The organism is Paenibacillus sp. JJ-100 (assembly GCF_948329825.1).
Taxonomy (GTDB): Bacteria; Bacillota; Bacilli; order Paenibacillales; family Paenibacillaceae; genus Paenibacillus.
In genome coordinates this window covers 1224791-1282461 of sequence record NZ_CAOJCM010000002.1, presented here as the reverse complement: position 1 = coordinate 1282461, position 57671 = coordinate 1224791, and the positions used below count along the sequence as shown (strand labels likewise).

General features: G+C 45.4%; 47 protein-coding genes and 1 pseudogene (2 of these 48 running past the window's edge). 39 read left to right on the top strand and 9 right to left on the bottom strand.

The genetic code is table 11. From position 1 onward, the window contains the following. Positions 1-491: the 5' portion of a phosphatase PAP2 family protein gene (locus PQG66_RS12485; protein WP_272037986.1), read on the bottom strand. 178 nt of this gene lie to the left of the window's left edge; only the first 491 of its 669 coding nucleotides appear in the window; it begins with the start codon at positions 489-491; its stop codon lies off the left edge, out of view. Between the two features lie 161 nt (positions 492-652). Here PQG66_RS12485 and PQG66_RS12480 point away from each other — a divergent pair, with 161 nt between their 5' ends. The 7 genes from PQG66_RS12480 (at position 653) to mmsB (ending at position 9938) form a co-directional block, all read left to right on the top strand. Next, positions 653-1222 (top strand): hypothetical protein, encoded by a 570-nt coding sequence (locus tag PQG66_RS12480; protein WP_272037985.1) that lies wholly within the window; start codon positions 653-655, stop codon positions 1220-1222. A 171-nt stretch (positions 1223-1393) separates the two neighbouring features. Beyond that, positions 1394-2401: a substrate-binding domain-containing protein gene (locus PQG66_RS12475; protein WP_272037984.1), complete on the top strand. Its 1008-nt coding sequence runs from the start codon at positions 1394-1396 to the stop codon at positions 2399-2401. A gap of 244 nt (positions 2402-2645) precedes the next feature. Continuing rightward, a complete protein-coding gene (locus tag PQG66_RS12470; protein ID WP_272038158.1) occupies positions 2646-4523 on the top strand; it encodes a cache domain-containing sensor histidine kinase in 1878 nt (625 codons plus the stop codon). A gap of 29 nt (positions 4524-4552) precedes the next feature. Further along, a complete protein-coding gene (locus tag PQG66_RS12465) occupies positions 4553-5791 on the top strand; it encodes a response regulator (protein WP_272038157.1) in 1239 nt (412 codons plus the stop codon). Positions 5792-6126: 335 nt separating this feature from the next. Continuing rightward, complete coding sequence (gene chvE / locus PQG66_RS12460; RefSeq protein WP_272037983.1) at positions 6127-7212, top strand: multiple monosaccharide ABC transporter substrate-binding protein; 1086 nt, start codon at positions 6127-6129, stop codon at positions 7210-7212. Positions 7213-7240: 28 nt separating this feature from the next. Beyond that, positions 7241-8791: a multiple monosaccharide ABC transporter ATP-binding protein gene (gene mmsA / locus PQG66_RS12455; protein ID WP_272037982.1), complete on the top strand. Its 1551-nt coding sequence runs from the start codon at positions 7241-7243 to the stop codon at positions 8789-8791. Continuing rightward, positions 8775-9938 carry a multiple monosaccharide ABC transporter permease gene (gene mmsB / locus PQG66_RS12450; protein WP_272037981.1) on the top strand — a complete coding sequence of 388 codons (1164 nt, stop codon included), beginning with the start codon at positions 8775-8777 and terminating at the stop codon, positions 9936-9938. Before mmsA ends, mmsB begins: the two co-directional genes overlap by 17 nt. Before the next feature lie 202 nt (positions 9939-10140). On the opposite strand, the gene mgtE is transcribed toward mmsB, so the two are convergent. Beyond that, on the bottom strand, positions 10141-11511 hold the full coding sequence (gene mgtE / locus PQG66_RS12445; RefSeq protein ID WP_272037980.1) for a magnesium transporter: 1371 nt from the start codon (positions 11509-11511) through the stop codon (positions 10141-10143). Positions 11512-11701: 190 nt separating this feature from the next. On the opposite strand from mgtE, the gene PQG66_RS12440 reads away from it, so the two are divergent. From PQG66_RS12440 to PQG66_RS12420, 5 genes are all read left to right on the top strand, one after another. Continuing rightward, the gene (locus PQG66_RS12440; RefSeq protein WP_272037979.1) at positions 11702-12424 is read left to right on the top strand and encodes a DNA alkylation repair protein; all 723 of its coding nucleotides are present in this window, start codon (positions 11702-11704) and stop codon (positions 12422-12424) included. 46 nt (positions 12425-12470) lie between these two features. Next, the gene (locus tag PQG66_RS12435; RefSeq protein ID WP_272037978.1) at positions 12471-13013 is read left to right on the top strand and encodes a methylated-DNA--[protein]-cysteine S-methyltransferase; all 543 of its coding nucleotides are present in this window, start codon (positions 12471-12473) and stop codon (positions 13011-13013) included. A gap of 94 nt (positions 13014-13107) precedes the next feature. Then, positions 13108-14343: an amidohydrolase gene (locus PQG66_RS12430; RefSeq protein WP_272037977.1), complete on the top strand. Its 1236-nt coding sequence runs from the start codon at positions 13108-13110 to the stop codon at positions 14341-14343. A gap of 383 nt (positions 14344-14726) precedes the next feature. After that, positions 14727-16301 carry a glucose-specific PTS transporter subunit IIBC gene (gene ptsG, locus PQG66_RS12425; protein WP_272037976.1) on the top strand — a complete coding sequence of 525 codons (1575 nt, stop codon included), beginning with the start codon at positions 14727-14729 and terminating at the stop codon, positions 16299-16301. Positions 16302-16307: 6 nt separating this feature from the next. Beyond that, entirely contained in the window at positions 16308-17024 is a 717-nt protein-coding gene (locus tag PQG66_RS12420) for an N-acetylmannosamine-6-phosphate 2-epimerase (protein WP_272037975.1), read from the top strand. 105 nt (positions 17025-17129) lie between these two features. Here PQG66_RS12420 and PQG66_RS12415 read toward each other — a convergent pair whose 3' ends face one another. Then, positions 17130-17912: a MurR/RpiR family transcriptional regulator gene (locus tag PQG66_RS12415; RefSeq protein WP_272037974.1), complete on the bottom strand. Its 783-nt coding sequence runs from the start codon at positions 17910-17912 to the stop codon at positions 17130-17132. 574 nt (positions 17913-18486) lie between these two features. Here PQG66_RS12415 and PQG66_RS12410 point away from each other — a divergent pair. The 16 genes from PQG66_RS12410 (at position 18487) to pstB (ending at position 36033) form a co-directional block, all read left to right on the top strand. Further along, positions 18487-18981 (top strand): DinB family protein, encoded by a 495-nt coding sequence (locus tag PQG66_RS12410; protein WP_272037973.1) that lies wholly within the window; start codon positions 18487-18489, stop codon positions 18979-18981. 194 nt (positions 18982-19175) lie between these two features. Further along, entirely contained in the window at positions 19176-19523 is a 348-nt protein-coding gene (locus PQG66_RS12405) for a hypothetical protein (RefSeq protein ID WP_272037972.1), read from the top strand. A 133-nt stretch (positions 19524-19656) separates the two neighbouring features. Next, a complete protein-coding gene (locus PQG66_RS12400; RefSeq protein ID WP_272037971.1) occupies positions 19657-20661 on the top strand; it encodes an endo-1,4-beta-xylanase in 1005 nt (334 codons plus the stop codon). Between the two features lie 211 nt (positions 20662-20872). Continuing rightward, positions 20873-21991: a helix-turn-helix domain-containing protein gene (locus PQG66_RS12395; RefSeq protein ID WP_272037970.1), complete on the top strand. Its 1119-nt coding sequence runs from the start codon at positions 20873-20875 to the stop codon at positions 21989-21991. A gap of 4 nt (positions 21992-21995) precedes the next feature. After that, a complete protein-coding gene (locus tag PQG66_RS12390; protein WP_272037969.1) occupies positions 21996-23744 on the top strand; it encodes a sensor histidine kinase in 1749 nt (582 codons plus the stop codon). A gap of 23 nt (positions 23745-23767) precedes the next feature. Further along, the gene (locus tag PQG66_RS12385) at positions 23768-25318 is read left to right on the top strand and encodes a response regulator transcription factor (RefSeq protein ID WP_272037968.1); all 1551 of its coding nucleotides are present in this window, start codon (positions 23768-23770) and stop codon (positions 25316-25318) included. 131 nt (positions 25319-25449) lie between these two features. Then, entirely contained in the window at positions 25450-27108 is a 1659-nt protein-coding gene (locus PQG66_RS12380; RefSeq protein WP_272037966.1) for an ABC transporter substrate-binding protein, read from the top strand. 118 nt (positions 27109-27226) lie between these two features. Next, the gene (locus tag PQG66_RS12375) at positions 27227-28192 is read left to right on the top strand and encodes an ABC transporter permease (RefSeq protein WP_272037965.1); all 966 of its coding nucleotides are present in this window, start codon (positions 27227-27229) and stop codon (positions 28190-28192) included. 13 nt (positions 28193-28205) lie between these two features. Beyond that, positions 28206-29108, top strand: coding sequence for a carbohydrate ABC transporter permease (locus PQG66_RS12370; protein WP_272037964.1), 903 nt, complete (start codon positions 28206-28208; stop codon positions 29106-29108). A 634-nt stretch (positions 29109-29742) separates the two neighbouring features. Then, entirely contained in the window at positions 29743-29913 is a 171-nt protein-coding gene (locus PQG66_RS12365) for a hypothetical protein (protein ID WP_272037963.1), read from the top strand. A 141-nt stretch (positions 29914-30054) separates the two neighbouring features. Continuing rightward, positions 30055-30387, top strand: a complete 333-nt coding sequence (locus PQG66_RS12360; RefSeq protein ID WP_272037962.1) for a GRAM domain-containing protein — start codon at positions 30055-30057, stop codon at positions 30385-30387. A 431-nt stretch (positions 30388-30818) separates the two neighbouring features. Beyond that, on the top strand, positions 30819-32219 hold the full coding sequence (locus PQG66_RS12355; RefSeq protein WP_272037961.1) for a stalk domain-containing protein: 1401 nt from the start codon (positions 30819-30821) through the stop codon (positions 32217-32219). 119 nt (positions 32220-32338) lie between these two features. Beyond that, positions 32339-33202 carry a phosphate ABC transporter substrate-binding protein gene (locus PQG66_RS12350; protein WP_272037960.1) on the top strand — a complete coding sequence of 288 codons (864 nt, stop codon included), beginning with the start codon at positions 32339-32341 and terminating at the stop codon, positions 33200-33202. A 121-nt stretch (positions 33203-33323) separates the two neighbouring features. Continuing rightward, positions 33324-34292 (top strand): phosphate ABC transporter permease subunit PstC, encoded by a 969-nt coding sequence (gene pstC, locus PQG66_RS12345; RefSeq protein ID WP_272037959.1) that lies wholly within the window; start codon positions 33324-33326, stop codon positions 34290-34292. Positions 34293-34360: 68 nt separating this feature from the next. Beyond that, positions 34361-35197 carry a phosphate ABC transporter permease PstA gene (gene pstA, locus PQG66_RS12340; protein ID WP_442955096.1) on the top strand — a complete coding sequence of 279 codons (837 nt, stop codon included), beginning with the start codon at positions 34361-34363 and terminating at the stop codon, positions 35195-35197. A gap of 80 nt (positions 35198-35277) precedes the next feature. Further along, positions 35278-36033, top strand: coding sequence for a phosphate ABC transporter ATP-binding protein PstB (gene pstB, locus PQG66_RS12335; RefSeq protein ID WP_272037957.1), 756 nt, complete (start codon positions 35278-35280; stop codon positions 36031-36033). Positions 36034-36248: 215 nt separating this feature from the next. Here pstB and PQG66_RS12330 read toward each other — a convergent pair whose 3' ends face one another. Beyond that, positions 36249-36596, bottom strand: a complete 348-nt coding sequence (locus PQG66_RS12330) for a hypothetical protein (protein ID WP_272037956.1) — start codon at positions 36594-36596, stop codon at positions 36249-36251. 149 nt (positions 36597-36745) lie between these two features. On the opposite strand from PQG66_RS12330, the gene PQG66_RS12325 reads away from it, so the two are divergent. From PQG66_RS12325 to PQG66_RS12305, 5 genes are all read left to right on the top strand, one after another. Continuing rightward, the gene (locus PQG66_RS12325; protein ID WP_272037955.1) at positions 36746-37693 is read left to right on the top strand and encodes a helix-turn-helix transcriptional regulator; all 948 of its coding nucleotides are present in this window, start codon (positions 36746-36748) and stop codon (positions 37691-37693) included. A 67-nt stretch (positions 37694-37760) separates the two neighbouring features. After that, complete coding sequence (locus tag PQG66_RS12320) at positions 37761-38297, top strand: DinB family protein (protein WP_272037954.1); 537 nt, start codon at positions 37761-37763, stop codon at positions 38295-38297. Between the two features lie 483 nt (positions 38298-38780). Then, complete coding sequence (locus PQG66_RS12315) at positions 38781-39623, top strand: PRD domain-containing protein (RefSeq protein WP_272037953.1); 843 nt, start codon at positions 38781-38783, stop codon at positions 39621-39623. A gap of 130 nt (positions 39624-39753) precedes the next feature. Then, complete coding sequence (locus tag PQG66_RS12310) at positions 39754-41178, top strand: PTS transporter subunit EIIC (RefSeq protein ID WP_272037952.1); 1425 nt, start codon at positions 39754-39756, stop codon at positions 41176-41178. Then, on the top strand, positions 41175-42023 hold the full coding sequence (locus PQG66_RS12305; protein ID WP_272037951.1) for a Nif3-like dinuclear metal center hexameric protein: 849 nt from the start codon (positions 41175-41177) through the stop codon (positions 42021-42023). The genes PQG66_RS12310 and PQG66_RS12305 overlap by 4 nt, the downstream gene beginning before the upstream one ends. Before the next feature lie 189 nt (positions 42024-42212). Here the strand turns inward: PQG66_RS12305 and PQG66_RS12300 are convergent. Next, positions 42213-43243 (bottom strand): annotated as a pseudogene (locus tag PQG66_RS12300) (alpha/beta fold hydrolase). Between the two features lie 360 nt (positions 43244-43603). Next, complete coding sequence (locus PQG66_RS12295; protein WP_272037950.1) at positions 43604-44338, bottom strand: hypothetical protein; 735 nt, start codon at positions 44336-44338, stop codon at positions 43604-43606. Between the two features lie 1604 nt (positions 44339-45942). Here PQG66_RS12295 and PQG66_RS12290 point away from each other — a divergent pair. Next, positions 45943-46980 (top strand): ROK family protein, encoded by a 1038-nt coding sequence (locus tag PQG66_RS12290; RefSeq protein ID WP_272037949.1) that lies wholly within the window; start codon positions 45943-45945, stop codon positions 46978-46980. Between the two features lie 328 nt (positions 46981-47308). Beyond that, a complete protein-coding gene (locus tag PQG66_RS12285) occupies positions 47309-48508 on the top strand; it encodes an MFS transporter (RefSeq protein ID WP_272038156.1) in 1200 nt (399 codons plus the stop codon). A 132-nt stretch (positions 48509-48640) separates the two neighbouring features. On the opposite strand, the gene PQG66_RS12280 is transcribed toward PQG66_RS12285, so the two are convergent. Further along, positions 48641-49234, bottom strand: coding sequence for a DedA family protein (locus PQG66_RS12280; protein ID WP_272037948.1), 594 nt, complete (start codon positions 49232-49234; stop codon positions 48641-48643). A gap of 382 nt (positions 49235-49616) precedes the next feature. Between PQG66_RS12280 and PQG66_RS12275 the strand changes: the two genes are divergently transcribed. Together PQG66_RS12275 and PQG66_RS12270 are read left to right on the top strand one after the other, a co-directional pair. Then, a complete protein-coding gene (locus PQG66_RS12275) occupies positions 49617-52928 on the top strand; it encodes a GNAT family N-acetyltransferase (RefSeq protein WP_272037947.1) in 3312 nt (1103 codons plus the stop codon). Further along, positions 52915-53793 (top strand): amidohydrolase family protein, encoded by an 879-nt coding sequence (locus tag PQG66_RS12270; RefSeq protein WP_272037946.1) that lies wholly within the window; start codon positions 52915-52917, stop codon positions 53791-53793. Before PQG66_RS12275 ends, PQG66_RS12270 begins: the two co-directional genes overlap by 14 nt. A 207-nt stretch (positions 53794-54000) precedes the next feature. Here the strand turns inward: PQG66_RS12270 and PQG66_RS12265 are convergent, their stop codons facing one another. Beyond that, positions 54001-54411, bottom strand: coding sequence for a hypothetical protein (locus PQG66_RS12265; protein WP_272037945.1), 411 nt, complete (start codon positions 54409-54411; stop codon positions 54001-54003). A 253-nt stretch (positions 54412-54664) separates the two neighbouring features. On the opposite strand from PQG66_RS12265, the gene PQG66_RS12260 reads away from it, so the two are divergent. Then, positions 54665-56722 (top strand): methyl-accepting chemotaxis protein, encoded by a 2058-nt coding sequence (locus PQG66_RS12260; RefSeq protein ID WP_272037944.1) that lies wholly within the window; start codon positions 54665-54667, stop codon positions 56720-56722. 135 nt (positions 56723-56857) lie between these two features. On the opposite strand, the gene PQG66_RS12255 is transcribed toward PQG66_RS12260, so the two are convergent. Continuing rightward, positions 56858-57220, bottom strand: a complete 363-nt coding sequence (locus PQG66_RS12255) for an iron-sulfur cluster biosynthesis family protein (RefSeq protein WP_272037943.1) — start codon at positions 57218-57220, stop codon at positions 56858-56860. 108 nt (positions 57221-57328) lie between these two features. Here PQG66_RS12255 and PQG66_RS12250 point away from each other — a divergent pair, with 108 nt between their 5' ends. Further along, positions 57329-57671, top strand: partial view of a metallophosphoesterase family protein gene (locus tag PQG66_RS12250; protein WP_272037942.1) — the beginning only. Its footprint extends 530 nt past the window's final position; only the first 343 of its 873 coding nucleotides appear in the window; it begins with the start codon at positions 57329-57331; its stop codon lies off the right edge, out of view.

Genomic DNA, 57671 nt, shown 5'->3' with positions numbered 1-57671 from the left:
GCAATCATAAACAAACGCCCGGTAAAGCTCGGGATATGCTTCCAGATGAGAAAGGCAAGTCCACCGTACAGGCTGAATGCAGCCATCGAATGTCCGCTGGGGAAGCTGTATCCGCTCACTTCAATAATACGGTTAATGGTCGGCCTCGCTCGCTGAAATACCAGCTTGAGTAAAGTGTTCAACAAGGTTGAGCCGATAAGTACACTGACTAAAAAGAGCAGCTCGCGTTTGTTGCGCAGGAACAGATAGAGGATCAGCATGACAATGACCGTAATGCATACGACCTGAAGTTCACTGCCAATCCAGGTGAAAATGTGCATGACTTGCGTCATACCAGGCGATTCCAAGCCTTGAATCCAGCCAATCAGCACCGCATCAAATCGGTGAATCTGGTTATCACTGATAGAGAGGGCGATGCTGATAAATGCAAACAGACATAACGCTGCAAGCAGCAGCGGAATTGATATTTTTTTCGTCGAATTGTGCTTCAAATGTTAAATTCCTCCGTGATGTAAGATGTCTTTTATGTAAGTTGTACACACCCATACTCTCAAACATAGTGTTAACATTTTACATGAAAAGAAACAAAAACGAAAATGGAGGCGTTAATAAGATAAGGTAGCTTAAAAGTAACTTAAAGGGGAGACGTAAGATGAGGAGAGTCGTTTCGGCCTTTTTAGTTCTAATATTATGTGTATTAAGCTTGATTGCTTGGCCAGGGCAGCTAGTGTATGCATGCAGTTGTGTGGATTCGAATGCCAAGGAGAAGCTGGTAACATACACTGCGGTATTTACAGGAAAAGTAGTCGATATCGGAGGCGGCTCTATATTTAGCACGGAGCAGTACAAGAAGTACACGCTGGATGTGGACACGGCATGGAAGGGCGTGGATGCAAAACAGATGGAGATTCTGATCAACAGTATGGGTTCGGATTCCTGTGGAGCATCATTGGTCAAGGATCAGTCCTATCTGATCTTTGCGTATAAGAACAAAAAGGATGGTCAATTGCATAGTAACCTGTGTAGCGGCAATCTTCCGATCGAACAGGCTGGAGTAGCGATAGAAATGATGGGTGCAGGCACTCCTGTGAGCTCAGATGATTTCAGGGGCAGCAGCGGATATCGCAATCCGTGGATGATCTCCCTATATGGTGGAGGTTCTGTTGTGATACTTGCGCTGGCGGGTAGATGGTTGTGGAGAAAGAAGCGGCGCAAAGCATAACATCGATGGTAAGGATCATCTGTATTGATATCATAGTTGTTCTGTCATCGGAGTGGACAGTGTAACATTTAGTTCTGCTTATGTGAAAAGGTTCCCTTTTTGAATGATTGCGTTTACAATCTATATCGAGTGAGGGTGTAGAGACATAGACCACATGAGGAAGTGAACATAATGAAAAAAATGCTGCTGGTCTACATTATGCTGATAGCGGCGTTTGCCCTGTATGTGTTGAGATTTGAATACACCAGTCAGGTCAATAGCTCGTGGGAAAACCGCGGGTTGCGCGGTGATCTGGGTGAGACGTACATGATGATAACATTCCAGTCTGGGCTGGAATATTGGAAGAGTCCGTTGAAAGGTTTTGAGGATGCTGCGGATGCACTTGGTGTAAATGTCGAATATCGCGGGGCTACACGGTATGACGCCAAAGAGCAGATTACTGTAATTGAGCAGGCCATTGCACGTAAACCGGCAGGCATTGCCATATCGGCAATTGATCCGAAATCACTAATTCCGGCCATTAACAAGGCTGTAGAAGCGGATATTCCTGTCATTTTGTTCGATGCGGATGCACCGGGCAGTCAGGCGTATTCTTTTTTGGGAACAGATAATTACAAGGCAGGCGTAACGGCAGCGAATAAAATGGCCGAGCTACTGGGACGTGAAGGGGAAGTGGCCGTATTAACGGTGCCAGGACAGCAAAATCATGAGGAACGAACCAAAGGATTCCGTGAAACCATTCAGCAGCGATACCCTTCCATGCAGGTTGTTGAAGTTGCAGACGGACACGGCGACACATTGAAGTCCAGAGACGAGACGGTACGTATGATGAAGGCACATCCGAAGCTGGCGGGGATCTTTGTTACCGAGGCCACGGGAGGAGCGGGAGCAGGAGAAGCCGTGCAACAGTCAGATGATGGTGAGAAGCTGCATATAATTTCGTTTGACACAAATAAAGCGACACTCGACCTGATCCAAAATGGAACGATATCTGCAACGATTGCACAAGGAACCTGGAACATGGGGTACTGGTCCCTTCAATATCTGTTCCACTTGCACCATCAATTGACCGTACCTGCGCCTTCACCATCTGGAGAAAATGCACCGTTACCGGTAACGGTAGATACGGGAATCTCGGTCGTAACCCGTTCGAATGTGGATGATTATTATGCCAAATAACTCAACAAAGAACGATTCGATGAACGAATCAACTAAACAAACAGATGGTACATTCACTGACACGTTCAATAATTCATCCAATAGCTCATCCAATAGTTCATCCAATAGTTCATCCGAAAACCACATGGATAACTGTTCAACGGATCATGCCTTAAACAATACTGACGGGGAAAACGACGTGCCGGACCACAAAACATGGGGCTCTGCGCTTCGGAATGTTGTCCGCCGCTTACGTCTGCGTAACATGCCGTTAAGGTACCAGTTGATGCTGTTGTTTCTTCTTTTTGCGATCGTACCTTCCGTAGGCATGGGGTTACTCGTCAACTGGACAGTAGAACGGGTAGTGGAGCGACAGGTGGAAGGCCACACGATGCAGCTTATTGGGAAGGTCAATGAAGCGTTGAACAGCAAGATGGAGAACTTGCAAAATATGACTTATCTGATTGCCTTTGAGCCAGATGTTAGTGCATTTATGGATAAGAAGATAACTGGAGACGGGGAGCGGCGCGAACGCGTCGAAGCATCAGCGGGCCAAGTGTATACATCTTCTGAGCAGAATCGCTTGTATGGGATTAAGCAGACCCTGCAAGGGTTCACAACGTTATACCCGGAAATTGCCGGTATCGTGCTTGTAAATGGTAATGGTGACTATATCAGCAATGAGATGTATCCTCGAACGCAGCAGCCTCTGACCCAGGAAGATTGGTATCGGAAGGCCGCAACACAACCAGGGATTTTCACGGTAATAGGTCAGCCGCAGGAGCGAAATATGACGACGCATGTTCGGTACAAGGATGATGAGATCGTTTCGGTCGCTCGCTCGATCACCGATGAAACGACTGGGCATGTAAAGGGCGCTGTGCTCATTGACCTCAAGCTGAGGTCTGTTTCACAAGCCGCTCGGAATGTGACACTCGGAAAATCCGGATATGTCATGGTAACAGATGCTGGAGGACAAAGTGTATACAAACCGGAACAGCCGTTAATTGAGCATATTCCAGTAAGTTGGTTTACCTCCGGGGAGAGCGGAATGTTTACGAAAAAGGTGGCAGGAGAGGATTTATTGATTATGTATCAATCCTCTACCTTTACCGGCTGGAGAACGGTAGGGGTATTCCCCGCCAAAGAGTCTATATCCGAGGTACGACAGATTCAGTTTTATGTGGTCAGTTTTGTTTTTGTGGTGTGTTTGTTTGGTCTGAGCACATCTTTGTGGTTTTCACGATCTATCGCGCAGCCGATATTCCGGCTGATGTCTTATATGCGTAGAGCGGAGACAGGTAATCTCAGACCAGGACGCTGGAGTGACCGTTCCGACGAGATCGGCATGCTGGGCAACAGCTTTAACCGGATGTTGGGTCAGATTCGTCAGCTTATCTCGCTGAATGAGCTGAGAGAACGGCAGAAACGGGATGCGGAGATGCGCAGCTTACAGGAACATATCAAGCCTCATTTTTTATATAATACGTTGGATACGATTCACTGGATGGCACGAAAAGAGGGCGCTCACGGTGTGTCCGATATGGTTGGCGCACTCTCTCGTCTATTCCGCATCGGCCTGAGCAAGGGACAAGACTACATTCCGCTGCGTTCCGAGTTGGAACACATTAGTAGTTATCTGCAGATTCAGCAGACGAGATATCGGGACCGCCTTCAGTACACATTAAATGTTCCGGAAGAACTACAAAACTTGTATGTGCTCAAACTGCTACTTCAGCCTCTGGTGGAAAATGCAATCTATCACGGCATTAAAGGTAGGCGTGGCCCCGGTCATATTGTCATTGAAGGGAATGTGAATCAAGGACGGCTGCATCTGACGATTCAGGACAACGGGGCTGGAATGAGCAGAGAGCGGCTCGCGGAGATGTTACGGCTGCTGGATATGCCTATGGAGAGTCTGGAATCTACTTCGCCGAAGTGGACGGGTAAAAGTTACGGGATGCTGAATGTACAGGCACGATTAAGATTATCCTTTGGCAGTGAATATGGGATTTTGCTGGACAGCAAGCTGGGGGAAGGAACCTGTGTTACGATTGTTCATCCGCTGATGAGGGAGTTGCCCGCTACAGCACTCCCGCCAGCTGAGCCGCGAGATCACCGAGATCAAGAGAAGAAGGAGTGAAGAAGGCCGTGGACTACACAATGACACCCATGAATGCAGCGGACACGATGTATCGTGTGCTGATCGCAGATGATGAACCGATAATTCGGGAGGGGATTCGAGAATCAATGGATTGGGCTGCCCTTGGCATGGAGGTTGTTGGCGAGGCCGAGGACGGTGAAGAGGCACTCGAACGGGCAATTGAGTTGAATGTGGATGTCGTGCTGGTCGATATGAATATGCCGTTTCTGAATGGCATTGGACTGATCCGTGCTCTACAGGAGCAATGTCCCGGGGTTCGGTATCTGATCATATCAGGACACGACGAATTCGCTTATGCCCAGGAAGCGGTTCGTCTTGGAGTGGAAGACTACATTCTGAAGCCCGTTCAAGCAGACCAGTTGCATGCTGCACTCCAGCGGTTGCGTCAACGGTTGGATGAAGAACATCAGCGAACAGCCTATGTCAGACAAGCGGCACAGCAGATTGAACGGAACATTCCGCTGCTACGCCAGCGATTCTGTCAGGAGTGGATGGAGGGACAGGCAGGTGGGAAAAACCTGATGGAGCAGCTTGCTTTTCTACACCTGCCGACTGCATCACCTGTGCAAGTTGGCGTTGTACGTTGGCCTGCTGCCGAGGCGCGCCAGACTATACTGAGAGAATCGGATCGTCAGCTCTTCCTGTTCGCGATAGAAAATATTGTTGCGGAACTGCTGGGAGATCGTGCCCATGTTCTGTTTCGCGACGCCAGCAGCGTCGTCGGGATCTGTCTATGGCAGCAAGCTCCAGAGGAGATCGCATCGTTGCTGGAGCAACACATCAGTGCTTGTTTGAATATTTCTGTACATGCTCATGTCGAATCTCACAGGGGTACGCTGGAAGAAGTGCCGGATACCTATCGGCATTGTCGTGAACAGGTTTACGAAGAAGTGAAGCTCTCTCCACTCGTGCGCAGGGCAAGACAGTTGATTCAGGAAGAGTATGCGGAACGGGAACTCACGCTGGAGTCGCTGGCTTCCCGTCTGCAGGTGTCGGCAGTATATCTTAGCCGTGTGTTAAAAAAAGAGTTAAATGACTCCTTCGTTACTCTAGTCACCCGTGCCCGCATACGCAAGGCCGCACAGCTGCTGGACTCCACTTCGCTCCCGATTCACACGATTGCTGAACGAGTAGGGTATGAGACGCAGCATTATTTCAGCACAGCATTCAAAAAAATGATGGGCATCTCACCAGCCCAGTACCGCAAAAATGGGGGAACGGAAAAAACTACCGCAGGGTCCTTGTAGACTTCAATTGCATCCTGTCGGATGTATACAGCCGTAGAAAGGCTGTTCAAGTCATCGGAGTACAGATTTAAAGTAACTTTGAGTTCCATGTACATCCATACGAATAGCAAGCCCACCGTTACAGGTTTAATACCTACGGTGGGCTTTTCGTTGCTACCTTCCATCAAAAGTTAAAATTTTATAAAAAAGGTTCAAAACCTGCAAAGACCTGACTGGCTGCAAAATGCTACCATGGGGTGCATAGAGGGACAATATGATTGTATGATCCTTCATGTGTTGTAAGCGTTATCTTGGATGTTATCAAACGCTAAGACCTGAAGAAAGGGGAACTTCTTATGAAAAAAGGAGCAACACTCATCTGGCTTCTGGTGATGTCTTTGATCCTCTCAGCCTGTAATCTGGCTGAAAGTGATGTAGGCAGCAAGGAGAAAGGGTATGTCGGTATATCCATGCCTACCAAATCATCGGAACGTTGGGTGGGAGACGGAGAGAATATGGTTCGTCTGTTTCAGGAGCAAGGATACAAAACCGATCTTCAGTACGCTGAAGACGTTGTAGAGAATCAAATCTCCCAGATTGAGAACATGATTACCAAAGGTGTCGATGTCATGGTCATTGCATCTGTAGACGGCAACACGCTGACAGATGTCATCAAGAAGGCCCATGACGAAGGCATTCAGGTTATCTCGTATGACCGACTTATTCGCAATACGCCGTATCTGACTTATTACGCTACGTTTGACAACTTTAAAGTCGGGGTGCTGCAAGCCTCCTACATTGAACAGAAGTTGGGCCTCAAGGAAGGTAAAGGGCCGTTTAACATTGAGTTGTTTGGCGGATCGCCAGATGACAACAATGCGTACTTTTTCTTCGACGGTGCGATGTCCGTGCTGAAGCCGTATATTGATTCTGGCAAACTGGTTGTCCGCAGTAAACAGATGACGATGGCACAGATTGCTACGCTGCGTTGGGATGGGGCACTGGCACAGGCTAGGATGGATAACCTGCTGAGTGCCTACTATTCAGGTGATAATCTGGATGCCGTGTTATCACCATATGACGGGATCAGTATCGGGATTATCTCCTCCCTGAAAGGTGTCGGCTATGGCAAGGCAGACAAACCACTGCCCGTCATTACAGGGCAAGATGCGGAACTGGCATCAATTAAGTCCATTGTGGCTGGGGAGCAGACACAAACCGTATTCAAAGATACACGTAAGCTCGCAGAGAAAACAGTAGAGATGGCTAATAGCATTTTGCAGGGGAAACAAGCAGAAGTGAATGATACAGAATCGTATAACAACGGGTTGATGGTTGTTCCTGCATACCTCTTGGACCCGATTTCTGTGGATCGAACTAACGTGGAAAAAGATATCGTGGGCAGCAAGTATTACACCAAAGAGGAGATTGGGTTGCCGTAACGCATAATCCAAGAAAGGAGCACATGCCATGACGGAGTTCATTCTTGAAATGAAAAACATCACCAAAACGTTCCCGGGTGTCAAAGCGCTGGAGAACGTCAACCTGAAAGTTCGGGAAGGCGAGATTCATTCCATATGTGGTGAGAATGGAGCTGGCAAGTCTACACTGATGAAGGTGCTTAGCGGAGTATACCCGCATGGAAGTTATGAGGGGGACATTTTGTTCCGGGGGAAGACGTGTGAATTCAAAGACATCAAACAGAGTGAGGATCTAGGGATTGTCATTATCCATCAGGAGTTGGCACTGATCCCCTATCTCTCGATTGCGGAAAATATATTTCTGGGTAATGAACGTGCCAGCAAAGGTATCGTGAATTGGAAGGAAACGTTCGTCGGTACGCGTGAGCTACTGAGTAAAGTAGGTCTGAGTGAAAACCCGAACACGCTGGTATCTAGCATTGGCGTAGGGAAGCAGCAGCTCGTTGAAATTGCGAAAGCGCTCTCCAAAAAAGTGCGTTTGCTTATTCTGGATGAGCCGACCGCAGCATTGAACGAGGATGATAGTGAAAACTTGCTGCAATTGATGTTGGAGTTCAAAAAGCAAGGTATTGCCTGCATCCTCATCTCTCACAAGCTGAACGAGGTGTCGAAGGTTTCGGATGCGGTGACGATCCTCAGGGATGGTAAAACGATCGAAACGCTCGATATGAAAAAGGATAACGTCACTGAAGACCGCATCATTAGTGGAATGGTTGGACGGGATCTGACCAGCCGCTATCCTGAACGTCATGCGACGATTGGTGATGTCGTGCTGGAAGTGAAGGACTGGACGGTATATCACGAGCATCAGGCAGAGCGCAAAGTGCTGGATCAGATCAATATGAATATCAGACGCGGTGAGATTGTAGGGATCGCAGGGTTAATGGGTGCCGGACGTACGGAACTTGCAATGAGTATCTTCGGTAAGTCGTATGGCCGTAATATATCGGGGCAACTGTACAAGGATGGCAAACCGATTCAGAACAACAGTGTTACCGAGGCGATTCAGAATGGCTTCGCTTATGTAACAGAGGATCGCAAAGAGTATGGACTGATTTTAATGGATGATATCAAACGCAACATTTCACTTACCGGATTAAGTAAACTGACGCGTAATGCGGTTGTAAACGAACAAGAGGAAGTCCTGGTTGCGGAAGAGATGAAAAAAAGCATGAACATTAAAGCGCCGAACATCCTGCAGAAAACAGGTAATCTGAGCGGAGGTAACCAACAGAAGGTGGTACTCAGCAAATGGATTTTTGCCGGGCCGGATATTCTCATTCTGGATGAGCCGACTCGCGGGATCGATGTAGGTGCAAAATTTGAAATTTATACCATTATTCACCGGCTTGCTGCCGAAGGCAAGGGTGTGCTGGTGATTTCATCGGAGCTGCCGGAGGTTCTGGGCCTGTGTGACCGGATCTATGTGATGAATGCCGGGCGAATTACCGGTGAAGTGAGCCGTGAGCAGGCATCGCAGGAAACACTGATGAGATATATGACCAAGTCTGGAGGCGGTAAGCATGGAAACGGTAACTAAACTTTTTAAAAATAATATACGTCAATACGGCATGATCATTGCCCTCGTTGTCATTATGCTTCTATTCGAGGTGCTGACAGGCGGGCTGCTTCTCAAGCCGATTAACATCACGAACCTGATTCTGCAAAACAGTTATATTTTAGTACTTGCCATTGGTATGGTACTTGTCATTATTACAGGACATATTGACTTGTCCGTCGGTTCCATCGCGGCTTTTGTCGGCGCCGTAGCCGCCATTATGATGGTAGATTGGCAACTGCCAGCGTGGCTTGCAGTCATCGCTTCCCTGCTGGTGGGTGCACTGATTGGCGCATGGCAAGGTTTCTGGATCGCTTACGTGCGGATTCCGGCTTTCATTGTTACACTGGCGGGCATGCTGTTGTTCCGCGGTCTGACGATGATTGTGCTCGAAGGACAGTCCATCTCTCCGTTCCCTGGCGGATTTCAAAAAATCAGTTCCGGTTTTCTGCCGGATGTTCAATTCTCTGGTATGGGCCTGGTGTCTATCATTGTGGGGATTGTGCTCACCATCTGGTACATCATTAATGAATTGCGGGAACGTGCATCTCAACGCAAATATGGTTTTGAAGTGGTATCCCAAGGGCTGTTTCTGCTCAAGTTGATTGTGGTAGCGGCGGTAACCAACCTGTTTACCATGGTCTTGGCAAGTTATGCAGGTATTCCAAACATTCTGGTGCTTCTCTTTGTTCTGATCGTGGTGTATTCCTTCGTGATGAATCGTACCGTTATGGGACGTCATGTCTATGCACTCGGTGGCAATGAGAAGGCGGCAGGGTTGTCAGGGGTTAAAACGAAAAAAGTGACTTTCTGGGTATTCGTGAACATGGGTACACTGGCTGCAGTATCGGGTCTGATCTTCGCCGCACGTCTGAATGCGGCTACGCCTAGAGCGGGCACAAACTTTGAACTGGATGCCATTGCGGCCTGCTTCATCGGTGGAGCGTCCGCTTCCGGCGGCATTGGAACCGTATTTGGCGCGATCATCGGTGGTCTGGTCATGGGTGTACTGAACAACGGGATGTCCCTGATCGGTCTTGGTATCGACTGGCAACAAGGAATCAAGGGATTGGTACTGCTCCTGGCCGTTGCATTTGATATCTATAATAAAAACAAACGAGCGGCTTAATGATGGATGTAAAATGTACTCATTATAACGTGTACCGAAGGTAAAAGGGTACGAAATGTAATGAGGTAGTTAGAGTGAAAAGGCTTGGCAAACGCCAAGCCTTTTTGTCTTTATTTTTTACAGCATTTTTTACAGCAACTCATGTCTATTCGTTCATAAAGAATGGAGCATACGGTCAGCTATGACCAATATAATGCATGATCTACATCAGCGCATCTATGAAACGAGTGGCGATACCAAAATAGATAAACAGTGACAGAATATCGTTCAGCGTTGTAATTAACGGGCCGGATGCCACAGCAGGATCAACCTTGAAACGGCTGAGCAGAAGCGGAATGCAGGTCCCTGTCAGTGTGCCGATGATCAACGTGAAAAACAGGGATACACCGATAATCATACCGAGCAGCCAGTCCCCTTGCCAAAAATAAGCAATCACCGTGATCAGCAGGCCGCAGACCAGACCAATCATTGTACCGACTTTAATTTCTCGTCCAATCAGGGCAAGTACAGTAGATCTGTCCAGCTTGCGTCCAATAAGTCCGCGTACGACGACAGCAAGGGACTGAGTTCCCGTATTTCCTGTCATACCGGCAATCATAGGCATAAAGAATGCAAGTGCTACAACCTGATTCAGCGTATCTTCAAAAAAATCCACAATGCTTCCCGAGATCAGGCCGATTAATAGCAGCAAAATGAGCCAGGGTAACCTGCGCCTTACCGCCACTAGCGGTTTGGTATCAAAATCAATATCTTTGCCGCCACCACCCATTTTGGCGAGGTCTTCACTTGCCTCATCCATAATGATGTCAATGACGTCATCCATCTGAATGATTCCGCACAGTCTGTTATTCTCGTCTACAACGGGAAGGGAAGTGAACTCGTAACGCTGCAGCAATTGTGCGGCTTCTTCCTGATCCATATCTACGGTGGCATGAATGACACGTCTCGTCATTAATTCTTCAACTTTGGTTTTGTCATCAGCCAGAGCAAGGGAACGATAACTGACAACCCCAACCAGCTTGCCTTCATCGTCAATAACATACAGGTAACTGGCAGCGGAAAGGTGAAGTGTGCCTTGCGATTGCCTCAGTGCTCCCTTTGCAGTGTCATGCGTAAATAAGGTCCGATAGCGGTCTGTCATGATTCGTCCGGCTGTCTCCGGTGGATAACGAAGTACAGACCGAATGATGGCGGAGTGATCCAGATTCATGCTGGATAGCAATTCTTCCCTGCGCTTCGCCGGCAGATCATGCATGAAGCGAATCAGGTCACTTTTGTCCATCTGTTGCATAACTTCCAGTGTACGTTCTGATCCGAGTCGTTCAAAAAGTGCCGCTTGTTCGTTTATCTTCAAGTTCTCTGCCAGATCGGCAAGAATATCCGGTTTAAAGAGGAGAAGGAAACGATTCTTCTCGTCTTCAGGGATTTTTTTATAGATCAGTGAAAGGTCATAGGGGCGTAGTTCTTTTACGAGTTTGTAGAATTCCGGCAGATTCTGAGACTGTACATGTTCGGTGAGCTGCTGGGTGAGCTCCTCCACGGAAAACTTGTGATTGGCATGAGAACGGTTCATACTGGCACTCCTTTCCTGAATGATGAGCTTCATACTTTTAAACGAAAACGGTCTGTTCCTAAACAATGGTTCACGTCATACGAGAGGGAAGGTATATTGAAATCTTGCTCTAACATTGGAGAGGGGCTTACAAACAGATACACTCAGGATATACTTGTTCTACAGGAACAAACGAGGAGGATGTATGCTCTTGGAAACCCCTATTCGAACACAGTTACGCAGCTTGGCTGAACCTGAATACCAGAAATTTGCGGCTTCTCTAATTCCGAACATTACCAATGTACTTGGTGTACGTTTACCTGCGATCCGTAAAATAGCCAAGCAGATTGCTTCAGGTGACTGGCGTACATATCTGGATATGGCAGAAGATGAATATTTTGAAGAAGTGATGCTCCAAGCGATGGTCATTGGCCATGTACAGGCGGATCTGGAAGAATTGCTGACAAGAATTGCGACTTTTGTACCCAAAATCGATAACTGGTCTGTGTGTGACAGCTTCTGTGCCGGACTGAAATATACGAAATTGCATCCCGAAGCGATGTGGAACTTCATACAGCCTTATCTGAAGTCTGATCAGGAATATGAAATCCGGTTTGGTGTAGTTATGTTACTGAACTTCTATCTGGATAAACCCTATATCTATGAGGTATTACCCCTACTCGATCAGATTAAGCATGAGGCTTATTATGTGAAAATGGCGGTGGCTTGGGCGATCTCAATGGCTTATGTGAGACAGCCTGAAGTGACAATGCCTTATTTGCAGCATAATACACTTGATGATTTTACGTACAACAAAGCACTCCAGAAGATTACCGAATCCCATCGGGTTACACCGGAGGACAAACAACGTATACGAGGCATGAAACGCAAGGCGAAAAAACAGGTACAGACACTAAAACAGATAACCTCCTGACTTGGGGCTGAGAGAAGAGAAGGTGAAATATGTGATGAGGCAAAAAATGATGTACACCACTATGCAGCTCGATGGTCGTCCGTGGAGCCTGCTTGCTACCGAAAAGGGACTATGCCGGGTGGTGATGCCGAACGAAACGCTGGATGACTGGATCGGCTGGATCGGCAAAGTTGCACCTGATGCTGAACTCGAAGAGAATGAGCAGGCATTAAGACAGACGGGCATGATGGACTGGCTGGAGTCCTATTTTGCGGGAGAAAAGATAGCCTTTACCGAGGGAATTCCGCTTGATCTGATGGGCACGTCGTTTCAGCAGGAGGTATGGAAAGCGCTTGGACAAGTACCGTATGGTGAGATTCGCACGTATGGGGACATTGCCGCTGCCATCGGCAGACCTTCGGCTGTACGAGCTGTAGGTGCCGCGAACGGGGCGAATCCCATTCCAGTGCTGCTGCCATGCCATCGAATTATTGGAGCCAATCGCAAACTGACGGGGTTCCGCGGTGGGTTGGAGATGAAGCGCAGACTATTAGATATAGAGCGGATTGAAGGTGTGGCAGATGGAGGGCATGCGCGGTTTGAGTTTTAATATTCGGTGTAATTTTGAATAGAAGACCTCGATTTCAAGATAATATTCATTTTTATATAATCAAGACAGTTTTAAGAGAAATGAGGAATCGACGATGACAATTCAACAGGAACAGACATATTGGCTGACCAATGTCATGTTGGAACGAGGGTACATTCGTGAAGGGAACGAGGTAACCGGAACACAAACCAGTCTGGTCCATCTGCGGATAGAGAATGGAGTCATTGTCTCTATCGTGGACGGTGATGAAGAACTAACACAAGAACTGCCGCAGGTGGATGGCAAAAGGCTGCTATTATTACCTTCGTTTGAAGAGGCGCACATTCATCTGGATAAAACCTATTATGATGGACCGTGGCGAGCCGTTAGGCATAGCTCCAGCATTTTTGATCGGATTGAAGAAGAAAAGGTGCTGTTGCCCAAGTTACTTCCTGAAGCAAAACGTCAGGCGGAAAGCATTCTCGCATTAATTCAGACCTATGGCTCCACGCATGTTCGTGCGCATTGTAACATTGAACCGGTCAGCGGGCTGAAACGCTTGGAAGCAACCAGGCAGGCACTGGATAGTTATGCAGGTAAACTATCTTCAGAGATTGTTGCGTTCCCGCAACATGGGTTGTTACGCTCGAACTCGGTTGAACTTCTGGCGCAAGCCATGACCGAGGGGGCCACGCATGTAGGTGGACTTGATCCATACACTGTAGACGAGAACATCGAGAAGTCTCTACATACGATGATCGAGCTGGCGGTAAAACATCAGGCAGGGATCGATATGCATCTGCATGATGGCGGCGAAGCTGGCAAGCAAACGCTGTTGGAACTTATCAGGCTGACCGAAGAAGCGGGGCTTCAGGGTCAGGTGACGGTCAGCCATGCGTTCTGGTTTGCCGGAGCAGAGAAGCTGGAGGCTGAAGAAGTCGCGAACCGGATGGCATCGCTGGGAATGAGCCTAGCGTCCACGGTGCCCATTGGCGAAACGATGATGCCACTTCCCATGCTGCAACGAGCGGGTGTGAATGTGAGGCTGGCGACGGATAGTCTAACAGATCACTGGTCTCCTTTTGGTAGCGGCGATATGTTGGAAAAGGCAGGTCGCTTCGCCGAGCTATATGGATATAGCGACGAATTATCCTTGTCCCAGTCGCTGGCTGCGATTACGGGTGGAATCACACCACTGAATGCAGCAGGAGAGAACGTATGGCCGAAGGCAGGAGATACAGCAAGCTTTGTACTGGTGCAAGCAAGTTGTGCGGCAGAAGCGGTAGCCCGACGGGCTGAAAGGAAGGCTGTGTGGTATCAAGGACAAATGGTAAGTGGATCGCTATCTTAATGCTACTGCTTGATAGTGATTCAAGCAGATACATCGAGAGCTAGAGAAGGATTTGCTCATCCCCTGTTAACTAGAGAGTACAAAAAAAAGACAAGATTAAGCTGCGACCGTTTCCCCATTTTACCGGGAAACGGTCGTTTATTTTTTCTGAAATCGATTTGGGTTTTGTGCTGGAAAGTTTTGTTTTTTTTGGAACACCATCGTATCATTGGCGGCCTTTTTTACAGAAAAAAATACTTATAATTACAAATTTGGACATCATTATATTGGAAGTTGTTTATTTGTCACAACACAAGCAATGAAAGTGTTTTAATTTGTGTTGACGAAAATCATTTTCATAATTAATATATAAACGAAAATAGTTTTGAGAGGTGGATAACATAGTGAAGCAATATTTTGAGAAGGCTCAAAAGTTTGGAAAATCATTTATGCTCCCGATTGCCGTTTTACCGGCAGCGGGTTTATTACTGGGGATAGGGGGCGCCCTGTCCAACGCCAATACGATCAACACCTATCCATTTTTGCAGATCACTTGGTTGCAGCAAGTGTTTACGGTTATGAGCAGCGCAGGAAGTATCGTATTTGATAATCTGGCATTGATTTTTGCCATTGGTGTGGCAGTCGGCCTCGCCAGAGCGGACAAAGGTACAGCAGGTTTGGCTGCAGGTCTTGCTTATCTGGTCATGAATGCATCCATTAAGGCGATGTTGGTCAATTCGGGTACTCTTGCCGTAGACGATTTGGCTAATGCCGGCCAAGCTATGGTCCTGGGCATCCAGACACTGCAAACCGGTGTACTCGGAGGGATCGTTGTCGGATTGGTTACCGCATGGCTGCATAATAGGTATAATAAAATAGAGCTTCCTCAGTTCCTTGGTTTCTTTGGAGGCTCACGTTTCATTCCGATCGTTTCATCTTTTGCAGCTATTTTTGTTGGGATCGCTCTGTTCTTGATCTGGCCAACGATCCAACTCGGTATAGCACAGCTAGGCAGTTTGGTTGATAGAACAGGATATATAGGAACGCTGTTTTACGGATTTATTCTACGGATGCTTGGTCCACTTGGTTTGCATCACATCTTTTATCTGCCATTCTGGCAGACAGGCCTTGGAGGAACAGCAGAGGTTGCAGGTAAGATATACGAAGGAACACAAAATATTTTCTTTGCGCAATTGGGAGACCCTGCAACTCAGAAGTTTTTCTCTGGCACATCCCGATTTATGTCCGGACGTTTTATCACGATGATGTTTGGTTTGCTCGGTGCAGCCCTTGCAATCTATCATACGGCCAAGCCTGAACGTAAAAAAGTCGTTGGCGGACTGATGTTGTCTGCCGCGCTCACGTCGTTCCTGACAGGGATCACGGAGCCACTTGAATTCTCATTTCTGTTTGTTGCTCCAATCCTGTATGTCATTCACGCTGCATTTGATGGATTAGCATTTATGCTGTCGCACATTTTTCAGATTACAATCGGTCAAACATTCTCCGGTGGGTTAATCGACTTTATCTTGTTCGGTGTACTACAGGGTAATGCCAAAACGAACTGGGTTATCGTTCCCATCATCGGTGCGATCTGGTTCTGCCTGTATTACTTCACCTTCCGCATCTTGATCGTTAAGCTCAATTTGAAAACTTCGGGCCGTGAGGAAGAAGTCATTTCGGAGGGAAGCGCCCAAACGCAAAGTCAGCAGACTTCTGCATCAGCATCGACTAAAGGTGAAGAACGTTCAGTAGCCATATTGAATGGACTTGGTGGATCAGACAATGTTGTGGAATTGGATTGCTGTGCAACGCGTCTTCGTGTATCTGTTAAGGATGTAGATAAGGTTCAAAAGGATGCTCTTACAGCTACTGGAGCTAAAGGGGTAGTTCTTGTGGGTAATGGAGTACAGGTTATTTATGGCCCTCAGGTAACCGTGATCAAGAATGAAATTGAAGAAATTATGGAAACGGAGTAATTGTAAATGAATTTAGATGAACTAGGTTTAAAGGGTGGTCTTGTTGTATCATGTCAGGCTTTGGAGCATGAGCCGCTCCATAGTTCCCTGATCATGGGACGCATGGCAATCGCAGCAAAAGAAGGTGGAGCGATAGGCATTCGTGCGAATACTGCGGCTGATGTAAAAGAGATCAAGCAACAGGTCGATCTTCCTGTCATTGGTATTGTGAAGAGAAACTACGGAACTAATCCCGTATTCATTACACCAACGATTCAGGAAGTGCATGAACTTGCCGAGGTCCATGCAGAGATTGTAGCGGTGGACGCCACTTTGCGTGCTCGCCCGGACGGTAAAACACTGGATGAATTCGTGCAAGAAATTCGTGCCCAATATCCTGAACTCTTATTAATGGGGGATATCTCAACCAAAGAGGAAGCGATTAATGCAGAACGACTTGGTTTTGATCTGATCTCCTCTACATTGTTCGGATACACAGAAGAGACGGCAGGGCGCAAGCTGTACGACAATCAATTCGAAGCCTTGAAAGAAATGATCAGCAGCGTGCAGACACCTGTCGTTGCGGAAGGTAATATCATGACTCCGGAGATGGCAGCAACTTGTCTGGAAATGGGAGTGTATTGTGTGGTTGTCGGCGGAGCCATTACTCGTCCGCAACAAATCACGGAACGTTTTGTCTCTGAGATTGCCAAGTTGAGAGCCTCTTCTCCTCATGTGAAATAAGAGGACTATCCTTACAAAAAGAAGACATCTAAATCCCATTTTCGGGATGGATGTCTTCTTCTTTTTTGTGATTTTACGATTATTCTCAAACCCAATTAGCTTTTTTTAGTCACCAGAATAAAAGGTGCGTAATGTTTGTTGCCGGGCCTTAAGCAGATTCTTGTCATCAAGTAATAGAAGAGAGATCACATCCAGGATGTAAATAATGGCCAACTGGCTATTGATGAAATTCACATCCCCAGTTCGTCCGATATCAGGTGTGAAAATGCATAGGTCTGAGATTTCTGACAGGGGTGTATGATCAAAATTAGTAATTCCAACAACGGTGCTTCCTGTTTTTTTTGCTACTTTTAATGCATCGCTGACCTCTAACGTTCGTCCAGAATTGGATAAACCAATAACCAGATCGTCTTTTCCAAGAAGAGAAGCACTCATGAGCATCATGTGTGAATCGGTCACCGCATCAATGGCAATATCCATGCGCATGAGCCTGTATTTAAACTCCAGTGCTGATAGACCTGAACTCCCCAGACCATAGACATAAATTCTGCGGGCTTCCATTATGTACTGGACGACCTGTTTGATTTTGTCGGTATCCAGCATTTCCGCGGTCGCATTTATAATATCATTGTGGATCTGTTGTGTTCTTATAAAAATATCCGTTTCATTACGGGGTTGGTGAACTTCACGACTAAGTCGAATTTTAAAATCGACAAAAGTGGAACATCCTACTTTTTTACAAAATCGAGTAATGGTTGACATGGAAGCAGTAGTGTATGCAGCCAAATCCCTAATATTCATGTTATTTATGGACGATTTATTACGCATGACGTAATCAGCTATTTCCTTTTCTTTTGCTGAGAAACGCTGGTATTCAAGTTGCAGCATGTCAATGACACTGGATGACATTATGAAACCCCTCTCCCTGAACATGTTAACAATTTAATAATCTATCTTTAGTCTACTTCTTAAAAGTCAAATCATCAAACTGGTAAAATGTGGGATGCGGATACATTCCACCCAATTCACCTGGTTTGGGCAGCCAGGATCCTAAAAATAAAACGTAACCAAAGGATGTTTTCATTGGTTAATGATCATGAGAGTGTAAAGAGAGCATCGTTTCAATTCATAACTGGAGGGGACGTAATGACGATACATACAAGAATCTTGAACCTATCCGCTTGGCTCGCTGTATTGGCTATCTTTTTTATCCCAGGGACCTTGTATACCGATGAGAAACCATTACGAACAGAGTATGGGTTCCCGCTTCGTTTTCTAACGGATTACCATACAACAAATCCAGAGGGATCAAACTGGTTTATATTCGAGATGCATATCAATTTGCTAATATTGTTCATTAATATTTTGTTTATTTACACAGGAATACATGTCTTGATTTATATCAAGAAGAGATTAACCAAGAAATAGGTGGAGTGAGTCAATCATAATGGGAGGTGGCAGTATGGAAACATTTTTTCGATACAACTGGATGGTGCGTGAACAATGGTATGCGTGGTGTGCAGACCTACCGCCAGAAGAGTTGCTTCGACCACGTACAGGTGGTGTCAGAAGTATCCTTAAGACTTTTTTTCATGTTGTTGACGTGGAGTGGAGCTGGCTACAGCTATTGCAGGGGAAACCGGACGGTGAGGAGGATTTTGCTCACTACCAGACGCTTCAAGCAGTTCGTGAGTTGGACTGTAAGCTGCATCAGGACGTAGAAGCATTTGTGTTAGCCTGGGAGCCGAGCATGGAGAAGAGAACTTACATCGACCGCAGAAGCGATGGGCGAGTGGATATCGATGCTTGGGGTGAAATTATGCGTCATGTCATTGCGCATGAAATTCATCATATGGGCCAGTTATCCGTATGGGCCAGAGAACTTGGCAGGGATCCAGTATCTGCTAATGTTATAGGCAAAGGATTGCTTAAGCCTGACTATAACCAAAGAACGTGATTACCAATGCTACAGCTTAGTGCTGTGTCCGCTGGGGTTCAACTGGATATGAATAAACCCTCTCCTTGATCGGACATCTCTCTTATTCTCCAAAATGCTGTTTGGGTAATCTCCATACTCTTCATAGTGTCTAAAAGCCTGTCCTAAATTCCTATTTTACGCATACCTATAGTAGTAGAGGAGCGTGATGACTGATGGAACACAAGGTACAGGCTTATTTTGAACTGAAACAGCGACAGAAGGAGATTGAACGACAGTTATCTGTATTGAGGGACGAGATTGTGGCGTACTGTGAAGCGCGGGGGGTATATGAGGCAGAAGTGGGTGGATTTAAGGTGAAAACGGTGCTCCAGCACCGTAAAGAATATGACGATCAGAAGCTGTACGCTTCTCTACCCGACCCGGAGATCTGGAGATTAATGTCCAAGGTGGACAGTCATAAATTGAAAAGTCTGATTAAGCTTAATGTTCTCTCGGAGGAACAAGTTAGCTTGGCATGTACTGTGAAGCCAGTTACTTTGCTACAGGTAGACAAGTTATAATGTATTTTCCTACAATTCATCTTTTCATGCTGAAATTGGTAGGATTTCAGGGGGCAACATGTTTATTTTGTTCATGGAAAGCGCATTCATAATTCGGTATGATAAAGAAATAAACCTGCGAGGAGGAACCAGGATGTCGACCGAAATTCCGTCCCTACATACTGCTTATGCCGATTCGTTCAAAATAGGTGCAGCAGTACATACGAGAATGCTACAGTCCGAAGGTGAATTTATTGCGAAGCATTACAACAGTGTTACTGCAGAGAACCAGATGAAATTCGAAGAGGTTCATCCGCGAGAGCATGAATATACGTTTGAGGCAGCAGATGAGATCGTTGATTTTGCCGTTGGTCGTGCGATAGGCGTGCGTGGTCATACGTTGGTATGGCACAATCAGACGCCGGCATGGGTGTTTGAGGATACTTCCGGAGGCCCGGCTTCGAGAGAATTGATGTTGTCCCGGTTAAAGGAGCATATTGATACCGTCGTTGGTCGTTACAAAGGACAGATCTACGCCTGGGATGTTGTGAATGAGGCGATTGAGGATAAGACTGATCTTGTGATGAGAGACACGAAGTGGCTGCAACTGCTGGGAGAGGATTATCTGCATCAGGCATTCCGTATGGCCCATGAAGCAGATCCTGACGCGCTGCTATTCTATAATGATTATAACGAGACAGACCCGGTCAAGCGGGAGAAAATATACAATCTGGTACGAACTCTATTGGATCAAGGTGCTCCTGTTCATGGTATTGGTATGCAAGGACACTGGAATATTCATGGACCGTCCATTGACGAGATTCGTCAAGCCATTGAACGATATGCTTCACTGGGCGTACAGCTTCACGTCACTGAGCTGGATCTATCCGTTTTCCGTTATGAGGATCGGCGCACAGATCTGACCGAACCAACATCTGAAATGGCGGAGCTTCAGGAGAAACGTTATGAAGACATTTTCGAGTTATTCCGAGAATATAAATCGAATATCACTTCCGTGACATTCTGGGGTGTTGCGGATAACTACACTTGGCTGGACAATTTCCCGGTACGTGGACGTAAAAACTGGCCGTTTGTGTTTGATACACAGTTGCAGCCGAAGGCTTCCTTCTGGCGTATTCTCGACAAAACCAGGGGGTAGACAGAAGTTCAGTTCGAGTTCAGACTAAGTTTCCAGTAGTCACTGAATTTCTAAGATGAATAGCCTTGCATGCAGACCTTATAAAAAGGCGAGCTTGTAAGGTTTTTTTGAATTATCTTATAAATCGAACAGTTTTATTCAAATCTTAGCATTGTAACATTCACAGTACGATGCGATACTGGACAAAAAAGGGAAAATGGAAGGTGAGCCCATGTACAAGGTCATTGTAGCAGATGATGAACCATTTATGCTGGAAGGCTGGAAAACGATGATCGATTGGCAAGGCTGTGGATATGAATTGTGCGGAACTGCAACGGATGGGGAAGAGGCACTCGAACTGATCGGTCTTGTGAATCCGGATCTGGTTGTAACAGATATCCAGATGCCGGTACTTGACGGGCTTGGTCTGATCCGAACGATGCGTGAAGAATTGAGATATGATTCTCAGATTGTCATTGTTACGGGGTACTCTGAGTTCGGTTATGCCCAGCAGGCAATACGTTACAGGGTGAATGAATATGTTCTCAAGCCATTAGTACCTGAAGAGATCCATGCGTTGTTACGGAATCTAATTATTCCGTTGGACACACAGAGACAAGAGATAGAGAAAGGATATGCGCAAGAGCCTTATGAATCAATGGAGCTGCTCGATACACATCTGGATGAGAGCGACATGATAGAAGAGGTAGATCTGGAGAAGATGACGTCTCGCGCAAAGCAGATGTTGGCTTTGATTGAAGCAGGGGATGTAACGGGTATCGATCGTGCTGTCGATGAGATGATGCATGAGATGAAGGAATCCCGTGCAGCGGGAGACTGGAATCAAAGTGCAGTCCGATATATACACGGAGAATTGCTCCGCAGATATGGCTTGATTGGTGCCGATCAGACTCTGCTTCAGGCCCAGACATGGCACCACACAGCGAGCTGGCATAGAGGAGATTTAAAACAGCTATTCGTACGAATCGCCGAAACCTTTGCAACAGCATCACAGACTGACACAGGTTCCGGAGGAGTGGTCGCAGAGGCCGTTCAGTATCTGAAAGAGCATTATCGCTCTAAAATTAAATTGCAGCAGCTGGCGAATCACATCCATGTCAACGCGGCTTATCTAGGCCAACAGTTCAAACGTGAGATGGGAGTCAGCTTCAGCGAATACGTTCATCGACTTCGTATTGAAGAGGCACGCAAGATGCTTCGCCGAACCAATATGAAAATTTCAGATATTGCACTGGAATTGGGCTATCATGATGCTGAATATTTCACAGAAAAATTTAAAGCGCTTACAGGGGAGCTTCCTTCCTTATATAAAACCAACAATCAAGGGTGATCATGTGCACAAAAAAAAATGGACTTTTCGTACCGTCAATGATATCCCCCTTCGATACAAATTTTTATTAATCTATGTCGTTAGCATCCTTCTTCCGATTATTGCGATTAATCTGTTTTTTTATCAAAGGACATCTGCAGATATCAAGGTTCGGGAGCAAGAAAATCTGCGCAAATCGATTGACAGAGCTGCGGGTGAACTCGTCGGTATGATTGATGAGAGTGTGGCGTTAAGCCGGATGATCGCAGCCGATGATTCCTTGTACGAAGCCCTTGACCGAACCTACAATTCACCTGTGGATTACTATAACGAGTACCATCTTTTCCTGCGTGATAAATTGACAAGGTACATGTCGGCCAATATTCTGGAAGTCCGTATTTTCACGAACAACGATACGATTCAGACCGGTAGCCACTACATCGTTATGAAAGACCAGGAGACCACTCTCCCTGGCTTGGAGCAGTTAAATCGAGCGAGTGGAGATATATTAGTCATTGATTATGAAGAGCAGTCGGGGTTTAGTCGTGGGAAACGAATCAGTGTGATCGGAAAAATGAAGACATTTACTTCGTACGCTACCTATGCGAAGTATTCCAAAATTGATCTAGAAGTGAACCGGATTTTCAGCATTCTTAATCGTGAGACAAACAGCCTGCAGCTCCAACTTGTGGATGGCAATAACCGTCCGGTTGTTTCCAGTGCACGTTTCCCGTCTGAGGGGTTATCCTCTTCAGATATCAAGTCCGAATATGTCTTGGAGAAGCCGCTTGGTAATCTGGCATATCTGGATGGCTGGAAGCTGATTGGGGTTGCGGATACGCGGCATGTGGATGAATTGTTGGATGAGGCACGTTATTCCATTTTGTGGCTGGCAATCATAAGTGTAATTGTACCCTCAGTACTCATTTATTTTATTCTGCGCTCATACCACTACCGTATCCGTAAATTATCGCGGCATATGGGGAAAGTGCGTAATGAACGTTTTGATCTGATTGAAATTCAAGAAGGGCGCGACGAGATTGGTGGATTAATTCGCACATTCAATATGATGATCAGCAAGATACATTCCTTAATTAATGATGTCTACAAACTGGAGATCAGACACAAAGATCTGGAGCTGGATCAAGTCCGAACGGAGTTATCGATGCTTCAGAGCCAGATGAATCCACATTTTCTGTTTAATACGCTGAACGCCCTGCTTGTCGTAAGTACCAAAAACGGATATACCGAAGTGTCGGAAATTATTAAAAGTCTATCTTTGCTTATGAGACAACTACTCAGCAGATCAGACAATCTGATCGCGCTTGAAGAGGAGCTACAATTCACAACGCTATATCTTCAGATTGAGAAGTTCAGGTTCGGAGAGTTGTTTGATTATACCTTTGACATTGACCCGGAAGCTAAGGGTAAGCATATTCCACGAATGAGCATTCAGCCACTGGTGGAGAATGCGTGCAAACATGGTTTGCAGGCACGTAAGAACGGACGGTTAATTCATATTACTGCAAAACTGAATGAGTCAGGTTTGGTTATTCGCGTCATTGATAACGGCATAGGAATGGAGCAGGATAAACTGCGTCAATTACTACAGGATATACGCTCGGATCAAGCCAGAGACGGCACACATGTCGGCATTCGGAATGTCTATCGCCGCCTAGAACTATTTTATGATGGGGATGCAACGTTCTCCATTCGTAGTGAGCAAGGGATTGGTACCGAAGCGGAATTCCACATTCCGACGGACAGACTATGACTTCTAAGCAAGGGGGACCAAAAATGTATAAAGTGCTTCTGGTAGACGATGAGCCTTTTGCGATTGAAGGGCTGCAATTATTGATTGACTGGCGTAAATTTGGATTTGAAATTAATGGCATATGCGCCAACGGAGAAGAGGCTGTAGAAGCGATACGTACTAGCAAGCCTGATCTGGTCGTCACCGATATTCATATGCCCGCAATGAACGGTCTGGAATTAATTGAAGAAGCGCGTCGTCTGGGGCATGATTCTACCATGTTTGTTATTACAAGTGGTTATAGCGATTTCAATTATGCAAGGCAGGCTATTCGTCTGGGCGTATGCAATTATTTGACCAAACCGGTGGACACTGTGGAAGCCGATGATATGCTTGAGCGTCTCGCGAAGGAATTGAAGGAGAAGCAGCAACGGGAGTCTGTACGTGAGCAGGCCAAAGTTCAGGAGATCACATCTGTTCTGTCTGCACTGGCAACCGGAAAGGAAGTTGAGAATGAACAGGACATGGTGCACCATATAGCTCAATTATATGAGAAAGCTCATAAGTGGACGTATGTAAGAGTGAAATTTCAGCGGGCTGATTCGGGTCTGATTCGTTCCACAATTCATGAGGTAGTAAGCCGTGAAGCGTGCTGTTATGTGGTGGAGAATGAACAGAATGCTTGCGGCATCGTGTGGGGCGAGGTATCCTCTGTCCCAGAAGACTTGGAAGGAAAAAGCCATCGGCATTTTGCGGAGCAGCTGCTGTCTGTATTACATGATACCGTTTCTAACGGAGTGCAACTTGCCGTAGGTATGCCCGTACAGCAATTGGAAGCCTTATCTCTATCCAGAAGCATGGCTGCAGAAACGGAGCGTTTTCTGTTTTTACATCAGGGGAATCTGTTATTCGCCGAAGATATTCAGGAACAACGACTGCGATTCAATCCGGAGTCTCTTCGTGAAGTGGATCTTATTATGGAACATCTGGAGGAAGGTTCCCCGGAACAATTAAGGATGTCGATCAAGGAAGCTTTCTCTCAATTTGTAATTCATAAAACAGCACCTGAATTTGTTCATATCTTTATGACTCAGATTTTATTTCGTGGCTTGTCTCTGTGTAAGGAACTTGGAGGAGAACCAAAAGATTTGGTGCAGAATAAGGCTTTTCTTCCCGATCATCGATATCACCGAAATATTGAAGAATCAGCGAGCATGCTGGAAGAGTTTTGCTTGACCTGTCAGGCTGCGGTAACATCTCTTCGGCAAAAACAGTTGGGCGGAACACAGGCGATGGTGGCTGAGTATTTGCAGCAGCACTTCAGGGATACTTTTACAATTAAAGAGCTGGCAGAAAAGTTTTTCATGCATCCGGTACATCTGGGTCAATCTTTTATGCGGAAGTATGGCAAAGGCGTTCTGGATATGGTACATGATTTACGGATAGAAGAGGCCATGCGGCTACTTCGAGAATCGGGTGATGCCTCATGCGCTATTGCAGAGCAGGTCGGTTATAAAAGCTACCAGCATTTCTTAAAGCAGTTTGAGCGGAGAACAGGATTGAAACCGGCAGAGTATCGTCTTAAGCATGCTTAAGGCGATATTACGCGTTATAGGACCTCCTGCAATTAAGGGGGGGCGATGCTTAAATCTGTTTATTTTGAAACCGCATACATTTCTTCATAATAAAGATAGTAAGGCAAACCACTTCCAAGGAGGCGCAATACATGGGGGGATTGAAGAAAAAGAAACTTTGGGGTTCTGTTTCTCTCGTTCTGGCATTAACTCTCGCACTTGCAGGATGCAGCGGTGAAGAGGCTAAAACGACGACACCCGATGGTAAGGAAGTATTAAACATCTCCGCGTTTATCGGAACACCAAATCAGGCACCAACAGCGGACAACCGGATCTACAAAAAGATCGAGGAAGAGCTAGGTGTCAAACTGAACATGGAGTTCCTGGTAGGTGACTTGCAGCAAAAGCTGGGTGTCATGGTTGCGGGCGGAGATTATCCGGATCTGATCACAGCAGACACTAAACTGGTTGCGGCTGGTGCGGTCATTCCGTTAGAAGATCTGATTGAGCAACACGCACCAAACCTCAAAAAGCACTATGCCAAGGATTGGGAACGGATGAAGGATTCCAGCGATGGACATATCTACTGGTTGCCGAACTACGGTGTATACACGGGTGAGTTCATCAGTAACTACTATTCCGGTCCTGCGTTCTGGATTCAAAAGCAGGTGCTGAAAGAAGCCGGATATCCAACACCGAAAACACTGGATGAATACATGAAATTGATTCGTGATTATGCTGCAAAACATCCAACGACAGAGGATGGTCAGCCAACGATTGGTTTCACAACACTGGCTTCTGACTGGAGAACATTTCCTCTCCTCAATCCACCAGAGCACTTGACAGGTCATCCGAATGACGGCGGCGTCGTTGTAGATGAACAAGGTGTTGCAACCGTATTCGCTGATAAAGATATATCCAAACGTTACTATAAAGAGCTGAATAATCTCTATAACGAAGGACTACTCGATAAAGAAGCTTTCGTTCAGAACTTTGACCAATATCTGGCGAAAATCTCTTCCGGCCGCGTTCTCGGGATGTTTGACCAGCACTGGAACTTCCAGCAAGGTGAGGACCCGCTCGTAGCTCAGAATAAAATAGGTCAAACGTATGTTGGTTTCCCGCTGGTTTACGACACGAGTATCAGGGACCATTACTTGGATCGTCCAGTGATTAACTTGAACAACGGTTTTGGTATCAGTAAGGATGCGAAAGACCCTGTTGCCATTCTGAAATTCCTCGATGCATTGATGGATGAGAAGTATCAGAAACTCTTGTCCTGGGGTGAGGAAGGCGTAGACTACATGGTCAACGATGAAGGAAGATTCTATCGTACGCCTGAACAACGTATTCAACAGGAAGACCCGGCATGGAAACTCGCTAACAAAGCAGAAGGTTTCTATGGTGCTGCACCAAAAATGGAAGGTACGTTCTCTGATGGTAACGCAATTGGAGCAACCAACCAACCTGAGGAATTCTATGACAGCTTGAAAGCGGAGGATAAAGAACTTCTCGATGCATACGGTTTCAAAACGTGGAGTGATTTCTTCTCACCTGCTCCTGAAAATCCGGTGTATTACCCAGCATGGCAAGTGGATCTGAAGGAAGGTTCAGATGCTTCGGTAGCTAACAAACAAATGACGGATACGTCATTGAAATATTTGCCTAGAGCGATCATGTCCAAAACAAACGAATTTGATTCGATTTGGGATGAATATGTAGCCGCTTACAAGAAGATTAATGTGAAAGCGTATGAAGACCGGATTAACGAGCAATTACAATGGCGGATTCAGAACTGGACTGTGAAATAAATAAAGGCGGCCATTGGGTCATTCTGGAAGGTACACAAGAGCATCAGATCGATGATGCTCCTGTGTCTTCCAGCGATCCAATTCCAGATACCGCTTATGTTGATAGGAGGAGTGAAGGATGGCGAACACGCCAGGAGCCATACAGGAACAATCTGCTCCAACCATTGCTACCAAGACGCCTCTGATGAAGCGGCTGCGTAGTCAAAAACAACTGATGTTTATGTCTCTGCCCATCGTTGCTTATATTCTGGTTTTCTCGTACTATCCAATCTGGGGCTGGGTAATGGCATTTCAGAATTACAGTCCAGCGAAGAAGTTCTCGCAACAGGAGTGGGTCGGACTTAAGCACTTCAAGTTTCTGCTTACGGACGACGCGTTTCTGAACGTGCTTCGTAATACAATCGCAATGAGTTTGATCAACATGATTCTTGGCTTTGTAACGGCCATCGTTTTTGCGATTCTGTTGAATGAAATCAAAAACAAACTGTATAAACGGACCATTCAAACGATCTCGTATTTGCCTCACTTCTTGTCATGGATTATTGTAACAGGCATTGTAGCCAGTTCTTTATCTGTAGATGGCGGGATTGTCAACGTCGTACTGATGAAGCTGGGGTTCATTAGCGAACCTATTATGTGGCTCAGTGTACCCGAGTACTTCTGGGGGATCGTCGGTGCTTCGCACGTTTGGAAAGAGGTTGGCTGGAATGCGATCATCTATCTGGCGGCCATTACTTCAATTGACCCTTCACTATATGAGGCAGCGGAGATTGATGGAGCCAACCGCTATAAGAAGATGTTGTATGTAACCTTGCCTGGTATCAAGTCCATCGTCATTATACTGTTGATTATGAACATGGGGTGGATTCTGGAAGCCGGATTTGAAGTACAATACTTGCTCGGAAATGGTGTAGTTGTAGACTGGTCTCAGACCATTGATATTTTTGTCTTGAAATATGGGTTGCAGATTGGTAACTATTCACTGGCTACTGCCGCAGGTATATTTAAAACCGTCGTGAGTATAACGTTGATATTTGCGGCGAATTCCATATCTAAACGATTCGGCGAAGACCGATTAATATGAGGAGGACACATCGATGGGAATAAACAAGTCTCGGATTGAGCCGATTGTCTTCCATACATTTAACGGCTTGCTGATGATCTTTATTGCAGTGGTTACTTTATATCCATTTTTGAATACACTGGCTATTTCATTTAATGCAGGTAATGATACCATTCGGGGTGGAATCTACCTGTTACCTAGGGAATGGACCACTCAAAACTACAAAGCTGTATTTGCAGGCGGAACAATATTCCAAGCATTTGGAATATCTGTAGCAAGAACAGTACTTGGTACTGTACTCAGCTTGTTCCTGACCTCCATGCTGGCTTATACTCTGAGCCGACGAGATTATATTTTGCGCAAGCCGATTACCATTATCGTCGTCATGACGATGTATTTCAGCGCAGGTCTCATTCCAACGTATTTCTTGATCAAAGACTTACACTTGCTCAATAACTTTTTGGTATACATCATTCCAGGTTTGATTAGCGCATTTAACATGATCGTGATTCGTACGTATATCCAGACGTTGCCAGAAGGATTGATTGAGTCGGCCAAGATTGACGGTGCTGGCGATTTCAGAACATTTATATCCATCATTTTACCGCTGTGTCAGCCTGTACTTGCAACTGTCGCGTTGTTCATTGCAGTAGGGCAATGGAACTCTTGGTTCGATACGTTCCTGTATGCGTCTTCCAAGCAAAATCTGAGTACGTTACAGTACGAATTAATGAAGTTGCTCTCCTCATCGATGAACACCAATAGCAGTGCCGCAGTATCCAGCGGGGCCGATATGGGGCAAGCACGTAACATGGTAACGCCGATATCCATTCGGGCAGCAATTACGATCGTTGCAGCATTGCCAATCCTGGTTGTGTATCCGTTCTTACAAAAATACTTTGTACACGGACTGCAGCTTGGTAGTGTGAAGGAATAGGGAGTTATTACAAGAGTGTTAATCAAGAAAAAGAATAAAATCGGTCTAAATTGATGATCGATTTTATTCTTTTTTTGTGTAAAATTGTAACTATTATTATTTTGGTTTGTTATTTATTATAGGTATCCGCTCTCCTAGAGGTAGTGAGAGGATGTCCCAAGGTCTCTTTAATTAAATTACAGCTACTTCTTTTTGACATATCTAATGAACCAAAAAATAAAAATCCACGGCAAGATGTATATCGTTATCCACTCAAAGAGATGGATAACATCAATTACACTAAAGCCATTTTGAAACCTTTGATAACATACTACTGCTAAAATAAATATAACTATAATACAAATTGAGATTTTTAATGGTTTGTTCGACATGATTGATCACTTCCTTCTTTTTGATATGAAATATAATCTATTTTATAATGGATGATTACAATAAAGTATTTATTTGTAAATAGCAAACGGAGTACATTTATTATAGAACTAATCCGCAGCGTGATATTAAACATGCTTCAGGCTCTAAGTTTCTGGATATGGAGCAATTTCCTATCCCCGTACAGATTCAATGGAATGATGGTCAAGTTGAAACGATATATCTTCAAAGGTTATAAGTCTAATTCAAGACGGAGTTGAAGAGGATGGACAATATCTGTAATAATACGTTAACGTTTATCGGGAATTTCGTAATGGCTTATTTTATTTTCGGAGAGGGAACGCTCGTCAGGCCGCTGATCTTTGCGTTCTGTATATTCATGCTGATGATGGCAGTAGACTGGTTTAAAAGTAGAGGAGATCATAAGCTGAATTAGTATTTGGATAACGAACCGATTCTAAAATAGGATCGGTTTTTTAATGGCAAAGAATGATTCCTTAATTGGGAGATTCGCCCTATAATATGGAAGAGTGACAACAAGATTACGTTCAGCTGAATAAAAAGGAGACTAGTAACGATGGAAGATCTACGCCAAGATGAATATGTTATTTTTAAAAACATTCAAGCCAATTGGTTAAGAAAATTCGAAGGTGTGGGAGGCAAGCTGTATCTGACAAACCAGCGACTCATTTTTGTTCCGCATGGTCTGAACATTCAGACAGATTGGGTTCAGATGGAGCTGTGGGGGATGGCCAAAATCGAAAAGCATCAAACGTTGGGGATCATTCCTAATGGAATCAAGATTACTATGGAATCAGGAGAGGTTGTCAAATTCATCGTGTGGAACCGGTCGAAGATAATTCGTGAGATCATCTACGCGAAAAGAACAGATGATATCATCTTAAAATAGATTTATTGGCGACACATACATATCAAATATGCAGACGGAGCTTTAGAAGGGGATATGGGTGCGAAACCATCCCGATGGACATGTGCTCAGAGCACTTCAAAAAACATACAAGAACCTGAGACCCATACGTTTAGTATGGGTTATTTTATTGTTCCATTCAGAGCTCCACGAATAACCTACTTCTTTTTTTACAATATGCATGTGTTGACATGAAAACATTGACAAAACGCTAACAATTCCAATATTTTCCGTTTACAAATCGCTCCTATAATTACAAACGTGATAGGTCATTTTTACTATGAACGTGGACGGTTTGGGGGGATGAGGCGGACAAGCTCTCATATTGACGATACATGCAAGTATACCGAGCAGGGCACAGCAATATCAGGCAGGATATCTGGAGAAAAGAAGGGTGACAAAAGCCAATGTCAATGAAAAAAGTGTTAGTCGTGTCCATGGTAGCCACAGTATTAACAACCTCTGGGGCATATGCAGTATCGGCTGCTCCTGCAACAAAACCTGCAGCTAGTTCGAGTGCAGCTCAGGTGAAGAACTCCACGTTTACCATAAATGGTAGCAGTGTGACTGTACGTTCCATTGTGAAAAATGGAGAAACATTAGTAGCTGTTCGTGACGTCATCCGAGCGTTGGAAGCGCAATCCGAAATGGTTAACGGTACAACGGTGATCCAATTGAATGGCCACACGGTCAGCTTACAGAACAAGTCCAAGCAACTTGATGTCGATGGTACCAAGGTAAACTTGAACCAACCTGTTACGGTCATCGGCGGAACCAGCTACGTTGCACTTCGTCCGCTAGTATCTAGCGTGGGAGGTACTGTAGAGCTGAGAAACGGTCAGCTTGAAGTCCGCACGATTGCTCTGTTGCAAGCAGCAGAGAACCCGCGTTTTGCCGGCACGGATGGGCTTATCGTGTCCCAAAACGATGATCAGGGCAGAAGTGACTACCTCGTCAATACAGCTACTGGAAAATATGAACTGTTGTTAACGACCGAAGGCGGTTCAGACCTTGTTGTGTCACCGAGCGGTAATCAAGCCGCTTATACCAATGCAGAGGGAGCCGTATACGTAATTGATCTGAAAACAAAGGCTTCCAAACTCATTACGAATGACACAAGCATCAAGCCAGAGATGGTCTGGTCTATGGATGAAAGTTCGATCTATTTCCTGCAAGGAGACAAAGGTTCGGTCATTGCGAATCTGAACCTAGCGGACGGCTCCATTACGAAGCTGGTGGAAGACAAAGTAGACTACAAGGAAAACCTGAATGTATCTACAAGTGGCAAACGATTCATCTATAGTGTGACCACACTGGGTAAAGTAACGGCGGATTCGACCAACGTCGATGAAGACAATGTTGAGATTGATTTTTCGGCAAATCAACAGCAATTATTTTCATATAACAACGACTCTGAGAAAAAGGAAGCAACTCAATTGACAACATCCACCGATGATAAAGTATTTATCTATTCGGCAGATGGACAGAAAGCCTACTATGTAAGTGTACCATCTGAAGATGGTAATGCTTCACTTATGTCCGTAGATGCATCTCAGAAGCCAGTCACTATATATAACGAGAATGATGTAGAACAAGCAATTTTGTCAGGAAGTACGCTATATGTGCTTGCTGCACAGGATGATAAGAACAGCGTAATTCTGTCCATCGATACCGTAACAGGTCAACAATCCAAACTCTATACGGTCTCTTCTGACGTATCATCGATCGTGGTGAAGGGTTCACAGATTGCTGTCGTTGAGAACGGACAAGTGCTGGTACAAGCGGATGGTAGCTGGAGAGCGGTAACGAAGTAAAAAAGCGATGTATAGATGAGAATTTGAGATAACCGGAACGTAATTCAATAAAGAAATGAACTGAAATAAAAATGCATTGCAATAAAATAAATTCTTAATTTCGAGAGGAGCTTTTTACAATGAAAAAATGGATTAAACCTTTCACAGCGATGTTGATGGCTGTATCCCTGGTTGGAGGACTCGGAGGTGCAATGACAGCATCGGCTGCCAAAAGCACAGAGAAAGGCAAGATTGTCATCAATGGATCTTCTGCACTGCTTCCACTGACGCTGCAAGCCGCAAGTGAGTTCAAGAAAGACAATCCCAAAGTTAAAATCTCAGCATCGGCTGCAGGTTCCGTTACGGGCCCACAATCCGTTCGTAAAGGCATCGCTGACATTGGCGCGGTGGACTGGGATGCATCCAAAGATGTACCAGGATTCAAAAAATTCGATGGACAGGTTGCGCACCCGGTAGCAGTAACGGTCTTCACTGCGGTAGTTAACTCAAATGTAGGTGTAACGAATCTGACAACGAAACAATTGCAGGACATCTTCTCTGGCAAAGTAACCAACTGGAAAGAAGTCGGCGGTTCAGACGGTAAAATCGTTGTGGTTAACCGTAAGTTCGGATCAGGTACACGCGTTAACTTCCAACAAAAAGCACTCGAAGGTAAAGACTTCATGAGCAAAGGTGACAACTACAAAGAAGTTGGATCAAGCGGAGACATGAAAACAACAATCGAAACGACACCTAATGCGATTGGTTATATCGACCTGCCATACGTAACAAGCAAAATGAAAGCTGTGTCCATTAATGGCGTGGCTCCAACAGAGAAAAATGTCCTGAACAAAACGTACAAAGTATGGGGCATCGGATATTACATGACGAAAGGTGAACCAACGGGTGCAACGAAAGCATTCATTGAATACATTCAAAGCAGCAAGTTCCAGAACGGTTCCCTGAAAAAGCTGAAATTCATTCCGCTGGCAGCCGTGAAATAAATCGTTCAGTCTGATGCAGATCAGACTTCAACACCTGCATTTGCAATTCATATGAAAGGGATAGCCAGCTTCCGCGCGTGGTCGCCAAGCTGGCTTCTCTATGTGAAAGGAAGGTTCCTCTATGATGGAAATGAATCCACCGGCGAACCGACCCGCTCCGAATGAGCTGGGTTCAGGCCTTGGCAAAACGCCTGAGAAGAGACGACGTTTTGACCGTAAAGCACGCCTCCGGTGGTCTAACCGCATGTTTCGTGTTCTCTGCATTAGCAGCGCGGCCTTTGTCTGCCTCGTGTTGTTCTGTATTCTGGTGCTTATGCTTCGCACAGGTGTCTTGACTTTTGCAGACGTCTCTTTCAAAGAGTTCTTCTTCTCTACGAACTGGGATCCGGAAAATGAGCACTACGGTGCGCTGACTTTTATTCTAGGTACGTTTGCGCTCACAGGACTTACGATGCTAATAGCGATTCCTTTATCGGTGATCATTGCGGTATTTCTGGCAGAGATGACACCGAAGTGGCTTCGTCGCCTGTTACGTCCCGTGCTGGATCTGCTCGTGGGTATCCCGTCCGTCGTGTACGGTTACCTCGGTTTGACAGTGTTAATCCCATGGCTTAGGGATTTGAGCGGACGTGATCTGGCGGATGGTCTGCTGGCAGCGGCTATCGTGCTTACGATCATGGTGCTTCCGACCATCAGTCGGATTAGTGATGATGCGATCTCAGCTGTACCGAACAAATACCGGGATGCAGCGTATGCGCTTGGTACCAATCGCTTTCAAACGATTACCCGCGTTGTGCTTCCTGCGGCAAGAGGCGGCATCATGTATGCGGTCATTCTGGGCATGACACGCGCCATTGGAGAGACGATGGCGGTAGTCATGGTTATTGGTAACACCGCACAACTGCCGAGCAGTCTGTTCACGCCAACGTCTGTACTGACTAGTAACATTGTCATGCAGATTTCAAGTGTAGAATTTGATTCGATCTGGAATCATGGCTTGTACATGATGGGCTTTATCTTGCTGGCGATCTCGATCCTGATGATTGTTGCCGTGAGAATGTTGCAGAAGAGAGGGGGGCGTCATCTGTGAGCGTGAAGAGAGAGAGTAGTCCGGCTTCCACCTATTCCTTTGGCAAACGGCGAGCGTCCTCGGCATGGATGGATCGGCTGTTTACAGGAACGGTGTGGGGCATTGGCATCATTGTCATTTTATTTATAGTGGGATTGTTGTTTTTGTTGCTGCAAAAAGGGTTACCGATGCTCAGCTGGGATTTCTTGTACGGTGTGCCTAGTGAGATTGAAGAAGGCGGAGGCATTGGCCCTGCGCTGTTCAATTCCTTTTATGTGCTGATTCTATCTCTTCTGATCTCCATTCCGATCGGGATTGCAGCAGGGATCTATCTGGCTGAATTTGCGCCAAACAACAGATGGATTGAGACTGTACGTATCTGTGTGGAAGGACTGTCGTCCGTGCCATCGATTATTTTTGGTTTGTTCGGGATTGCCCTATTTGTCGAGTATTTCGAGATTGGTCTAACGATTCTTGGGGCTGCGGTCAGTCTTGCATTCTTGAACTTGCCCGTGTTGACACGAGTAACGGAGGAAGCGGTTCGTGCGGTTCCGACTGAGCTTCGTAACGGCTCGTTTGCACTAGGAGCCACACATTTGCAGACGATTCGGCAGGTGGTTTTGCCTGTTGCGCTAAACGGGATCATGACAGGCATCTGTCTGACCGCAGGTCGTGCATTTGGTGAAAGTGCCGTTATTATCCTGACCGCAGGAGTATCAACGTCCGGTGAGATGTGGGATTTCAATCTGTTATCTCCAGGCGGAACGCTTGCTGTACATCTGTGGTATATCCAGTCCGAGGCTATTGTGCCGGATGCGGAGCAGATTGCGCAGAAGTCCACAGCCGTGCTGATCTTTGTTGTGTTGCTTATTAATATTTTGTTCCGTGTGCCGTTATGGTTCAACGCTCGTAAAAATCAAGTGTAAGATAGGCGCCAAGCATTATTTTTGACTTAGAGCATCTGCTGAAAAAAGTATATTCTAATTCATCACCGGGAGGGCACACTGTGCAATCGATTATTGAAATTAATAAGCTGAATTTATTCTACGGCCAGTTTCAGGCGCTAAAAGACGTTTCCATTGCGATCCCGGAACGCGCCATTACAGCGTTTATCGGTCCATCCGGTTGTGGGAAATCCACGCTGCTGCGGACCTTGAACCGTATGAATGACCGGATCCCGGGCACACGCATTGAAGGAACAGTGGCTGTTGGTGGAACCAATATCTATAGTGGTGACGTGCACGTGGAGACACTGCGCAAGAAGATCGGAATGGTATTCCAATCACCGAATCCTTTTCCGAAATCCATCTATGACAACATTGCGTTTGGACCAAGACAACACGGGATTCATGGCAAAAAAAAGCTCGACGAGATCGTTGAACGCAGCCTGCGTTCCGCCGCTCTCTGGGATGAAGTCAAAGACAACCTGAAGCGTTCAGCGCTTAGTCTGTCAGGTGGACAGCAGCAACGTCTCTGCATCGCACGTGCTCTGGCTGTGGAACCGGATATTCTGCTGATGGATGAAGCGACGGCCTCTCTTGATCCAGTCTCCACCTTCAAGATTGAGGAGCTGACGCATGAGTTGAAGGAACGTTATACCATTGTCATGGTTACCCACAACATGCAACAAGCAGCACGTGTCTCGCAGCAGACAGTGTTCTTCCTGAACGGTGAGGTTGTAGAATATTCGGCTACGAAGAGCATGTTCTCCGAACCGGTCGATGCGCGCACGCAGGATTATATTAGCGGCCGATTCGGTTGAGAGATGCTTGCGGAGTGGGATGAACGTGAGTTGGAAGAGAAGCTCAATGAGAAGCGTGCTTATAAAATGCTTAAGAAGTGCTTATGTAGTAGAGCTTATGTAACTGAGCTTATATGGTGAAGTTCAATGGAAGTAAGCTATGGATCAAAAGCCCATGAAACAATAGCCTACAACACAAAGAGCCTTTCAGATATGTTCTGAAAGGCTTTTTGTGATTACATTTTCCAAGGGAGATGAGGATATGTATAACGAAAAACGGTATGATTCTCATTTTTCACATAAATCCATGGAGGTGGGACGGGAGTGCCAATGGCTTTGTATAAAGTCGTCCCTTCATCACTGGTCGAATATGCTACTATGTCCGGAATATCTGCAGCTTGCATTTTTCCATGATAAGACAAGGTCTGTCCCTGCGTGCGAATAGGAAGTGCACCTGACATGAATCGGTATGTGGTATTCAGAATGCCAACCTTTTCCGAAGACAGCAGCATGAATTCACTCAAAGGCAGTATGATGATGAATATCAAAATGATTATACTCACAATCCAACGTTTTTTACGCATATGCTGACCTCCAATTATGTATCCATAACAATGGCGACCAGAGTTGAATTGCGTTGCTGCAGCCATTTTTCGGTAATTATGGTTTCATCCATGATATGATTAAACATGTATCGTAAGCAAGGAATTAAACCGTAGGGGATTGAACAAACATGAACAAAACGGAGCGACAGCTCGCAATCACGCTTGAACTACAACGAACCAAGCTGATCAGGGCGGAGGATTTGGCATCTCAATTCGAGACAAGTGTTCGCACGATATATCGGGATATCCAGGCATTGAGTGAGGCAGGTGTTCCAATTATAGGCGCTCCGGGTCATGGTTATTCCCTGATGGAAGGCTATTTTCTTCCTCCGGTCAGCTTCACAGCAGAAGAAGCGGTGTCCCTGCTCATGGGAGCTAAATTTGTTGAACAGAGGTGGGATGCCGCCTACGGCATTGAAGCCAAATCGGCACAACGCAAAATTGAAGCCATTTTACCAGAAGCCATTCGTGAAGCGACCTCGCGTGTGCAAGAAACGATGCGCGTGCTTCACCCGATGGGGCCTGATACAACCTTGTTGGTGAGAACGTATCTTAGCGATATACGCAATGCGATCTTGGAACAACGCAAAATTTGTTTTATGTATCTGAAAAAAATGCCGGGAGCGGACGGGAAACGCTCTAGCCAGCGTGTCGTTGCACCCTATGGGCTGACCCTCATACGGGAGAATTGGGTATTGCTGGGGAGGTGTGATCTAAGGCAGGACATTCGACATTTTCGGTTGTCCCGCATGACAGAGCTTTCCGTGCTGGAGGAGCGTTTTCTTTTACCGCCAGATTTTGATCTGAATCAGTACCAGCCGCCAGATGATCGGAATGAACATGTGCTGGTCCGTGCAAAATCAGATGTTGCTGACCAGATTAGAGAGGTTCTTCATTTTTATATCGATCACGTTCAGGAAGAAGAGCAAAATATTGTTTTTGATTTTCGTGTTCGTAATCCGGAGGAAATAGTGCATCATTTACTTGGACTTGGTGGAGATATCGAAGTGATGGAGCCACAATCACTACGTATCCGGATACGGGAAATCGCAAATGACATCTTGAAACACTACTGACATACTCTTGTCAGTAGTGCTTTTTTATACTGGGAGATATCCCGGATGAAGAGGAGTTGTTTGAACAATGAAAAGTACCCAGGAAGTATTGCAGTCCTTCGAGACTACTATGGAGAGATATATGGCAGAGCTGAATGAATTGGATATGAATGAGTTACTTCAAAAAGAAAATGAGGAAGAATGGTCCATTGGACAAATGTATGTACATTTGATTCAATCTGCATTATTCATGCAATTGCGCAATATCGAGCGTTGTTTGGCCAATGATGAGCAGACCGTGCATGCAGATACGGAAAAAACGGAGCTGGGCAGTCAGATATTTGAACTGGGACAATTCCCACCGATCCGTGTGAAACTCCCCGCATCTCCGCAATATATACCACAACCGCCCGAAAGCAAGCAACAACTGTTCGAGGGACTTCAACAGGTTCTAGAACAGATGCGAAGTAAAGCGGCTGTTCTGGACGAGGTAACCATAGGACGTAAAGTGCTTCACCCAAGCATGGGAGCATTAAATGCACAAGAGTGGTTCGAGTTGATCGCTATGCATTACAGACATCATTTTTTACAGTTGGATCGATTGAAACTCAATCTGGGACTGTAGATTCATAGGGAGCCCATAGATGGTTTATGGGTTCTTCTTTTTACATATGACGTGCCAAGATCTTCACTTGTTATATGTTATTCGACAAGATGGGACGTCCGGCCTCCAATGGAAGGGCAAGCAGGGTCCCTCTATTGTCCTAATGAATTAAAAGAGAACGCTTGCTAAACCATAAATAATATGGTAGCTTAAATATGGGCTTGTTACTGCAAAGGCATGACCCAGGACATGTAAAATATACATGTTTTGGGTCATGCCTTTTCCATATTTTGGGGTATATCCCATGGAGTGTGGTGTTGAGCAGCGAGAAGGATGTAGAATTAGGGGAAATACTCGAGGAATCCTGAAGTGAAGCAGGAAACAGACAAGAGGGTGTCATGTACAAATTACGGTCGCCATTTAAATCTTAGAGTGTGTTGCAGGCCATCAGCTATGTCATCCTCAAACGTTGCCTACAATGAAGATATTAAAGGTGGGTTGCTAATGCAGGCTATTAAGAAAATAAATAATAACGTAGCCTTATGTGTGGACAGTCTTAATAACGAGTTGATCGCTTTTGGCAAAGGGATTGGGTTTCCAGCGATGCCTTACGAGATTACAGACTTGAATCAAATTTCGATGACGTTTTATCGCATTGATAGCAAGTTCTATAACCTTATTCAGGAAATTCCGGAAAATGTATTTGAAGTTGCTGCACTTATTGTGCAGAAAGCACGAATGGAGATTGCAAGCAATCTTAACCCGAATCTGGTGGTCAGCCTGGCCGATCATATTAATTTTGCTATCATTCGATTGCAGAAATACAAAAAGATGAAAATGTTGTTCTCATACGATGTAGAGCAGCTATATCCGAAAGAAACAGAGTTGGGACGATATGCGGTGAAGCTCATTATGGAGAAGCTGCACGTTAAACTGCCAGACAGTGAAATTACCAACATAGCCATGCATTTTGTGATTGCAGAAGAAGAACGAGAAGCCGACGAAAGCACAGTAACAGAGGAACTTATTCTGGAAATCATCGATAAGATTGAAACATTCTTTTCCATAACGGTGGACAGGAATGATTTTAATTACAATCGTTTTGCGATGCATCTAAGATATTTCTTGAAAAGGGTTAAAGATCAATCACAATTCAAAGATGATAACGGAGATCTGATCTTGGCCATCAAAGAATTACATCCTCGCGTCTATGAATGCGCTTATATGGTCAGCCAATTTATAGATGACAAATTGGACTCCCAAAGCACAGAAGGTGAAGTTCTATACTTAATGATGCACATCTATCGAATCTTCAGAAATGCTAAAATCGAAAATCAGGGATTGTAACTCGTTATGGAGGCATTACCCAAGGTGAAATGAGCATAGCTCACTTTTGCCTTGGGTTTTTTTATATAAAAAAGCAGCAAGCGAACAATTCAAGAATGCCTTTAAATTACATTGGGGAGGGTCTACAAGTATGAGTAAAAAAAATGAAGAATTTCAATCTGCTGCAGCGAAAATTCTAGAGGGAGTTGGCGGAAAGGCCAACATTGAAAGTGTCACTCATTGTATGACAAGACTGCGGTTTAATCTGAAAGATATGAGCATTCCTGAAGACGATGAACTCAGAAAAAATGAGAAGGTCGTTGGAGTAGCCCGTTCAGGAGGTCAGTATCAGGTCATTATCGGTACTCAGGTAACTGCGGTATACGACGCTCTGGTGGGTGAAATGGGTGGCGAATCAGGTGAAGCCGTTGAACAGAAATCGGTAAAAACACCGGCCGCGAGTCAAAAAAAGACATTCAAAAGTGTTATCAATTCAATATTTGATTACTTGGCTGGAAGCTTGACGCCATTGATTCCAATTTTATTAGCAGCTTCCTTGTGTAAGACGATTATTGCGATCATCGGGCCAAGCCTGCTGAATGTTGTTTCGCCGGAAGCTGATCTATATAAGCTCTTCGCATTTATCGGGGATGCGGGATTTTATTTCTTGCCAATCTTCCTAGGCTGGTCGGCAGCGCGTAAGCTGAATGTCAGTGTGCCTATTGCTATGTTGCTGGGTGGCGCGCTACTACATCCAACATTCATGCAGATGGCTGCAGATGGTCAACCGTTCAGCGTATATGGCATACCTGCAGCGACCCAAAGTTATGCCAGCACGGTTATCCCGATGCTCCTGATTGTGTGGATTATGAGTTACGTGGAAAATTGGTTTAAAAAGTATACACCGGATACATTAAAAGTATTTGCTGTTCCTTTTGGTACATTGGTAGTTATGCTTCCTATTGCATTCGCTGGGTTGGCTCCGCTTGGGGGATACCTTGGTCAATACATCGCAGATGCCATTATTGCCTTGAATGACGTGGCAGGACCGTTAGCTGTCGCTGTGATTGGGGCTACCTTCACCTTATTGGTTCTTACAGGTATGCACATGGTATTGATGACTTACTTGTTTGTTACGTTCCCTCTCCTGGGTTATGATAACTTCTTGTTGCCGGGAATCATCTGCGCGAGCTGGTCTGCGGCGGGTGTAGCTCTGGCATGTGCGTATAAGTTCAAAAATAAAACGAACAAAAAACTAACATTCGGATATATCATCACCTGGTTCCTGGGCGGGGTGGGCGAACCGATGTTGTACGGATTGTCCGTTCCTTATAAGACGCCATTGATTGCCGGAGCGATCTCCGGAGGGATTGCTGGTCTGGGAGCAGGATTAATGAAACTGACGGCTCACGTTCTGAGTACGTCCAATGGGGTGTATGGGATCGCTGCGTTTGTTGGTGGTTCCACTTGGAACTATGTTGCGTTGGGGATTACGCTTGCCATCGCTGCGATTTCCGGTTTTGTGATCATGTTGTTTATGAAATTAAATGAAGATGTCGGGGGGGCGAAAGCGTGAAGATTAACCAGGTCATCTCTAAAATCATGGCCTATCATAAAGGTGATTACATCCTGGGTCAGAAAATAACAGAAGAGACGACTCGGGACATCGTTCTGTATGGTAACACAGATCAGGAATGTACAGGGATTGTGACCACTGTTTTTGCCAGTGTGGACGTCATTCGAAAAGCCAGGGATCTGGGAGCAAACCTGATCATTGTTCACGAAGCATTGTTCTGGAATCATGGAGATCATCAGGAGTGGTTGCTGGAATCAAAGAATGAGACTTTTCTGGCCAAGAAAAAATTGTTGGACGACAATCAGATTGTTGTGTGGCGTAATCACGACTATGTGCATTCCGGCATCCCGATGCCAGATGGATCGTATGTGGATGGTATTTTCTATGGATTCGCCAAAGAGATGGGATGGGAAACCTACACCTCTGACGGTCGATCATCCCTGTTAACCACAGAGATCCCTGAATGTACTGCTGAAGAGCTTGCTCAAGAGCTGATGTGCAAAATGAACTTAGAAGGGGCACGCATTATTGGGGATGTTAACACGAGAGTTCGCAAAGTCCGGATTCCGTTCCACATCTCTGGGGATGCGAATGAACTTATTCAGGAGATGGAAGAAGAGAATATCGATGTATTATTGGCGATGGAACTCGTTGACTTTTCGATCAGTGAATACGTTCGTGATAGCAGCATGCTCAATCGAAACAAAGCCATTATATCAGTGGGTCACTTCAACATGGAGGAGCCTGGCATGAAGTTTATGTCAACGTATATTCCTGATGCGATCGAAGAAGATATTCCGTGCCATTTTGTCCAGTCTGGTGATATGTATCACTATGTAAAATAGTCGTTTAGAGCAAAATAGTCTTTTTGAGTAAAGGGGTGTCCAGAAACCATGCAAATGGTGTGGACGCCCTTTTATAGTTTCCAAGGGATTTGCGGGAGCTTATATCGGACAGCCCGTATTGTTTTCTTTTTTTACATAAATCCATGGTGGTGGGATCCTGAAGGATACAGTATTGAATGATCAAGGTTTTTACTTGATAAAGGTATCTACCATCCAATCAAAAAATCTTTGTTGCTCTTCATAATGTGGGTAGTGAGCCGAGTCCTCATAAGTAATGAATTCCTTTTGATTTCCTTCAATCTGATCAAAAAACACCTTGGCGGCATGGGATGAAGTCATAAAGTCGTAATCTCCCATGACAAAATAAAAGGGTAGATCCAGCTTCGTAATTAAGGATGGTAAAGGACGACTCATAGCATCACTTATTAATATTTCTTGTGAATACATTATGCCTTTATAAAAGCGAATGGCATCAAGCATATTATATTCATTGCTGAAGGTCATCCCCAGGAAGCTGTTGTCAGGGCTGTCCATCAACCTGGATGCACCTCCGTAACGTTCAGCGATATCTCGCGGTGTGAACGCCTGCCCTTGTTTGATCGGTTCATAGATCTGCTCCAACTGCTTTATGTCTTCATGATTACCGGTAAGCTGGGCTTGCTCCATAACGTAATTCCATCCATCCGTCTCGCTCTGTTGTGTATCTGCCATCTGTCCGATGCCAATGTAGGCCTCATATTTTTCGGGTGCCCGATGTGCAGCAAGAGTTCCTATGTATGTTCCGTAGGAATGCCCAATCAAGATTACCTTGTTCTTCCCCAGACGTTTAGTAATATAATCCGTGACGGCTAGTGCATCCTCAACCAGCAAGTCCGCTGAAAGATTGGAATAGTCCTCAAAAAAATGATAGGATTTGCCGCTTGCTCTCTGATCATAGTTCACAACCGTGAATTGAGATTCCAATAAATTTTGGTACTTCTTGGCGTACGGAAGTTCAGATACTCCCGGTCCACCGTGTACATAAAGGATCACTGGGTTTGCCAGATCCTCCCCTCTAATCATGACTTCATGGCTCGTGCCGTTGATTACAACTTGTTCCAATACATGAATACTGTTTGAGCCTTTTATTTTGGCGTCCATGTTGGAAAAAAAAGAAGTATGAGTGATAGTGTCAGAGTTGCAACGCCAAGCCACAAACCTGTTTTTTTTATTTTGTTCATAGGATATGTCTCCTCTGGTTCAATGTATTAAAGTCATGATTGTTCATGAACTCATAACTTTATTTTACTTGACTCGTCAGGGGTTCAAAACGTACGCCAGATTGACATTGTTCTCAGTCTTAGGTTGGACATGAACGGCCTCAGCCCTGATGAATTCAGGACCAAGGCCGCTTAACTATCTATTGTTTTTTTAAGTTTATTGGAAAGATCCCATTATATTGGAGCTACAGCAATAGATCCGGATAAATAATGGAGGTAGCAGATTTATCACTTTGGTGATTTTTAAGATGTTCAATCCGGTGCATAGAGAGAACCCTTCAGAAAGGGGCACGATGTTCCAAAGATTTTACCTCTAGTTGTTTACGAAGGAATAAGGATATCGATCGGCACCAGTCTGGATGAAGCCATTTTCTCTCTTTGACTACGTTCGACAACTGTATTATTCCTAGGTGTTGGATACATTACATTATCTTCAGCTAAACTATGTGAAGGTGTGATGGTAGTTGTCGTTCCATTCTCATTTTGAATTAGTGTAGTAATGTCTGGACCTGTCGGGTCACTATTATCTTGCCCAGGTACCGTACCGAAAAAGATATGGCCCAGTTCATGTGCTAGCAAGCTTAAGTTTGAAGAGTTGTTTGCATTTTCAGTTACGATGATATGTTGGTATTCAGAACCAGGACCACCTACATTGCTCCATGCACATCCAACGGTCGAACTCCGTTCAAAAGTATTGAAGGGAACATACCATACCGTGATTAAATCTTTGTAGAAGCGGGTAGAGTCGCTTACTCTCCGGCTTGCCATCAATTGTCGAGCACGTCTATCCAAGAAATCACTACTGCAAGTTAAATCAGATTGCTGAAGGTTGATGACATCTGCTTGTTGCTGCGTGAGTTGGACGGCTCGTGTTGGAATAATGGGGAAGTTCCAGATTTGTCTAGCGCGCGATACATCTGACTGAAATCTATCTGTTCCATCAGGTTTAGTGGTGGATACCCCAGGGAAGTAGTATGCCATTATCCCTATAAAGGAGAAGATACTTGCACCTTCAGGAGGGTAGCCTTCTTGTGTCGGTTTAAAGACCGTATCCATACCGTTCATTGCCGAAGGCGAACATTGACATTTAGATTTCGGGAGATTAAAATACTTTAATTTCTTTGGATACCAAGGCATGTTTTTGCAATAATTTAAAGGAGTAGAACTACAATTATGATATCTCAATTTTTTAGGATACCAAGGCATCGTTTTGTAATTATTTGACGGTGCGCATTTACATTCTTTATGTGCTTTTTTAGTTTTATTATAAGACTTTCTACAAGTGTACAATTAAGTCACCCCTTCCGCTTCTATACTTCCTAGGATAGTTATATACCTAGAAGCTCTTATAGGTGAGTGAATGTGCACTATTTCCGCTTCTGCCTAATCAATTTGGGTAAAAATATTTGTAAGACAAGGAAGAGTGTCTGGACGAAGAGAGTTGGTGCAAAAAAGATCACTTTAAATTGAAGTAGTCTTTGCGCCTATTTTCCTATTCAAAGGGTTTGGATCAATGAGATCATCGCCTCTGGTGTGAGAATTTTTTAAGTGCATTTGAGGTGAAAAACAGCTATGAGAAATTGAAACGTAACAGGTATTGTATTGTCTGTGATTTATTGTGTTTTCCTCAGATGCACCGATAGCCTATTGGATAGAAAAACATACCTCTAAAGAAGTTAGGCGAAGTGATTTTTATGCGACTTTAACCATTGAGAAAGACCCACTATTATAAATATCATGATAATACAGATGTTATTATTATGTTTCGACAATGCAGATTTGCCAACCTTATAGTTGTGGTCCAGTCGGAAGAGTATATCTAATAACTCATCAAACAGGAAGACGATTGCGTCAACTAACTGGTTACATGTAACAAACTCATCCTAGACGTCATGGAACAGGATTTGAACCGCAAGTTATTTGAACTCAGGCTGGAAAAGAGCATCTTGGCCCACCACATGAGCCAGTCTACATAAGGTTTAAACAGAAAGGGACAGCATAGGATCATTCCTAATGATCTTATGCTGTCCTTGTATCTATTCATCCATTCCCTCTTCAACATACAAACGAAAGGAGGTACAAAACAACAATTTAGAAGTGTTTCTAAAAGTCCGTCCCAGATGATTGTTTTATTTTAGGAATAAACAATGGACTAATCATTGTTCTTTGTTGTATTGATTTTATTTTCTAAGTTAGAAACTCTTTTTGAGAGCCCTAGCATTTTACGAGATACATAATAAATTCCGAATAATATTGAGATAAGACATATAGTTAAAATGATAAATTCGGGCCAATAAAACCAACTCATAAAACCACCTCCTTGACATTTAAACGAAATTCTATCATTTAGTACTAATTGTGTAAAATATAATATGGTGTTAAAGCTTACTCTAATAGAAAAGAGGTAACACCATTTGTGATTGTAGGTCTAATTTTTCTATCATTACCATTAAACAGAGTTTAATAATATTAAGTGTTATATTGTTTAGTTATTTTCTCTTTCTTTTATAGCTCAATCTCGTTAGTAATAAGCATTGACTTTTCCATAAATTGCCCATAAACTTCAATTATTAAAATACTTTTAAAAACTACCTTCCAATACTTTTTCGAATACGCGATCTCTCTTACACAACCAAACGAAAGGAGGTACACAACCAACGATGTTACCCACATCCTACAACACCCAGCAGGTCAAACGCATTAACGTTGAACTGGTGAAAAACACACTCCGATCCATGGGTATAGGCACGAAGGCATCCATAGCCAATCTGACGAAACTCAGTGTGGCAACATGCGGCACGATTCTGAACGAATTGCTCCAGACGGGGGAGATTATCGATCTGGGCCCGGATGAGTCGAGTGGGGGCAGACCGGCGAGTCGGTATCAGTTTAATGCGGAATACGCGAGTGTGCTATGTCTGATTATTCGTACAGAAGGCGGTATCCATTCGATTACGCATACATATGCCAACCTGAACGGAGAGATGGCAGAAGAACAGACTGTAATTTTGGATGAAATTAATGTTACGGTAGTGGAGGAACTCATTGCTGAGCTGATCGAACAACACCACAATGTGCAGGCGATTGGAATCGGTATACCGGGTGTGGCAGACAATGGTGTCATTGGCATTTGTGACGTACCAGAGTTAATGCATCATCCACTGGGTCCAAGACTCAAAGCGCAATATGAAGACATTGAAGTCGTAATCGGCAACGATATGAATCTGACGGTTTATGGACTGTACAATGAGCAGCAGTTTGAGGAAGAGAAGAATTTTGCGGTGGTAACGTTCCCTGAAAACCATTATCCGGGAGCCGGCTTTATTATTGATGGTCGGCCACTCACCGGGAATACGAAATTTGGGGGCGAGGTTTCCTTTCTACCGTTCGGCGTCTCACGGGAAGAGCAGCTGCGTATGTTGAAAACGAAAGAAGGATTGCAGGAACTCGTCATCCAGACGCTGGTCTCCATCATTGCAATCATCAACCCAGCGGCCATTGTCGTCACAGGCGACACGATGGACCCCGCGATGCGGAATGACCTGTTACAAGGCTGTCTGGACCGCCATATCCCACAAGAGCATATGCCTGAACTGATGATTTGCCGTGACACCCGGCGTGAATATGTTACCGGACTGGTAGCAGTGACACTGGAAAGCCTGACCTACCGAATTCAGGTGGTTGAAAAGCAGTGGTAAAAGACTTTTAATCAGAATGATGATCTCATATCGGATTAATGAATTGTAATAACTCTTTTATATAAGTGAACTATTTCATTAAACAGGTAACGGAGAGGACAGAAAAAACCTGGAGAAACGGAGTGGTCGCCTTTATCACCGGATTTTCCCTTTGCAGAAGGGAATTCAAAAAATCTGGGGATAACAGCGATCGGAAGGTTCTTCTGTCATCGGAGTGTTCGAGTTAATGACCCTTGTTTCAACTTATATAGACACAATGGAGGAACTAACTTTGAATCAGCAAGCAGGTACACAAGGGAACAAACGAAAGTTCAACAAGCTGTACGCCATGCAGCTGGCAACCATCTTTCTAGGATTTATTGTATTTGGTATATCGGAAAATATTAAAGGCCCGGCTATTCCACGTATTCAGTTTGACTTCAATCTGGACGAGAAACAGCTCGGGACGTTATTGTCCCTGAACGCGTTAGGATATCTGATCGCTTGTTCGTTCACGGCTATCTTGGTCCGCAAATGGGGCATCAAGGCGGTCAGCATCATTTCATTTGCATCCATGATCCTCTCAGGTGTGTTTATTTATGTGTCTCATTCCTATCCGCTTTTTGCATCATCTTACTTCTTCATGTACATCGGTAACGGGATGCTGGAGATTGCGTTAGCGATTCTCGGGGCACGGATTTTTGTGAAAAATACAGGTACGATGATGAACCTGTCCCATTTCTTCTATGGACTCAGTTCAACGGTGGCGCCATTGCTGGCGACAGGGGTGATGTCGCTCACGGTATTTGGATATCAACTGGACTGGCGCGGTATGTACCTGGTTATGTTGTCGCTCTGCCTGCTGCCGATCATTGCGGCACTGCGTAGTACATTTCCGGGGGATGATCTTCCGCATGAAGATCGAACCTCGCTCAAGACGTTAACACGTGATCCAGCCCTGTGGCTGATGGTGCTTATTCTTTCTTTTGGCGTAGTATCCGAACTGGCGGTTGGGGGCTGGCTCGTGAACTTCCTGGAGAAAGCCTACACGTGGGACACGGTCAAAGCTTCTGGCTTATTGTCAGCATTTTTCCTTACATTCTCGCTCGGACGTTTGTTGCTTGGGCCGTTGACGGATCGGATCGGATTCGTACTTTCGTTGATCGTGTTCTCGGCTTTCTCGGCGGTATGTACCTTTGTGGCACTTGCAGGTGGAGAAAGTCTGGCGATTTTCTTTGCGATATCGGGTGCAGGAATTGCGATGATCTATCCAACCGTAATGGCATTTATCGCTCGCAGATATCCGAACGGCAGTGACACGGCGATTACGTTCACGGTGACGCTCATGGGAGTCGGCAGTGTCATCGGTAACTATGTGATCGGGTGGATTATTGAAGGCGTGAAAAACATGTACGGTGCCACCACTCAGCTCGGTCTGCTGCGCGGACTTCAAGCGGGGTATGGATTCATTGGTTTATGTGCGGTGATCTGTGCAGCGTCTGGTGTAGTGTTATATGTGTATCTGAAAAGAAGACGGGAACTGATCTAGGATTCCGGTAATCCGTTCTTCAACAGATGAAGAGATTGTTTCGATCCCAACTTCTCATATCTCCGAAACGAAACAAAAGCCCTGCCGATCCTCACGATCGTCGGGGCTTTTCATCTCTCACTTCTCTTACTTCTAAACGGTTCTTTTTTTCCAACGTTTCAACAGCATGTACATACCAAATCCAATCAGGAAGATCATGCCTGCCGGGATCACATACGGTTTAACAACTTCACCGACTTCTTCCCATTGTGCCCCCAGTTTGTAACCGAGGTAGACGTATATGGATGTGATCGGAAGCATGGCTAGAAACGTAAAGATGCTGAATTTGAACACGTTCATCTTCGCCATACCACATGGAATGGAGATGACGGTTCGAATGCCCGGCACAAAGCGTCCGTAGAACGCGACCCCACTGCCGTATTTTTCGAAAAATTTATCGGAAGCTTCCACATGGTGTGGGCGAATTAAAAAGTATTTACCAAATTTCTCGACCATCGGTCTGCCGCCGTAACGCCCCAGTGCATATAGTGTCAGAGGGCCAAACGTTCCGCCTACCGTTCCTGCGAGAATAGCCAGCCATAGTTTCATATCGCCCAGGTACACCCAATAACCTGCCATAGGCAGAACGAGTTCAGCAGGGACAAATTCGAAGGATAAGGCAATCACAAGGCCCCCGTACGACAAATCTTTAAAGAAAAGTATAAATTGCGTGATCCACTCCGTCATGCTTTCCCTCCACAAATCTATCTGTTTTTGATATAAATAAAATCTTCTCTATCCAGAGTACCAAGTACGAATAGAGCTTGTCAAAACTTACAGAATAGTTAATTAGCGTGTTACCACTCGATATGTTACCCCATACATAACCTTGAGAGCCACTTGATTGATACGGATCAACAGGGTCTAAGGTTTCTTTTTTTACCTACAATTGTTCTTGAGTCGGTATGAATCTATGGAAAAGAAAACTCTGATTATGTTTCCAAATATAGTATGATAAAACTATCACTAGTCTACTACATAAAAACTGGATACTTGCTACAGCGATCAGATGAAGACCTGTGAGTGTTCATGAAGACCATCCTATACATATAGAGAAGGAGAGCAGAACATGAGTGTACAATCCAGCACGAATCAGATTCGTATTGTGGAATACGATGCTTCTTACGCCGCCAGCCTGGCAGATATGTGGAACCGTAGCAATGAGAGCTGGGGAGGAGGGACAAGTCAGAGAACGGAGGCGACGATTCGCCAAGAGATGGAGAACACCTCCAATCTGCACGTATTTCTGGCTGTTCATGATGAAGAGGTTGTCGGTTTTTGCAGCTTTGCTCACTATCGTTTTGACGAAAATGCACTATATGTTCCGCTACTTAACGTACGCCCGGATTACCACGGTTATAAGATTGGCCGCAATCTGATTCTAAAAGCTGTGGAGAAAACGGTGGAGGCGGGATGGCCGCGCCTGGATCTGTTCACTTGGGCAGGGAATACCAAGGCGGTGCCGATGTACAAGAAATGTGGATTCTTTTGGGAGAAAAAGGATGAAAGTGTGCACCTCATGAATTTCATTCCGACTGTTTTACAAACGGAGGCACTTGCCTCTTATTTCGAAACGTTGGATTGGTATGCCGACAGCACCCGTGAGCTTGTGATTGAGCCGGATGGACGTGAGGAGAACGGGTTTGATTTCTTTGATTATACATGGGAAAAAGAAGATATATCCCTTCGGGCAACTTTTGAAAAAACAGGCCGCGGCTTGGCCGCTCTCGAAACGCCGGATTACGAAATCCACACCGAAGTCGACCACCATGGTCTGGTGTTTGGTTCCAGTTATCCCGTGCGTTATCATATCCAAAATAAATCGGCTTCCGATCTTGAAATCAAGATCGAAGGGCAGGATGACAAAAATATCCGATTCGCGCTGAATACCGTGCATACGGTTCAACCTGGCGAATCGATCACGGTGGAGGGAGAATTTCACCTCGATCCGGTGACAGAGGAACAGGACAAGAGCAAAACGCATCCGGTCGTTCGCAGCGCCTGGCTTATAGGCGGTAAGAAAGCTCAGTTCCAGCTCGGCATTGCTCCAAAATTTCCAGCCAAGATCACACCTGTGTTACCCGTGAAGGAGCTGTATCCGGGTATCCCGGCAGAGCTGATCCTGAACGTGGAAAACAATGTAGATGTCGAAACAGAGTTTTGTATGGAACTTCCGGCAGGAGAGATTCTGGAATGGACGGAGCGTACGCTACGCTTTACGTTGCCAGCGAAGGGCAAACGAGCTGTACCTGTTCCGTTTACACTGCATACGTATGGCATATACGCACAAGATGTGGAGATTACCGCTGTTCCGGCGGGGAGATCCGAGGTTCTTTTTACAAAAAAACTCTCTGTGCTGATGAAGGGAATAGAAGGACGATATGGTGGAGAGGTGAACGGTCAATGGATCGCGGTCAACGGTGGTTACTCCCTCCATATGAACAAACATGATAATGTGATGTGGATTGAATATCCGGGATCACGTCACTCCTTCTGGTGGACTTATCCGAAGCTTGGAAAACCATACTCGGACGAGCTGTCCAAGAAAGAACCGAAGGAAGTAAAAATTTATGCTGAGGGGAACCATCAGGTTTTTGAGGCCATCTATGAATTGGCAAATTTCCCGGGGCTCCTGCTCAAGACGATTGTTAAGCTGTCTGCCAGCGGAATTGCTGTTTTCTCTCATGAAGTTGAGAATACAAGTGACACCACATGGGAAGAAGAACTCTTCCTGATGAATAACTTTGGGTTCTACGGCAACGGGCTTATTCTCCCATACCAAGGTCGTTTTGTGGATATGGGGGATGACTACGCAGGTGATCCAAACCACTGGGATAGTGGACAGATTACGGAGAACTGGTTGTTCTGCCAAGAAGAGTACGGGACGTGTGGTATCTATTGGGACCCTTCGTTGAAGCTCATTAAGCCGGAATATACACTGGGGTTACAGCATGAGCTTGGATGCTTGGAGGCAGGAGGAGTGGCACGTACGAAGGACACGGTGTTTGCGCTCAATACGTTTGCGAAGTGGTCCGACTTCCGTGCATATGCCCGTAAACAGCCGAGTACAACGATTCCTATGCTGGACAGCCATCTAGATGTGACGCTGAATGGGGGGAATCTTTTTGCTCCCGATGAGCTTCAGGTTGAATTAGCCGAACATAAGCTTGTGCCGCTTGCCGGTACATGGGAACTGCACTTACAGCAAGGCGGTACACCAGAGATGAAGGCGCGTACGATGGAATTTGACGCGGCAGAGCATCTGGACTCGGCCATGCTGAAGGTTTCGCCTAAGGACTCCGCAACTGCGACCGAACTAGAGAACGTAGAGGGAACGACATCGGAAATAACAGGGGAACCGATACAAAACGAAGTAGCGAATCGCCCTGATAAACAACAGTCCTCCTCTGCTGACCACCCTGATCCTCTCGCACTTCACGACCGTCATGAGAACATTACCGGCTGGAAAATACGTAGCGTATATAGGGGAGAGGATCGAATTCAGGAAAGAACCGCGCTCTGGTTCCCTCAGACAAGATCAGAAGTGCAGCAAGTGATTGAAGAGGGAGCAGCAGAGTCGAGAATGCTATACACCGTGAATAATGGCGTGTTATCTATCTCAGCCGATCCGTCATTCGTCGGTGTTGTACACTCTCTTCGAGTTCAGGGAGAGGAGTGGCTGGACAGCTCGTATCCTGAGCCTTCACCTCGATCGTGGTGGAATCCTTGGTACGGCGGAATGTTTGTCGATATTCCCGGAATGAACGGATTCAGTCGCCAACTGGAGCACACCAGTATATCCTGGTCGGAGCAAAAGGATCAATTCGGCAATGTGTGGAAAGGCATGCGGGTGACCACATGCATCGACAAGCATGAAGCGAATCGGGGAATGACAGTTCACCAGCATTATCTGATGTTACCCGGTGTTCCTGTGCTGTGTACCTTGCTTGCTGTAACCAACAAAAGTGGTCATGTACGGACGAATTATACACTTACCGAAGGGCGTTTCTTCAAACCATCGGATCAGTATACAGAGGGCTGGATTGAGCAACCGAGCGAGGATCGATTCCCGCTGGGCAAGGTAGACATCGGTCTGTCTGTCCGGGACCTTTTCCGAATAGGGTCCGTTTCACGTCAAAACATGCTGCATGCGGTGAACCGTTATCCGGATCAGAATGCTTGGGCGTTTGCCAACAATCTGGTGACGGGGCATAACGTATCCCATGTGCTTACGATAAAAGACGGGGAGACCGTCTGGTCACAGCCGACTTATCTTGTCCTGGGACGCTTTACGCTTAATTCGGCGGATATACATGAGCTGTTGAAACTGAAATTTGTAACGACAACTACCACAGAGGAGGCCGCCAATGCCCATCATTGATATTCATATTCATCTATCAGATATTGACAGCTTTCACCGTACCGCCATTGACCTGTCCAAAGTAGACTACAGCGCAGCTGGTCTCAAGGCGGAATTTGACCGAAATGATGTCATCCTTGGCATAGGTATGGGCGTAAGCGAGCAGACGAAGGGGGCATTCCCGGACTCCAGTTCGCCTAACCCGATGGGGCTGGATCTGGAAGAGCAGGTTCCATCGTTTCTGATGGAATGTGTAGGCATTAATCCGAATCGGCTTGAAGGCAAGCAGGCTCAGGAGGAGTTGGACCGGATCGAGGCGAGACTGCAATCCCCTGAAGTCGCGGGAATCAAGCTGTATGCCGGATACTATCATCACTATGTGTATGACCGAATCTACACTCCAGTCTATGAACTGGCGGCAAAATACAATCTACCTGTGGTTATCCATACGGGAGATACCTACTCGATGAACGGGCTGCTCAAATATTCGCATCCACTGACGGTGGACGAGCTAGCCTTGCAACAGCGCGGCGTTAACTTCATGATCTGCCATCTCGGTGATCCCTGGGTGATGGATGCGGCTGAGGTGGTGGCGAAGAATCCTAACGTGTATGCGGATCTATCAGGGCTTGTCGTCGGAGATCGCCCGCACTTCGAACGCTTTATGAACGAACCGCTGTTCATGGATCATTTTCGCAGGGCTTTGGTCTATTCCGATCATTATGAGAAAATGCTGTTTGGCACGGACTGGCCGCTGGCACCTATTGATCTATACGCTGATTTTGTTCGCAGGCTCGTGCCGGAGCAACATCATGAGAACGTGTTTTACGAGAATGCCCTTGGCCTATTCCCGCGCATAAGACAGCGAATTACGGAGCTTGGTTAATGGTTAACCAAGGATTGAAGCAGTGAGAATCAGCTCTGATTGATCTTATGGAACGCTGACACGTATGTTCAACTATTCTCAGTTTGTTATAAATATTCTTACAAAAAGATCCTGCCGCTTTTGTTGGCAGGATCTTTCGTTGTTTATACAAGCTGGCGAGCTTGCAAGATATAGTCTCGATCTCATTGTCCAGTGAGTATATCCAATCTATAATTGAAGGTCCTTTTGCGAGTAATCTCGGGAAGGTCCTTCTTGTTTCAGATACATTTTGCTGGGCTTGTGGAGCAGCAGTGTGAGCAGCATGAACAGGTTCAGCAGGACGAGTGCATTGGGAATAAACACAATCATGAAGAACAGCGTCACGCACATAAACGTAATCGTCATCTTATAGCTTGGCCCTGAGATATACATGAGCGTCAAGAGTGGGGGTGCCAGAGTAAAAATTATTCGAAGTGCTATATTAGCGTAATAGGCAATCTGATCAAATAGTGGATACGCGGGGTAATCTGGACTTTTACTGATGATCTCCGGAATCAGGAATATGATGGAGAATCCAATGAGAATAGATTGCAATCCAAGAAGCGCACGGATGACATTTAATAAAGTGGGCATTTTCATGTTGAATAATCGTTCCTTTCTTCAAACAACAGGTTATCCTACCATTTTACAATTCAGATGTTATATTTTGTATTAACCAAAAGTCCGGTTTTACTAAGCATATGAAAAGGCTTTTGACCTACTTTTTTCCGCATAATCCAAAATTATTTTTTTGCAAGCGCTCTTTTAACTCGAAAAACAATTTGGGAAATCCGATATTTAAAATATCAAATATTAATGGGTTCAACCCAAAGAGGATGGATGGTGGCAGTACATGTTTGCAAAAACAGGGCAGCGTCTAAGAAACATGTCTTATCGGCTCAAATTACCCTTAATGATCAGTCTTCTCGTGTGTGTCGTATTGACTGTAACGGCTCTGCTGTGTTACAAGGTGGCTGAAGGGATCACCCAGGATAAAAGTGAAGATGAGATTCGTGCGAATTCGGATCGAATTGGAGCAGGGTTATTCACTGCCCTCCACCTATCAGAACAGTCCGCATTCCTGATGACCAAGCACAAGGCCTTCGAAGACTTGCTGGCCATTCGCAGGTTGAATGAAACGGAGGACGCAAACGTATTTTTTGATAAAAATAAGGATCTTGTCCAAGAGGCCAATGATATATTAGCCCAAAGCCTTGAAGGCATAGAGGGTGCAGTTGTTATGATGCTGATTGATCGGAATGGTACGGTGGTTGCTGCGAACGATCCAGAAACAGTGGGAGGCGATCGAGCGGACCGAGCTTATTTCCAAGAAGCGATCAAAGGACGTCCGGTTATCAGTGAAGGGATTATATCGAAGTCCCTGGGTACTCTTGGCACTGTGTTTGCTTCTCCGATATATGATGAGAACAAACAAGTGAATGGGATCCTGATCGCCACAATATCCACCTCATTTTTTGTGAACCAATTACAGGACGTCAAGATTAATGACGAAGGTAAAGTGATTGTTTTGGACCGAGTGGGTAAAGTGATGTATCATTCGGCAGATCCAGATGTAATAGGAAAAGAGCTGGAATCAGGGGAGTATCAGTCACTGATCGATCTGGCCCCAAGTGATACATTACAGCAGGGGGACCTGAACAATGAAGAGAAAGTCGTATTTTATTCCAAAATACCGGTGTCCGATTGGACCATTATCGTAGAGGATTCTTATAAAGATGTGGATAAGCCACTAACCAGCATGGCGAATAAGATGTATATCGTACTTTTCTGTTCTCTTGCCTTTTCAATCATCGTTGGAATTCTGCTCTCACGGGTGATCACCAAACCTGTTACATCCATTACCGCACTGTTTAAACAGCTGGCGGAAGGCGATCTGACGGTACAAGCGAAAGAGAAATACAGTGGTGAATTCAAAGAAATGGCGGACAGCTTCAACACCATGGCCGAGGGGAACAGACAGCTGATCTCGAGCATGAATGGATCGATTGCTGTTCTGAATACAAGTACGGCAGAGCTGGATCAATCTGCGCAGCAGACATCGACATCGATTACCGAAACAACCGCGACAGCGCTTGAAATATCTCGTGCAATGGAATCACAAGCGAATGATACGGAGGCCATTGTAGATAAATTTATGAACGTCGGCAGCAAAATCGCCAGCGTGAATGAGATGTCTCAGTCTGTCATGACTCAGGCAGATGAAATCACGGAAGCTTTTCACAATAACCATGAAGTCATCGATGCGCTTATTGCTGTTAATGATCGGAACGAAGCAGAGGTTCATAACATCTCCAAGATAACGGTTCAACTCGCAGAGAGTTCATCGGGGATTCAACAGATCACCAGCACGATTACCGAGATTGCGAATCAAACTAAATTACTTGCGCTGAATGCATCGATTGAGGCAGCGAGAGCCGGGGAGCAGGGACGGGGCTTTGCTGTGGTAGCTTCCGAGATCCGCAAGCTGGCAGAACAGACTACTGCGCAATCGGAAGATATTAACCGGATCGTGATGCAGACGATTGGACATGTAGAGCAAAATAATCAGAGTGTGCAGGCCATCGAAGCGATTGCGGAACAGCATAAGAGCAGTGTTACTCAAACCAAAGAGACCTTTAATTTTGTTACCCGCAATATGCAAAACATGATGAACCAGGTACAAGCCATCGCTGCGGAGATTGAGTCCATTGAACGCGACAAAGACGATGTGCTCGGTGCAGCGCAGAACTTGTCGGCTTCAGGAGAAGAAGTATCCGCATCCATCGAGGAAGTTACCGCGACCATGGAGGAGCAGTCCGGCATGACCAAACATCTGGCAGAACTGGTGCAGACGATTGATGCGTTGACCAGACAGCTGGCAGAGGAATCAGCCAAGTTCAAAACGAGTTAAGAAGCATTGAATGAAGGAGAACCAACTTTGAAAATGTAATTCTCTATCATTAAAACACGTAAACCTCCTATCTAGTACAGTAGATTAGGAGGTTTTTAATGTTTTTTTCCTACACAGCATACAAAGGCAAAGTGACTACTTAACAGACCACTCCTTAGACTCAGATGTTACATTGGCTGCTTCCCGGAGATCATGTACCTTTATATTGCTTCCGTAGATCATCGAATTACTGCTCAGACGGAACGAAGGGAAGTTATTTTCGGATTGCAGACGTAAACAGGGCTCAAAGTAAATCTGCTGCTGCTTATTAATTACAAACGGAAGTGAACCTGCCTCAATAGACACGTCATCACTGTCTCGTTCATTTAAGATCAGAAGTACCGTAATTCCGTCACAACCGCAACCATCGGTATCATAAAACAACTTGAACAAGCCCGGCTGGTCGCCCAGTTGTTCAACCAGTCTTGCTTCTGCCTGCGGACTCACTTGAATGATCATGGCGTCGTCACACTCCTTTGTTTCCCAATGAATTCGCTTACAATTTAATATATGGACCACAATTGCCGATTAGAAGGTAAAATAAGATAAAGGAAAGGGGAGATGAATTTGAAAATACGATTACTGCACAATGAACCTATTGAACATTATACGTATTTGAATTCGATTCCTGGCGGTGAGGTCATTGAAGCTCAGCTTCCGATCTACCATGGAACATTAAGTGGTTTCCCAGAAGGCATAGATGCACTGATTGTCACTTCAGATTTGCAGGGAATTATACCTGTAACGGAGATGGAGTTGGGTGCCTCATCTGACACGGATTCTACGGACAAGCTGTTAGGTGAAATGCTGCCTGCCTATATTCGCCTGCTGATGGAGGTGGAATGGCCTGAGCTTGATCCGCAGAAGACGGGGGTGCTGTTATGTGGAGATATGTATGCCCTGCGCGGGA

Excerpts from the sequence above, each read along its gene's own strand:
- PQG66_RS12480 (WP_272037985.1), top strand. The coding sequence starts at position 653 with ATGAGGAGAGTCGTTTCGGCCTTTTTAGTTCTAATATTATGTGTATTA.
- PQG66_RS12260 (WP_272037944.1), top strand. The coding sequence starts at position 54,665 with ATGTTTGCAAAAACAGGGCAGCGTCTAAGAAACATGTCTTATCGGCTC.
- PQG66_RS12275 (WP_272037947.1), top strand. The coding sequence starts at position 49,617 with ATGAGTGTACAATCCAGCACGAATCAGATTCGTATTGTGGAATACGAT.
- PQG66_RS12430 (WP_272037977.1), top strand. The coding sequence starts at position 13,108 with ATGACAATTCAACAGGAACAGACATATTGGCTGACCAATGTCATGTTG.
- PQG66_RS12395 (WP_272037970.1), top strand. The coding sequence starts at position 20,873 with ATGTACAAGGTCATTGTAGCAGATGATGAACCATTTATGCTGGAAGGC.
- PQG66_RS12375 (WP_272037965.1), top strand. The coding sequence starts at position 27,227 with ATGGCGAACACGCCAGGAGCCATACAGGAACAATCTGCTCCAACCATT.
- PQG66_RS12270 (WP_272037946.1), top strand. The coding sequence starts at position 52,915 with ATGCCCATCATTGATATTCATATTCATCTATCAGATATTGACAGCTTT.
- PQG66_RS12400 (WP_272037971.1), top strand. The coding sequence starts at position 19,657 with ATGTCGACCGAAATTCCGTCCCTACATACTGCTTATGCCGATTCGTTC.
- PQG66_RS12420 (WP_272037975.1), top strand. The coding sequence starts at position 16,308 with ATGAATTTAGATGAACTAGGTTTAAAGGGTGGTCTTGTTGTATCATGT.
- pstC (WP_272037959.1), top strand. The coding sequence starts at position 33,324 with ATGATGGAAATGAATCCACCGGCGAACCGACCCGCTCCGAATGAGCTG.
- PQG66_RS12465 (WP_272038157.1), top strand. The coding sequence starts at position 4,553 with ATGAATGCAGCGGACACGATGTATCGTGTGCTGATCGCAGATGATGAA.
- PQG66_RS12415 (WP_272037974.1), bottom strand. The coding sequence starts at position 17,912 with ATGCTGCAACTTGAATACCAGCGTTTCTCAGCAAAAGAAAAGGAAATA.
- PQG66_RS12310 (WP_272037952.1), top strand. The coding sequence starts at position 39,754 with ATGAGTAAAAAAAATGAAGAATTTCAATCTGCTGCAGCGAAAATTCTA.
- PQG66_RS12405 (WP_272037972.1), top strand. The coding sequence starts at position 19,176 with ATGGAACACAAGGTACAGGCTTATTTTGAACTGAAACAGCGACAGAAG.
- PQG66_RS12380 (WP_272037966.1), top strand. The coding sequence starts at position 25,450 with ATGGGGGGATTGAAGAAAAAGAAACTTTGGGGTTCTGTTTCTCTCGTT.
- mmsB (WP_272037981.1), top strand. The coding sequence starts at position 8,775 with ATGGAAACGGTAACTAAACTTTTTAAAAATAATATACGTCAATACGGC.
- PQG66_RS12470 (WP_272038158.1), top strand. The coding sequence starts at position 2,646 with ATGCCGTTAAGGTACCAGTTGATGCTGTTGTTTCTTCTTTTTGCGATC.
- PQG66_RS12295 (WP_272037950.1), bottom strand. The coding sequence starts at position 44,338 with ATGGATACGGTCTTTAAACCGACACAAGAAGGCTACCCTCCTGAAGGT.
- PQG66_RS12355 (WP_272037961.1), top strand. The coding sequence starts at position 30,819 with ATGAAAAAAGTGTTAGTCGTGTCCATGGTAGCCACAGTATTAACAACC.
- PQG66_RS12350 (WP_272037960.1), top strand. The coding sequence starts at position 32,339 with ATGAAAAAATGGATTAAACCTTTCACAGCGATGTTGATGGCTGTATCC.
- PQG66_RS12325 (WP_272037955.1), top strand. The coding sequence starts at position 36,746 with ATGAACAAAACGGAGCGACAGCTCGCAATCACGCTTGAACTACAACGA.
- PQG66_RS12360 (WP_272037962.1), top strand. The coding sequence starts at position 30,055 with ATGGAAGATCTACGCCAAGATGAATATGTTATTTTTAAAAACATTCAA.
- PQG66_RS12370 (WP_272037964.1), top strand. The coding sequence starts at position 28,206 with ATGGGAATAAACAAGTCTCGGATTGAGCCGATTGTCTTCCATACATTT.
- PQG66_RS12410 (WP_272037973.1), top strand. The coding sequence starts at position 18,487 with ATGGAAACATTTTTTCGATACAACTGGATGGTGCGTGAACAATGGTAT.
- PQG66_RS12365 (WP_272037963.1), top strand. The coding sequence starts at position 29,743 with ATGGACAATATCTGTAATAATACGTTAACGTTTATCGGGAATTTCGTA.
- PQG66_RS12475 (WP_272037984.1), top strand. The coding sequence starts at position 1,394 with ATGAAAAAAATGCTGCTGGTCTACATTATGCTGATAGCGGCGTTTGCC.
- PQG66_RS12280 (WP_272037948.1), bottom strand. The coding sequence starts at position 49,234 with ATGACGGAGTGGATCACGCAATTTATACTTTTCTTTAAAGATTTGTCG.
- chvE (WP_272037983.1), top strand. The coding sequence starts at position 6,127 with ATGAAAAAAGGAGCAACACTCATCTGGCTTCTGGTGATGTCTTTGATC.
- PQG66_RS12315 (WP_272037953.1), top strand. The coding sequence starts at position 38,781 with ATGCAGGCTATTAAGAAAATAAATAATAACGTAGCCTTATGTGTGGAC.
- PQG66_RS12435 (WP_272037978.1), top strand. The coding sequence starts at position 12,471 with ATGATGTACACCACTATGCAGCTCGATGGTCGTCCGTGGAGCCTGCTT.
- mmsA (WP_272037982.1), top strand. The coding sequence starts at position 7,241 with ATGACGGAGTTCATTCTTGAAATGAAAAACATCACCAAAACGTTCCCG.
- PQG66_RS12255 (WP_272037943.1), bottom strand. The coding sequence starts at position 57,220 with ATGATCATTCAAGTGAGTCCGCAGGCAGAAGCAAGACTGGTTGAACAA.
- PQG66_RS12265 (WP_272037945.1), bottom strand. The coding sequence starts at position 54,411 with ATGAAAATGCCCACTTTATTAAATGTCATCCGTGCGCTTCTTGGATTG.
- PQG66_RS12385 (WP_272037968.1), top strand. The coding sequence starts at position 23,768 with ATGTATAAAGTGCTTCTGGTAGACGATGAGCCTTTTGCGATTGAAGGG.
- mgtE (WP_272037980.1), bottom strand. The coding sequence starts at position 11,511 with ATGAACCGTTCTCATGCCAATCACAAGTTTTCCGTGGAGGAGCTCACC.
- PQG66_RS12290 (WP_272037949.1), top strand. The coding sequence starts at position 45,943 with ATGTTACCCACATCCTACAACACCCAGCAGGTCAAACGCATTAACGTT.
- PQG66_RS12330 (WP_272037956.1), bottom strand. The coding sequence starts at position 36,596 with ATGCGTAAAAAACGTTGGATTGTGAGTATAATCATTTTGATATTCATC.
- pstA (WP_442955096.1), top strand. The coding sequence starts at position 34,361 with ATGGATCGGCTGTTTACAGGAACGGTGTGGGGCATTGGCATCATTGTC.
- PQG66_RS12320 (WP_272037954.1), top strand. The coding sequence starts at position 37,761 with ATGAAAAGTACCCAGGAAGTATTGCAGTCCTTCGAGACTACTATGGAG.
- PQG66_RS12285 (WP_272038156.1), top strand. The coding sequence starts at position 47,309 with ATGCAGCTGGCAACCATCTTTCTAGGATTTATTGTATTTGGTATATCG.